Origin of the sequence: Lysobacter sp. ISL-50 (assembly GCF_018612875.1) — a bacterium.
In the GTDB taxonomy this organism is placed as follows: domain Bacteria; phylum Pseudomonadota; class Gammaproteobacteria; order Xanthomonadales; family Xanthomonadaceae; genus Lysobacter.
In genome coordinates this window covers 56108-113778 of the sequence record NZ_JAGGRI010000001.1, presented here as the reverse complement: position 1 = coordinate 113778, position 57671 = coordinate 56108, and the positions used below count along the sequence as shown (strand labels likewise).

General features: G+C 67.2%; 37 protein-coding genes (2 of these 37 running past the window's edge). 28 read left to right on the top strand and 9 right to left on the bottom strand.

The genetic code is table 11. From position 1 onward, the window contains the following. Together J7J50_RS00440 and J7J50_RS00435 are read right to left on the bottom strand one after the other, a co-directional pair. A protein-coding gene (locus tag J7J50_RS00440; RefSeq protein WP_215058820.1) for a nuclear transport factor 2 family protein crosses the window boundary here: on the bottom strand, positions 1-20 show its 5' portion. 421 nt of this gene lie to the left of the window's left edge; only the first 20 of its 441 coding nucleotides appear in the window; it begins with the start codon at positions 18-20; its stop codon lies off the left edge, out of view. Next, positions 17-889 (bottom strand): nuclear transport factor 2 family protein, encoded by an 873-nt coding sequence (locus tag J7J50_RS00435; RefSeq protein WP_215058822.1) that lies wholly within the window; start codon positions 887-889, stop codon positions 17-19. The genes J7J50_RS00440 and J7J50_RS00435 overlap by 4 nt, the downstream gene beginning before the upstream one ends. A 159-nt stretch (positions 890-1048) precedes the next feature. Between J7J50_RS00435 and J7J50_RS00430 the strand changes: the two genes are divergently transcribed. Continuing rightward, complete coding sequence (locus J7J50_RS00430) at positions 1049-2005, top strand: LysR substrate-binding domain-containing protein (RefSeq protein ID WP_215058824.1); 957 nt, start codon at positions 1049-1051, stop codon at positions 2003-2005. A 110-nt stretch (positions 2006-2115) separates the two neighbouring features. Here the strand turns inward: J7J50_RS00430 and J7J50_RS00425 are convergent, their stop codons facing one another. Next, positions 2116-2685: a Dps family protein gene (locus J7J50_RS00425; RefSeq protein WP_215058826.1), complete on the bottom strand. Its 570-nt coding sequence runs from the start codon at positions 2683-2685 to the stop codon at positions 2116-2118. Between the two features lie 158 nt (positions 2686-2843). Between J7J50_RS00425 and hrpA the strand changes: the two genes are divergently transcribed. Continuing rightward, positions 2844-7073, top strand: a complete 4230-nt coding sequence (hrpA, locus tag J7J50_RS00420) for an ATP-dependent RNA helicase HrpA (RefSeq protein WP_215058828.1) — start codon at positions 2844-2846, stop codon at positions 7071-7073. 197 nt (positions 7074-7270) lie between these two features. On the opposite strand, the gene J7J50_RS00415 is transcribed toward hrpA, so the two are convergent. Together J7J50_RS00415 and J7J50_RS00410 are read right to left on the bottom strand one after the other, a co-directional pair. Next, the gene (locus J7J50_RS00415) at positions 7271-7750 is read right to left on the bottom strand and encodes a hypothetical protein (protein ID WP_215058831.1); all 480 of its coding nucleotides are present in this window, start codon (positions 7748-7750) and stop codon (positions 7271-7273) included. A gap of 72 nt (positions 7751-7822) precedes the next feature. Beyond that, positions 7823-8347: a hypothetical protein gene (locus J7J50_RS00410; protein WP_057944015.1), complete on the bottom strand. Its 525-nt coding sequence runs from the start codon at positions 8345-8347 to the stop codon at positions 7823-7825. Positions 8348-8550: 203 nt separating this feature from the next. Here J7J50_RS00410 and J7J50_RS00405 point away from each other — a divergent pair, with 203 nt between their 5' ends. The 14 genes from J7J50_RS00405 (at position 8551) to J7J50_RS00340 (ending at position 34715) form a co-directional block, all read left to right on the top strand. Beyond that, a complete protein-coding gene (locus J7J50_RS00405) occupies positions 8551-10737 on the top strand; it encodes a bifunctional (p)ppGpp synthetase/guanosine-3',5'-bis(diphosphate) 3'-pyrophosphohydrolase (protein ID WP_343222406.1) in 2187 nt (728 codons plus the stop codon). A 235-nt stretch (positions 10738-10972) separates the two neighbouring features. Next, complete coding sequence (locus J7J50_RS00400; RefSeq protein ID WP_215058833.1) at positions 10973-12580, top strand: hypothetical protein; 1608 nt, start codon at positions 10973-10975, stop codon at positions 12578-12580. Between the two features lie 237 nt (positions 12581-12817). Next, positions 12818-13753 carry a glycosyltransferase family 2 protein gene (locus tag J7J50_RS00395; RefSeq protein ID WP_215058835.1) on the top strand — a complete coding sequence of 312 codons (936 nt, stop codon included), beginning with the start codon at positions 12818-12820 and terminating at the stop codon, positions 13751-13753. A 350-nt stretch (positions 13754-14103) separates the two neighbouring features. Then, the gene (gene mrcB / locus J7J50_RS00390; protein ID WP_343222410.1) at positions 14104-16509 is read left to right on the top strand and encodes a penicillin-binding protein 1B; all 2406 of its coding nucleotides are present in this window, start codon (positions 14104-14106) and stop codon (positions 16507-16509) included. Between the two features lie 3 nt (positions 16510-16512). After that, entirely contained in the window at positions 16513-17130 is a 618-nt protein-coding gene (locus J7J50_RS00385; RefSeq protein ID WP_215058839.1) for a hypothetical protein, read from the top strand. Between the two features lie 7 nt (positions 17131-17137). Further along, complete coding sequence (locus tag J7J50_RS00380; RefSeq protein ID WP_215058841.1) at positions 17138-19258, top strand: ATP-dependent DNA helicase; 2121 nt, start codon at positions 17138-17140, stop codon at positions 19256-19258. Between the two features lie 17 nt (positions 19259-19275). Continuing rightward, positions 19276-19710, top strand: a complete 435-nt coding sequence (locus J7J50_RS00375) for a VOC family protein (RefSeq protein WP_215058843.1) — start codon at positions 19276-19278, stop codon at positions 19708-19710. A 295-nt stretch (positions 19711-20005) separates the two neighbouring features. Then, entirely contained in the window at positions 20006-20740 is a 735-nt protein-coding gene (gene tsaB / locus J7J50_RS00370) for a tRNA (adenosine(37)-N6)-threonylcarbamoyltransferase complex dimerization subunit type 1 TsaB (protein ID WP_215058844.1), read from the top strand. Between the two features lie 31 nt (positions 20741-20771). Continuing rightward, positions 20772-20921 carry a hypothetical protein gene (locus J7J50_RS00365; RefSeq protein WP_215058847.1) on the top strand — a complete coding sequence of 50 codons (150 nt, stop codon included), beginning with the start codon at positions 20772-20774 and terminating at the stop codon, positions 20919-20921. 49 nt (positions 20922-20970) lie between these two features. Next, positions 20971-21201, top strand: coding sequence for a hypothetical protein (locus tag J7J50_RS00360; protein WP_215058849.1), 231 nt, complete (start codon positions 20971-20973; stop codon positions 21199-21201). A gap of 704 nt (positions 21202-21905) precedes the next feature. After that, on the top strand, positions 21906-22415 hold the full coding sequence (locus J7J50_RS00355; RefSeq protein WP_215058851.1) for a hypothetical protein: 510 nt from the start codon (positions 21906-21908) through the stop codon (positions 22413-22415). A gap of 126 nt (positions 22416-22541) precedes the next feature. Further along, positions 22542-28796, top strand: a complete 6255-nt coding sequence (locus J7J50_RS00350) for an IPT/TIG domain-containing protein (protein ID WP_215058853.1) — start codon at positions 22542-22544, stop codon at positions 28794-28796. Positions 28797-28851: 55 nt separating this feature from the next. Then, positions 28852-34311, top strand: a complete 5460-nt coding sequence (locus J7J50_RS00345; RefSeq protein WP_215058855.1) for an RHS repeat-associated core domain-containing protein — start codon at positions 28852-28854, stop codon at positions 34309-34311. Beyond that, the gene (locus J7J50_RS00340) at positions 34308-34715 is read left to right on the top strand and encodes a hypothetical protein (RefSeq protein ID WP_215058857.1); all 408 of its coding nucleotides are present in this window, start codon (positions 34308-34310) and stop codon (positions 34713-34715) included. The genes J7J50_RS00345 and J7J50_RS00340 overlap by 4 nt, the downstream gene beginning before the upstream one ends. 86 nt (positions 34716-34801) lie before the next feature. On the opposite strand, the gene J7J50_RS00335 is transcribed toward J7J50_RS00340, so the two are convergent. From J7J50_RS00335 to gshB, 4 genes are all read right to left on the bottom strand, one after another. Then, complete coding sequence (locus J7J50_RS00335) at positions 34802-35194, bottom strand: hypothetical protein (protein WP_215058859.1); 393 nt, start codon at positions 35192-35194, stop codon at positions 34802-34804. Between the two features lie 248 nt (positions 35195-35442). Beyond that, positions 35443-36459: a cytochrome c peroxidase gene (locus J7J50_RS00330; protein ID WP_215058861.1), complete on the bottom strand. Its 1017-nt coding sequence runs from the start codon at positions 36457-36459 to the stop codon at positions 35443-35445. Between the two features lie 77 nt (positions 36460-36536). Beyond that, complete coding sequence (locus J7J50_RS00325; RefSeq protein WP_215058863.1) at positions 36537-37418, bottom strand: energy transducer TonB; 882 nt, start codon at positions 37416-37418, stop codon at positions 36537-36539. Next, entirely contained in the window at positions 37415-38377 is a 963-nt protein-coding gene (gene gshB / locus J7J50_RS00320) for a glutathione synthase (RefSeq protein ID WP_215058865.1), read from the bottom strand. The genes J7J50_RS00325 and gshB overlap by 4 nt, the downstream gene beginning before the upstream one ends. A 331-nt stretch (positions 38378-38708) precedes the next feature. Here gshB and pilG point away from each other — a divergent pair, with 331 nt between their 5' ends. The 12 genes from pilG to J7J50_RS00260 form a co-directional block, all read left to right on the top strand. After that, a complete protein-coding gene (gene pilG, locus J7J50_RS00315) occupies positions 38709-39107 on the top strand; it encodes a twitching motility response regulator PilG (RefSeq protein WP_031372856.1) in 399 nt (132 codons plus the stop codon). A gap of 19 nt (positions 39108-39126) precedes the next feature. Then, positions 39127-39492, top strand: a complete 366-nt coding sequence (locus tag J7J50_RS00310; RefSeq protein WP_057943999.1) for a response regulator — start codon at positions 39127-39129, stop codon at positions 39490-39492. Positions 39493-39502: 10 nt separating this feature from the next. After that, positions 39503-40048, top strand: a complete 546-nt coding sequence (locus J7J50_RS00305) for a chemotaxis protein CheW (protein ID WP_215058867.1) — start codon at positions 39503-39505, stop codon at positions 40046-40048. A gap of 55 nt (positions 40049-40103) precedes the next feature. Next, entirely contained in the window at positions 40104-42122 is a 2019-nt protein-coding gene (locus J7J50_RS00300; RefSeq protein ID WP_215058869.1) for a methyl-accepting chemotaxis protein, read from the top strand. 167 nt (positions 42123-42289) lie between these two features. Then, positions 42290-49138 (top strand): Hpt domain-containing protein, encoded by a 6849-nt coding sequence (locus tag J7J50_RS00295; RefSeq protein WP_215062867.1) that lies wholly within the window; start codon positions 42290-42292, stop codon positions 49136-49138. Further along, positions 49131-51149, top strand: a complete 2019-nt coding sequence (locus tag J7J50_RS00290; RefSeq protein WP_215058873.1) for a chemotaxis protein CheB — start codon at positions 49131-49133, stop codon at positions 51147-51149. Before J7J50_RS00295 ends, J7J50_RS00290 begins: the two co-directional genes overlap by 8 nt. Positions 51150-51285: 136 nt before the next feature. Then, positions 51286-51801 carry a chemotaxis protein CheW gene (locus J7J50_RS00285; protein WP_215058875.1) on the top strand — a complete coding sequence of 172 codons (516 nt, stop codon included), beginning with the start codon at positions 51286-51288 and terminating at the stop codon, positions 51799-51801. A 35-nt stretch (positions 51802-51836) separates the two neighbouring features. Next, entirely contained in the window at positions 51837-52919 is a 1083-nt protein-coding gene (locus J7J50_RS00280) for a heparan-alpha-glucosaminide N-acetyltransferase domain-containing protein (protein ID WP_343222409.1), read from the top strand. A gap of 839 nt (positions 52920-53758) precedes the next feature. Then, positions 53759-54922, top strand: a complete 1164-nt coding sequence (locus J7J50_RS00275; RefSeq protein WP_215058878.1) for a porin — start codon at positions 53759-53761, stop codon at positions 54920-54922. 76 nt (positions 54923-54998) lie between these two features. After that, positions 54999-57164 (top strand): ATP-binding protein, encoded by a 2166-nt coding sequence (locus J7J50_RS00270; RefSeq protein WP_215058880.1) that lies wholly within the window; start codon positions 54999-55001, stop codon positions 57162-57164. Between the two features lie 12 nt (positions 57165-57176). After that, a complete protein-coding gene (locus J7J50_RS00265; protein ID WP_215058882.1) occupies positions 57177-57548 on the top strand; it encodes a response regulator in 372 nt (123 codons plus the stop codon). Next, positions 57545-57671: the beginning of a chemotaxis protein CheX gene (locus tag J7J50_RS00260; protein ID WP_215058884.1), read on the top strand. 335 nt of this gene lie beyond the right edge of the window; 127 of the gene's 462 nt are visible here — the first part of the coding sequence; its start codon is at positions 57545-57547; its stop codon lies beyond the right edge, outside the window. The genes J7J50_RS00265 and J7J50_RS00260 overlap by 4 nt, the downstream gene beginning before the upstream one ends.

The window sequence follows — 57671 nt, the reverse complement described above, 5'->3', positions numbered from 1 at the left end:
CACCCGCGCCAGTGTTTCATCGCCCGGTCCCGGCGACGGCGGCCCCGCTCATCACTCGCTGCAGCGGCCACAGATCGCGCACCAGGCCGTCGCGCACGCGCAGGATCGACACCAGTTCCTTCACTTCGCCGGGCTTGGCGGTGTCGGTGATCCGCTCGTGCATGGCGACCAGATCGCCCACCGCGAACGCGGACAAGGTCTGCACCTGCAGGCCGTCGCCCTTGGCGTACAGCGCGCGGTAGACGCGATCGCGGCTGGCGGCATCGACGATGTTCTTCGATTGTTCCTCGGCCAGTCGATCGGGATCGTCCGACATGCGGTTATGCCGCGAATCGGCGGCGAACAGGGCCAGGAAGCCGTCGGCGTCGGCGCGATTGCTGGTCTCAACCAGCGCGTGCATGGTCGCCAGCGCGGCGGCGGCGTGGCCGCGGTTGTCGTCGCTTTCGCGGACCACGTGCCACAGGTCCTGGATCAGGCCGTCGCGCACGCGGTAGACCACCATCATCACGGTCGGCTCGCTCTGGCCCGGCACGTCGATGCGCACCTTCCCGACCAGCAGTTCGCCCAGCGCGATCGATTCGGTCTGCTGGATCTTCGGCGTGGCCGGTTCGGCCATCGCCTTGGCGAACGAGGCGCGCAGCTTGTCGGCGCCGTACATCTGCTCCAGGCGCGGGCCGGCCAGCCGGCGCGGGTCCTTGGGCAGGCCGAAGATCTGCGCCTGCGGCGCGTACAGGGCGAGGAAGGCTTCCAGATCGTTGTCGTTGAGGGCGCGCAGGTCGGCCTGCACCACCGCCGCGGGCGTGGCCGCGGTGGCGGCGAGGGCCGGGGTGGGGCAGGACAGCAGCGACAGCGCCGCGAGGGCGAGCGTCAGCAGGGTTTGGCGCGACATGGGGGACTCCGGGATCGGGATGACCTAGGCAAGCTTTGGTCTGGGGCGGATTCGCGCCGTTTCGGTCGGTGCGGGCTATGCTTTGCTTCCAGCGAATCCTAGGAATCCGGGGAGGCGCCGGACAAGCCGAAAATCGCCGCCAATGCATAAGCTGAATTTATGACTGGATCGACCCTGCCCCCGCTCAGCGCGATCCGCGCCTTCGAAGCCGCCGCGCGCCTGGGCAGCTTTACCCGCGCCGCGCACGAACTGGACATGACCCAGGCCGCGGTCAGCTACCAGATCAAGCGCCTGGAGCAGCGCCTGGGCCTGGTGCTGTTCCAGCGGCTGGCGCGCAAGGTCGTGCTGACCCGCGACGGCGAGCGTCTGGCGCCGGCCGTGCTCGATGCTTTCCAGGGCCTGCGCGGCGCGTTCGCGCAAAGCCGCGAGCGTTCGCAGAGCGAGCTGGCGATCACCGCGCTGCCGACCCTCGGCGCGAACTGGCTGGTGCCGCGCCTGGGCGGCTTTCAGTTGGCGCAGCCGCGCTTGGCGGTGCGCCTGGACACCAGCGTGCCCTTGATCGATCTGGCCCAGGGCGAGTTCGACCTGAGCCTGCGCAACGGCGGCGGCCAATGGCCGGGCATGAGCGCGCACTTCCTGCTGCCGGGCTTGTTCACGCCGCTGTGCAGTCCGGCGCTGATCGCCAGCGGCGCCTTGCGCACGCCGGCGGATCTGCTCGGGCTGGCGCGGATCGGCCGCGAACGCTGGTGGCGGCAATGGCTGCACGCGGCCGGCGTGGCCGCGGGCGAGGCGCCGCTGGTCTCGGCGATCGATCTGGGCGTGGAGCAGTACGAGGTCACCGCCGCGCTGGCCGGGCAGGGCGTGGCGATCACCTCGCCGCTGTTCTTCCGCGCCGAACTGGCGTCGGGGCGGCTGGTGCAGCCGTTCGAACTGATCGTGCGCGACAGCCGCGACTACTGGCTGGCCTATCCGGAGGTGCGGCGCGGCAGCGCCAAGATCTGCGCGTTCCGCGATTGGGTCCTGGCGCAGGCGCGGCAGGACCTGGAGGTATGGCGCGCCGAATGCGAGCGCGCCGGTGCGCCGTTGCCGTCGCTGGCCGAAGCCGCGATAGCCTGAGCGCGGCGGCGCGGAGCTACGAAAAACCCCTCCGCCGTCGCCGGCGAAGGGGTCGGATCGAACCGGCCGGCGTCGCGCTCAGCGCATCGCCGGCTGAACTGCGCGGGCGATCACTGCAGCAGCGAACGCAGCATCCACGCATACTTCTCGTGGGTCTGCAGACGCTGGGTCAGCAGGTCTTCGGTCGGCGCGTCATCGACGTCGTCGGCCTGGTCGAGTACCTTGCGCGCGGTGCGGCACACCGCTTCGTTGCCCACCACCAGCTGGCGAACCATTTCGTGCCAGTCGGCGGCGTCGGTCAGGCCCGGCTCTTCCGGAATCGAGCTCAGGCGCACGAACTCGGCATAGGAACCCGGCGCGTTGAAGCCCAGCGCGCGGATGCGCTCGGCGATCTCGTCCAGCGCGGTCCACTGCTCGGTGTACTGGGTCTCGAACATGACGTGCAGGCTGTTGAACATTGGCCCGGTCACGTTCCAATGGAAGTTGTGGGTCTTCAGGTACAGGGTGTAGCTGTCGGCCAGGAAGCGCGACAGACCTTCGGCGATCTTCTTGCGGTCGGCGGTCGAGATCCCGATATCGATCGAGGGCGCGCCGTCGCCGGCGGCCGGTGACGCCGCCGGAGTGACCGGCGCCTTGGACTTGCCGGGTTTGGTCTTGACGGGCTTGGTGGACTTGGCCATGTGCGACTCCTTCTCCATTGCGGGGGTTCTGTGGATTTGAAGCTGGAATTTTGAGCTTGTGCCGGAACAGTTTTTCCGGAACTTGCGGCGACAATAGGCGCTGTCGCCGCCGATGTGAAATGGTTTGTTCCTAGCGCTGCGATGCAAACGATCTATCGATGAATACCAGCCATACCCAACAGTCTGATCACGCCGAGGCAAGCGCCGCGTTACGGCAGGCGCGGCGCGCCATCGATGGTGCGCTTAGCCGCGACCGCGGCCGTCTGCACGGCCTGTGGTCGCGCTGGAGCGGCAAGCCCGGCGACGACAAGGCGCAGGCCGCGTTCGCGCAGGCATTGGCCGCCTCCGTCGCGCAGCGCGAAGCGCGCGCGAAGTCGCTGCCGCGCGCGCCGGTGGACCCGGCTTTGCCGATCGCGGCCGAAGGCGATCGCATCGTCGAATTGATCCGCAAGCATCCGGTGGTGGTGATCGCGGGCGAAACCGGTTCGGGCAAGACCACCCAGTTGCCGAAGCTGTGCCTGGCCGCCGGCCGCGGCGCCGCCGGCATGATCGGCTGCACCCAGCCGCGCCGCATCGCCGCGCGCGCGGTGGCGCGGCGCGTGGCGGAGGAACTCAACACCCAGATCGGCGAAACCGTCGGCTACCAGGTGCGTTTCAACGACAACGTCGGCGAGCGCACCGCGGTGAAGTTCATGACCGACGGCATCCTGCTGGCGGAAATCCAGTCCGACCGCTGGCTGTCGGCCTACGACACCATCCTGATCGACGAAGCGCACGAGCGCAGCCTCAACATCGACTTCCTGCTCGGCTATCTGAAGCAGTTGCTGAAGAAGCGGCCCGACCTGAAGGTCATCGTGACCTCGGCGACCATCGACACCGATCGCTTCGCCGCGCATTTCGACGATGCGCCGGTGGTCAACGTGGAAGGGCGCGGGTATCCGGTGTCGGTGCGGTATCGTCCGTTGGACGAGGCTGCGGGACTCGGGACTCGGGACTCGGGACTCGTGGAAAGCGGTCGTGGCTCTTCGAGTCCCGAGTCCCGCGTCCCGAGTCCCGCGCGCAGCGTTAACGACGGCATCGTCGCGGCCTGCGACGAAATCACCCGCGAGGTCGATTCCACTGGAATCGGGCGCGGCGACGTGCTGATCTTCCTGTCCGGCGAGCGCGAGATCCGCGACGCGCACCAGGCGCTGGAACGGCGCAAATACCGCGAGACCGAAGTGCTGCCGCTGTACGCGCGGCTGTCGGTGCGCGATCAGGACCGGGTATTCAATCCCGGCCCCAAGCGCCGCATCGTGCTGGCCACCAACGTCGCCGAAACCTCGCTGACGGTGCCGCGCATCCGCTACGTGGTCGATCCGGGCCTGGCGCGGGTCAAGCGCTACAGCCCGCGCGGCAAGCTCGACCGCCTGCACATCGAACCGATCAGCCAGGCCAGCGCCGACCAGCGCAAGGGCCGCTGCGGCCGCATCAGCGAAGGCACCTGCTATCGCTTGTACAGCGAGGCGGATTTCGAATCGCGCGCGCGCTACACCGACCCGGAAATCCGCCGCGCCGCGCTGGCCGGGGTGATCCTGCGCATGCTCTCGCTGGGCCTGGGCCATATCGAGGACTTCCCGTTCCTGGAGCCGCCCGACAGCCGCGCCGTCGCCGACGGCTGGCAGCAGTTGGCCGAACTGGGCGCGGTGGACGAAGGCAAGAAACTCACCGCGATCGGCCGGACCATGGCGCGCCTGCCGGTGGACGTGAAGCTCGCGCGCATGCTGGTCGCGGCCAACGACCACGGCTGCCTGCGCGAGATGATCGCCATCGCCGCCTTCCTGGGCATCCAGGACCCGCGCGAGCGTCCGGCCGACCAGCGCGGCGCGGCCGACGCCGCGCATGCGTTGTTCGCCGATCCGCGTTCGGAATTCGTCGGCATCCTCAATCTGTGGGACGGCTACCAGAACGCGCACGAGGAACTCACCCAGTCCAAGCTGCGCGCCTGGTGCGAGAAACACTTCCTCGGCTTCCTGCGCATGCGCGAGTGGCGCGAGCTGCATCGGCAGTTGAAGTTGCTGTGCGAGGAGTTGGGGTTTGGGGTGGCGGGACTGGCGACGGCGGGAATCGGGAATCGGGAATCGGGAATCGCAAGAGCGGGCTCGGGACGATCCGCGATCCGCGATCCCGGCAACGCTCGCTCATCGGCTTCCGCGAGTCCCGAGTCCCGAGTCCCAAGTCCCGACAACTACGTCGCCCTGCACCGCGCCCTGATCGCCGGCCTGCCGACCCAGATCGGTTTTCGCGCCGACAAGGGCTTCTACGACGGCCCGCGCGGACGCAAGTTCCAACTGTTCCCGGGGTCGCCGCTGGCCAAGAAGCCACCGCCGTGGGTGCTGTCGGCGACCCTGCTCGACACCGAGCGGGTGTGGTCGATGACCAATGCCAGCATCGAGCCGGACTGGGCGATCCAGGAACTGCCGCATCTGCTGGCGCGGCGTCACCACGATCCGCGCTGGGCGCGTTCGCAGGGGCGCGTGGTCGGCAGCGAGCAGATCAGCCTGTTCGGGCTGGTGCTGGCGCCGAAGCGGCCGATCCATTACGGCGCGCTGTACCCGGAAGAAAGCCGCGTCATCTTCGTCCGCGACGCGCTGGTGACCGGCGAGATCAACACCCGCGCCGCGTTCTTGCCGCGCAATCTCGCCACCCTGGCCAAGGCGCACGAAGAAGAAGCCAAGCAGCGCCGCGCCGGGCTGGTGGTGGATGAGGAATGGATGGCGCAGTGGTACCTGGACCGCTTGCCGGCGCAGGCGCACAACGTGCAGGCGCTGGACGCTTGGTACAACAAATTGCCGGCCGATGAGAAGGCGAAGCTGGAATGGTCCGGCGACGATCTGATGATCGGCGGCGAAAGCGAGGCCGCGCGCTTCCCGCCGTATCTGCAATTGGGCAACGCGCGGCTGGCGGTGAGTTATCGCTTCGAACCGGGCGCGCCGGACGACGGCATGACCCTGGCGGTGCCGCTGCATCTGCTCAACGCGCTCGATCCGGCCCGGCTGTCGTGGCTGGCGCCGGGCTTCGTCGCCGACAAGGCCGCGGCCTTGATCAAGTCGCTGCCGAAAACGCTGCGGCGCAACTTCGTGCCGGCGCCGGATTTCGCCAAGGCCTTCTTCGAGGCCTATCCAAGTTCCGAAGGCGACGATCTGGTCGGCACGCTGGCGCGCTTCCTGCGCAAGCTCGGCGGCACCGAGGTCGCGCCGACGGATTTCGACGCGGCGTCGATCGAGCCGCATCTGCGCATGAATCTGCGATTGCTCGATGCGCCGCAAGGCAAGGGCAAGCAGGGCGAGGCGGCGGTGCTGGCCGAATCGCGCGACCTGGACGAACTGCGCGCGCGGTTCGGCGAACGCGCCGCGCGCGCCTTCGCCGCGCAGGCCGCCGACGGCCTGGGCCAGCGCGGCCTGACCGCGTTCCCGGAGCAGCCGATCCCGATGTCGGTGCCCGGCGCGGCCGGCGTGCCGGCGTTCCCGGCCTTGCACGACGACGGCGAGACCGTGTCGCTGCGCGTGCATGCCGAGCGCGAGGCCGCGTTGCGCGCGCATCCGCGCGGCGTGCGTAGGCTGCTGACGATCGCGATGGCGGAGAAGCTCAAGCAATCGCGCAAGCAGTTGCCGATCCAGGCCAAGACCGGGCTGCTGTACGCGGCGATCGAGTCGGCCGCGCCGCGCAAGGAGCGCTTGTCGCCGACCCGCGCGGCGCAGATCGCCGCCTTGCAGACCGGTGCGGGGAAGACCGCCGCCGCGCACGACCGTCCGCGCGACAGCGACCGCCTGCGCGAGGATCTGGTCGATGGCGCCCTGCAATCGCTGCTGGGCGACGACGCCGAACTGGTCGCGGTGCGCGATCCGACCGCGTTCGAACTGCGCCGCGACACCGTCGCGCGCAAGCTGTTTCCCGAAGCGATGGAGCGCCTGCGCCAGGCCGAGGCGATCCTGAGCGCGGTCGCCGAAGTGCGCGCGCGCCTGGAATCGCCGCTGATGGGCTGGGCCAGCGGCAATCTCGACGACATGCGCGCGCAACTGGCGCGGCTGACGCCGCCGGGGTTCCTGCGCGATGTCGCCACCGTCGCGCTGGCCGAGTACCCGCGCTATCTCAAGGCCTTGTCGGTGCGCAGCGAGCGCGCGCTGCGCGATCCGGTGCGCGATCAGGCGCGGATGCTGGAGATCAAGCCCTTCGTCGATGCGCTGGACGCGGCCAACGCGGCCGGCGAGGACGACAGCGAAGGCTGGCAGGCCTTGCGCTGGGACATCGAGGAACTGCGGGTGTCGTTGTTCGCGCAGGAGCTGGGCGTGCGCGGCGGCGTCTCGCCGAAGAAGCTGGCGCAGCGCTTGGCGGGCTTGCGTGGTTGAGGCCGGCGCCGGCGGCGGGCGCCACGAGGGGTTTTTGTGGGAGGGGCTTCAGCCCCGATGCTTTCCGATCCGCGGCGATGAAGCTTGTTTGCTCATGGTTCTGCAGCGATCTGAGCCGAGAGCATCGGGGCTGAAGCCCCTCCTACAAAAACAACGAAGGCGGCCAAGGCCGCCTTCGTTCCATCCGATCGCAGGTCTCAATCCAGCCGCTTGACCTTCGCCTTCGGCGTCTGCCCTTCGGCTTCCAGGTACCAGCCGCCCATCAGGCCGGGACGGATGGTGATCTTCGGCGCCGGCACCGACTTGCCGAGGAACAGCGAGCCTTCCACCACGCGCCAGCGCTGGCCGTTTTCCAAGGTCAGCACGGTGCCGCTGGACCAGCCGCGGAATTCGCCCTTCAAAGTACTGGTCACCGGTTCCACGTCGCCGCGATCGAGCAGGCCCTTGCGCTCGGTGCGCACCTGCTTGACCGCTTCGGTGACCGCGACGCTCTGGTCTTGCGACAACAACTCGTTCAAGGCCTGCAACTGCTGCGCCGACAGCGTGTCCAGGCCGGTGGCCTTGAGCTGTTCGGCGGTGAAGCGTTGTTCGACCGGCACGTAGGGACGCTCGGCGCCGAAGGCGGCGGGGGCGATCGCGAACAACAAGGCCACGGTCAACGAAGACAGCACACGCATGACGAACTCCGAAGCGGGATGTGCAAGCGGTTGGGGCCCGCGCGCGAGGCCGCGCGCGGGAGCAGGGACGGTTTACTTGACGCGGCTGACCTTGGCGCGGGTGTTGTAGCCCTGCACCGACAGGTACCAGGCGTTGCCGATGATGCTCGGGGTGATGCGCACCTGCGGCGATTCCAGCGTGCGCACGCCCGGCAGGTCGGCGTTGTCTTCCTGGCGCCATTCCTGGCCGTTGTCGAGCACGTAAGTCTGGCCGCGGTTGAAACCGGTGAAGCTGCCGTTGAGGCGCGCGACGACCGGCTCCTTGGACGCGCCGACCGACAGGAAGCCGGTGCGCTCGTGCTTGGACTCTTCCTTGGCCTTGACCGCGGCCTTGCTGGTCTCGGCATCGACGGTATGGTTGAGCCAGGCGTTCAGGTTGCTCAGCTCGGTGTCGCTGAGCTTGGTCAGGCCGGCGTTCTTGAACTGCTCGGCGCTCATTTGCTGTTCGATCTTCTGCTGCGCCATCGCGGCCGGCGCGGCCAGGGCGGCGGCGAGGCAGGCGGCCAGCGCGAAGGCGGTGGGCAGGCGGCGCAACGCGGTAGGGGGAATCGCGGACATTCGTGCTGTTCCTCGGGGCGGTTGCTCGCTAGTGTAGACGTTAGCCGCGCCCGCTTGGATGTATCGCGCGCGCCGCGCAGCCGCGGTGCGGCTGCCGTCGCGGCCGCCCGCATCCATGGGCGCCGCGTTGCCCATTCACCGCCGCCGTTCCGCCCGTTCCCCGACTCACAGGCTCCGCACGCACACCGACCCGACCCATCGCAGTGAACGCTTCCCCCGCACAGTCCCATTCGCCCCTGTCCGACGTGCTGGCGCTGCCCGCGGCGGCGGCCCTGTCCGCACCCTTGCGCAAGGCGCTGACGGCGGCCGCGCTGAAGCCCGAGGCCGGCGCCGGCGCGCTGGATTCGCCGGCGGTGGTCGCCGCGACCCTGGACGCGCTGGCTTTGCTCGACGCCGACAGCGACACCGTCGCCGCGGCGATCGTGCATGTCTATCCGGGCTGGGCCGCGGCCCTGGGCCCGGGCCTGGAGCGCGAACATCCGGTGGTCGCGGCCTTGCTCGACGGCCAGCGCGCCGCCGGCCAGGTCTGGGCGCTGCATGCCGAACAAAGCCGGCGCTCGGGCACCGAGGGCCTGCGCCGGCTGCTGCTGGCGATCGTGCGCGACCTGCGCGTGGTGCCGATCCTGCTGGCGCGCCAGCTCGCGCGCATGCGCCACGCCGACGCCCTGGCGCCGGAGACGCGGCGCGAGCTGGCGGCGTTGACCCGCGACATCCACGCGCCGCTGGCCAACCGCCTGGGCATCTGGCAGCTCAAGTGGGAACTCGAAGACCTGGCGTTCCGTTATCTGGAACCGCAGACCTATCAGAAGATCGCCCGCCTGCTCGACGAAAAACGCGGCGATCGCGAGCGCTACATCGAGCAGGTCAAGCGCACCCTGCGCGAAGCCATGGCCGCGCAGGGCGTCAAGGCCGAAGTGGCGGGCCGGCCCAAGCACATCTACAGCATCTGGAAGAAGATGCAGCGCAAGGACGCGCCGATCAGCGAGCTGTACGACCTGCGCGCGGTGCGGGTGATGGTGGACGACGTGGGCGCGTGCTACGCAGCGCTCGGCGTGGTCCACGCCACCTGGACGCCGATCCCGAGCGAGTTCGACGACTACATCGCCCGGCCCAAGCGCAACGACTACCGCTCGCTGCACACCGCCGTGGTCGGGCCGGAAGGCAAGACCCTGGAAGTGCAGATCCGCACCCACGAGATGCATCGCCAGGCCGAGCTCGGCGTGGCCGCGCACTGGAAATACAAGGAAGCCGGCAGCCACAGCGCCGATGCCGCGTTCGACCGCAAGATCGCCTGGATGCGGCGCCTGCTCGACGCCAAGAGCGAAGGCGGGCAGGGCGGCGACGAGGCGCTGGCCAGCGAGCTGGACACCGAACTGGTCGAAGACCGGGTCTACGTGCTCACGCCCAAGGGCGAGGTGATCGATCTGCCGGCCGGCGCCACGCCGCTGGATTTCGCCTATCACGTGCATACCGAAGTCGGTCATCGCTGCCGCGGCGCCAAGATCGACGGCCGCATCGTGCCGCTGGATCACAAGCTGCGCACCGGCGACCGGGTGGAAATCCTGACCGCCAAGACCGGCGAGCCGCGCCGCGACTGGCTGGTGGCGTCGAACGGTTTCCTGGCCAGCAACCGCTCGCGCGAGAAGGTGCGCAACTGGTTCCACAAGCTCGACCGCTCGCGCAACGAAACCGCCGGGCGCGAGTTGCTGGACAAGGAACTGCGCCGGCTCGGCGTGCTGGGCGCCGATCTGGCGCCGGCGCGCGAACGCTTCAATCTGGCCGGCGACGGCGATCTGTACGTGCAGGTCGCGCTCGGCGACATCGGCCCGCACCAGATCGGCCGGGTCCTGCTGGAGCACGAACGGGCGATGTCGGCGCCGCCGCCGGCGCCCGCTTCGGGCTCGACCACCACCATCGCGCCGGCGCCGCGCAAAGTGCCGGGCAAGTCCACCGATTTCACCGTCGAGGGCGTGGGCAACCTGCTGGTGCAACTGGCGCGCTGCTGCCAGCCGCTGCCGGGCGAGCCGATCGTCGGTTACCTCACCCGCGGCCGCGGCGTCAGCGTGCATCGCCCCGGCTGCGGCGCGTTCGAGCGACTCGCCGCCGCCCAGCCGCAGCGGGTGCTGCCGGTGGAGTGGGGGCGCAAGGGCTCGGGCTATGAGGTCGACATTGAAGTCCTGGCCCTGGACCGCAAGTGGCTGCTCAAGGAGGTCACCAACGTGATCGCCCAGGGCAACGCGCACGTGATCAGCATCCGCAGCGATGTCGAACGCAACGGCGCGCAGGTGCGGCTGCGGCTGCGCTTGCGGGTGGGCGATTACGGGCAGTTGTCGAGCCTGCTCGGCAAGCTGTCGTCGCTGCCGGGGGTGGAGTACGCGCAGCGCAGTTGAGGTGGGGTGTGGCGCGGTGGCGGGGCGAAAAGCGTCGGGGCTGAAGGCCCCTCCTACAAAAGACTTCTCGGCTTTCGCAATCTCTTGTGGGAGGGGCCTTCAGCCCCGATGCCTTTCGCTCAGCCCACCCGGCACCCCACACCGGCATTCATCGCGCTACGCCTTCGCACTGCGCTCGCACGCCATGGCGAAAATAACAGCACGACCGTCATCCTCGTAGCGCTATCCTGTCGCCGTGAAATCCCGCCCGCCGTCCTCGCCCGAAGGTTCCGCCACGCACGCCGCCGGCGCCGCGCGGATCGAACCCCTCGCCGGCGATTGGAGCGCGCTGCATTTCGACGACGAGCCGCGCCGCGATCCCGCCACCGACCGTGCCCGGCGCCAGCGCTGGACCCGCATCGCCCTGGCGGTCGCCGCGCTCGCGGTGCTGTCGGCGTTGATCGTCTGGCGGCAACCGCTGTCGGAATGGCTGTGGCCCGACACCCGCCTGCAGAGCCTGCGCGAGCAAGCCGCGCAAGCGCTGGCCGAAGGCCGCCTGACCTCGCCCGACGGCCGCGGCGCGCGCGAGTTGTACGAAGCCGCGCTGGCGCTCGATCCCGACCGCAGCGATGCCCGCACCGGCCTGACCCGCACCGGCGAGGCCGCGTTGCAACAGGCGCGCCAGGCCATCGACGGCGGCCATTTCGAATTCGCCCGCGGCCGCCTGGACTTGGCCCGCGATCTGGCCACCCCGCGCGACCGGGTCGAAACCCTGGCGCAGCGCCTGCGCGAACGCGAAGCCACCCACGCCGGCCTGGACCGGATGGTCGCCGCCGCGGCGAGCGCGCGCGAGCAAGGCCGCCTCGACGGCGCGGCGGACACCGCCCTGCCGCTGTACCAGCGCGTGCTGGAACTGCAGCCGCAGCGCAACGACGCCCTGGAAGGCCGCGACGACACCCTGGCCGAACTGCTGCAACAGGCGCGCCAGGCCCTGGAAAACGGCGAACTGGTGCGCGGCGCGCAGGGCATCCAGCGCGCCCAGGAGGCCGATCCGGGCCATGCCGACCTGCCCGACAGCCTCACCGTGCTGGAGCGCCATCTCGAACGCCGCCGCCGCGACGCCGATCAGGCCCTGCGCCGGCAGCGCCTGGACGTCGCCCTGGCCGCTTATCGCGACCTGCTCGCGGTGCGCGCCGACGACGGCGCCGCGCGCAACGGCCTGGTCGCGATCGCCGACGCCCACGCCGCGCGCGCCGAGCGATCGGCGGCCGATTTCGACTTCGTCCAGGCTGAGGCCGAGCTGGCGCAGGCGCGCGAGATCGCGGTGAACGCACCCTCGATCGCGCTGGCGCGCCAGCATCTGGATCGCGCGCGCGAATCGCACAAACGCTTCGACCAGGAGGCGCCGGGCAAGCAGCGCCAGTCCTTGCAGCGCCTGTTGGCGCAGGCCGCGGCCGCCGAACAGCGCGGCGACCTGCTGACGCCGCCCGGCGACAGCGCCTACGACAAACTACGCGCGGCGCAGGCCATCGCGCCGCAGAATCCGGCCGTGCGCGCCGCCGTGGCGCGTCTGCTGCCGACCGCCAAGCGCTGCTTCGAACGCGAACTCAGCGGCAACCGCCTGGGTCGCGCCGGCGAATGCCTGGACGCGCGCCGCACCCTGGAAGGCGGCAGCGCGCCGCTGCGCGAAGCCGCTTCGCGTCTGGCCCTGCGCTGGATCGCGGTCGGCGACGAGCGCCTGGGCGCGGGCGAGGTGCAGGCCGCGCGCGCCGCGCTGCAGGCCGCGCGTTCGCTCGATGCGTCCGCGCCGGGTCTGCACGAGTTGTCGGAGCGAGTGAAGACGGCGCGGGCCGCCGGCGACTGAGGCGCGGTTTCGCATCCGACGGAGTGCGCTGCCCGCAGCCGCTTTCGTCTCATCAGCGAATCCTTGTCCTTGCGCGGCTTCGCAGATGAGGCAACCCTCTGCGCCCCCGCCCCGCACCCTCGGCGCGGCGATGGGCGATAATGCCGGCATGCCCTTTCTCTGCAGCCTTCCGTCGCCGCGCGCGCCTTACCTGCCGGTGCGCGGACGCGCCCGGCCGCATTCGGGAACCGGCCCGGCATGAGCGCTTCCGCACGATCCGGCGCGTCCGGGGTTTGCGCCGCCATAGTCACCTACCACCCGCAGATCGAATTGCTGGAGCAGGTGATCGCCGCGGTGTTGCCGCAGGTCGGGCGGGTCATGATCTTCGACAATGCCAGCACCGGCGCGGCCCTGGAGGCCTATTTCGACGAACTGCGCGGACGCGGCGTCGAGGTGCTGCGTTCGCCGCGCAACGTCGGCCTGGGCAGCGCCATCAACCAGGCCGCGCGCGCCGCGCGCGAGGCCGGTTTCGCCCAGATCCTGCTGATGGACCAGGACAGCATCGTCGATGCCGGCATGGTCGCGACCTTGCACGATCAGCTGCGCCAGTTGCGGGCGCACGGCCCGGTCGCCGCGGTCGGGCCGCAGTTCCGCGATCAGCGCACCGGCGAAGTCGCGCCGTTCGTGCGCATCGCCTTTCCGATGAACCGCAAGTTGTTCGGCGGGCCCGGGCAGGTGATCGACTGCGATTTCCTCATCACCTCGGGCACCTTGCTGCCGCTGGACGTGCTCGATGTCGTCGGCGGCATGGACGAGGGATTGTTCATCGACAATGTCGATATCGAATGGAGCTCGCGCGCGCGCCATCGCGGCTACAAGCTGTTCGGCGTGTGCGATGCGCGCATGCAGCACCGCATCGGCGATCTGGTGCGGGTGTCGAGCCTGTTGCCGTACCGCACCGTCGTCCACAGCCCGACCCGGCTGTACTACATGATGCGCAACCGCGTGCTGCTGTACCGTCGCGCCGAGGTGCCCGGGCGCTGGGCGGCGCAGGATCTGCCGCGGCTGGTGTTGAAGTTCGTCGGCACCGCCTTGTTCCTCAAGCCGCGTCTGGCGTATCTGGGCGCGATGCTGCGCGGTCTGCGCGATGGCGTGCGCGGCCGGCAGGGGCCGATGCCAACCGAAGTGGACTAGAACAGGCCTTCTTTTGTGTGGGAGGGGCTGTTTTGTGGGAGGGGCTTCAGCCCCGACGCTTTTCGCTCCGCCGCTGGAATTTTCAGCGAGCCGGTGGGTTTCGGTGATCTGAGACAAAAGCATCGGGGCTGAAGCCCCTCCCACAAAAGATGCCCCTCCCAAAAAACAGCTTCTCCCACAAAACAGCCCGTCCCCATAGAAGACACGCCGCGAACGCCCCATCTGCCTGAACCATCGCTTATTCACAGGGTCTGAATGCGCAAAGCCCCTGCCGTCCGGCCCGAGCACGGCCCCGGGACGCCTGCGCTAGACTTCCCTGCGACCCCCTGTACGGCACCCCTGTGGCCCGAATCGATTACGACGAAGACGAGCACCACGACGACAGCGACGAGAACGGCAGCGCGCCGAGCTGGCGCCGCCGTCTAGTGACCTGGGCCCTGGCCGCCGTCGGCCTGGGGCTCGGCTTCCTGATTCCGTACACGCTCTACCTCAATCACGAGGTCGGTCAGCGCTTCGGCCAGTTGCAATGGCAGATCCCCACGCGGGTCTATGCGCGGCCGCTGGAACTCGCGCCGGGCCTGGCGCTGGACCCGGCCACGCTGAAGACCGAACTCGACGCGGCCTCCTATCGCGAGGACGGCGGCGAGCGCCCGGGCACCTACGCCCGCGAAGGCGGCAAGTTCACCATCGCCAGCCGCGGTTTCAACGACGTCGACGGCGTGGTGCAGCCGCGCCGGATCGAAGTGATCGTCTCCGGCGGCCGCGTCGCCGGCGTGCGCGACCTGACCACGCGCAAGGCGATCCGGGTCGCGCGCCTGGACCCGGCGCGCATCGCCACGCTGTACGGGCAGAAGCAGGAAGAGCGGCGACTGGTGCGCATCGAGGAGGTGCCCGAGCTGTTGGTCACCGGCCTGCAGGCGGTCGAGGACCGCGACTTCAACCACCACATCGGCATCGACATCAGCGGCATGATCCGCGCCGCGTTCAAGAACGTCGCCGCCGGCCGCGCCAAGCAGGGCGCCAGCACCCTGACCCAGCAGCTCGCGCGCAGCGGCCTGCTCGGCATCGGCCAGGAACAGACCCTGACCCGCAAGGGCAAGGAAATCATCTACGCCCTGCTGATCGAGGCGCGCTACGACAAGCGCACCATCCTCGAGGCCTACTTCAATCAGGTGTATCTGGGCCAGCGCGGTTCGCAGGCCATCCACGGCGTCGCCGCCGCGTCGGAGTTCTGGTTCGGCCGCGATCTGCGCGACCTCAACACTGAACAAGTCGCGCTGCTGATCGGCATCGTGCGCGGCCCGTCCTACTACGACCCGCGTCGCAATCCCGAGCGCGCGTTGCAGCGGCGCAATTTCGTCCTGGGCGAAATGCTCGAAACGCAACTGATCAAGCAGGAAGAATACGATCGCGCGATCAAGGCGCCGCTGGAAATCACCCAGAACCCGGGCAACATCGCCGCCAACCGTTTCCCGGCCTATGTCGATCTGGTCCGCCGCCAACTGGCGCGCGACTATCCGGCCGACGCGCTGGCCGGCGCCGGCCTGAGCGTGATGAGCGGCATGTCGCCGTCGGCGCAGGCGCAGGCCGAAGGCGCGGTCGCGCGCACGCTCAAGAGCCTGGACAACAAGCGCCGCCCGCCGCTGCAAAGCGGCCTGGTGGTCACCGACGTGCACAACGGCGAAGTGGTGGCGGTGGTCGGCAGCCGCGAGTTCACCCAGCCCGGCTTCAATCGCGCGGTGGAAGCGCAGCGGCCGGTGGGTTCGCTGCTCAAGCCGTTCGTGTATCTGCTGGCGCTGGCGCGTCCAAGCGAATTCAACCTCGCCAGCTGGATCGACGATTCGCCGGTCACGGTCAAGCTCGGTCGCGGCCGCAACTGGAATCCGGGCAACTCCGACGGCCGCAGCCACGGCCTGGTGCGCATGGTCGATGCGCTGGCCATGTCCTACAACCAGGCCACGGTGCGCATCGGCATGCAGGTCTCGCCGGAGAGCATCGGCGAACTGGTGCAGAAGCTCGCCGGCATCCAGGCGCCGAACAATCCTTCGCTGATTCTCGGCGCGGTCGATCAAAGCCCGTACGCGATGGCGCAGCTGTACCAGTTCCTCGCCTCCGGCGGCGAAGTGCAGCCGCTGCACGCGGTGCGCGGCGTGCTCGGCGCCGACGGCAAGGCGGTCAAGCGCTACGACAAGGAACCCGCGCCGGCGCAGGAAGGCGACGCGATCGCCGCGCGCCTGATCACCATCGCCCTGCAGCAGGCGGTCACCAACGGCACCGGCCGGCAACTGGTCGGCGACGGCCTGGGCCGCCTGTCGCCGGCCGGCAAGACCGGCACCAGCAACGACGGCCGCGACAGCTGGTTCGCCGGCTGGACCGGCGACCATCTGGCGGTGATCTGGGTCGGCAACGATCAGAACCAGACCACCGGCCTGTATGGCGCCACCGGCGCGATGCGGGTGTGGTCGGCGATCTTCTCGCGCCTGCCCACCGCGCCGCTGAAAGTCACCGACAAGGGCCTGGACTGGCAGTCGGTGATCGGCACCAGCACCACCGACGCCGCCTGCGTGGGCGCGCGCCGCTTCCCGTTCGTCGCCGGTTTCGCGCCGCAGTACGCACCGTGCCCCGAGCCGCAGCCCGAGGCCGGCGCGGAGGAATCCGGCGGCGGCTGGCGCTCGTGGTTCGGTATCGGCAAGGACAAGGACGAGCCCGCGCGCGAACCGGCGCCGTCGAACAATCCCCCGCCCCCGGAGCAGTAAGCAATGAAGCGCAGTTCCCTAGCCGGCGCCGTCCCCCGCGGCGCCGCACTCGCGGTCCTGACCGCACTGGCCGCGGCCTGCACGGTCGCGCCGCCGCAACCTTCGGCGCTGGCCGAAGCCAATTTCAACGGCGAGGCCGCGGTCGCCGCGGTGCGCGCCGCCGGCGGCGCCGACGCGCGCGAGCTCGACGTGCAGCCGATCCGCGACACCCAGGTCGAGGATCTGCGCCAGCGCGCCGACGCCCTGGAAAAAACCCGCAAATACCCCGAAGCCGCGGCCGCGCTGGATCAGGCGCTGCAGATCAACGGCAACGATCCGGCGCTGCTGCAGGAACGCGCCGAAGCCGCGCTGTATCTGCACCGCCTCGACGATGCCGAACGCTACGCGCAGCAGGCCTACAACGGCGGCTCGCGGGTCGGGCCGCTGTGCCGCCGGCATTGGGCGACCATCGCCCAGGCCAAGCAAGGCCAGCTCGACGGCGTCAACGCGGCGATGAAACTGGCCCAGCGCCAGGATCATTACGACGCGCTGGTGCCGCAGCGCACCGCGCTGACCGAGGCGCGCAAGCAAGCGCAGGCCAAGATCGGCGTGTGCACCGTCGCCGCCCAACCGCGCTACTGAGCCGTACATGGAACCCAGCCGCCTTGGCGTCGCCAGTCGTGCCGCGCTGAGCGAAGGCGGCGACCTCGCGCGCAACATCGCCGCGTTCGCGCCGCGATCGGCGCAGCAGGATTTGTCCGTGGCGATCGCGGACGCATTCGAGTCGCGCTCGACCCTGCTGGCCGAGGCCGGCACCGGCACCGGCAAGACCTTCGCCTACCTGGTGCCGGCGTTGTTGTCGGGGCTGAAGACCATCGTCTCCACCGGCACCCGCGCGCTGCAGGATCAGCTCTATCACCGCGACCTGCCGCGCGTGCGCGACGCCCTCGGCATCGGCTTGAAGACGGCCTTGCTGAAAGGCCGCGCCAACTATCTGTGCAAGTACCGCACCGAGCAGGCCAAGGGCGAACCGCGCTTCACCAGCCGCGAATACGCTGCCCAGTTCCAGCGCATCGTCAGCTGGGCCGGGCGCACTCGCGCCGGCGATCTGGCCGAACTCGACGCATTGCCGGAAGACTCGCCCCTGCTGCCGATGGTGACCTCCACGGCGGAAAACTGCTTGGGCAGCGAGTGTCCGATGTACGCCGACTGCTTCGTCGTGCAGGCGCGCCAGCGCGCGCAGGCGGCGGATCTGGTCGTGGTCAATCACCATCTGCTGCTCGCCGATCTGGCGCTCAAGCAGGAAGGTTTCGGCGAAATCCTGCCGGGCGCGCAGGCCTTCGTGGTCGATGAGGCGCATCAGCTGCCGGAACTGGCCTCGCAATTCTTCGGCGAAGCGATCAGCGCGCGTCCGCTGGTGGAACTGGCGCGCGACGCGCTGGCCGAGTGCAAGACGGTGACCGGCGCGCTGGCCACGGTGCAGGTGCCGGCGCGCGATCTGGAACAAGCCGTGCGCGGCCTGCGCGCGGCGATGGACGATCTGCCGGTGCGCGCGACCCGCCGCCGCGCCGCCGAATTGCCGGCGGTGGAAGCGGCGTTCGACGAATTGGAGCAAGCGCTGCGGGCGATGCAAAACGCGCTGGATTCCCTGCGCGCCGCGGCGCCGGGGTTCGACAGCTGCCACGCGCGGGCGAAGGATTTCGAAACCAAACTCAAGCGCTGGCGCGGCGCGCCGGTGCCGCGGCCGCGGCCGGTGCAGGAAGACGCCGAGTACGACGACTTCTCGCCGCCGCCGCGCGAACCGGTGATCAGCGCCGAGGCGAACGAAACCGCCGACGCCGATCAGGACGCCGAAACGCCGGCGCCGGCCGCGCCCGATACCAGCGTGCTGTGGTACGAACTCACCGCGCGCGGTTTCCGTCTGGCGCGCACGCCGCTGGATGTCGCCGGGCCTTTGGCCGAGCATCGCGAACGTTCGCGCGCCGCCTGGGTGTTCACCTCGGCCACGCTCGCGGTCGGCGGGCATTTCCAGCACTACGCGCAAAAGCTCGGCCTGGCCGAGCCGACGACTCTGCTCGCGCCGAGTCCGTTCGACTGGGCGCAACAGGCGCTGCTGTATCTGCCGCCGGGACTGCCCGATCCGGCGGTGCGGCATTACAACGAAAGCCTGGTCGATAAGCTGCGGCCGATCCTGGAAGCCTCCGGCGGCCGCGCCTTCGTGTTGTTCGCCTCGCATCGCGCTCTGCGCGAAACCGCCGAGCTGCTGCGCGGCGGCCCGTGGCCGTTGTTCGTGCAGGGCGAAGCGCCGCGGCACGTGCTGCTGGAACGCTTCCGCGCTTCCGGCAACGGCGTGCTGCTGGGCGCGGCGAGTTTCCGCGAAGGCGTGGACGTGGCCGGCGAGGCGCTGAGCGTGGTGGTGATCGACAAGCTGCCCTTCGCCGCGCCCGACGATCCGGTGTTCGAAGCGCGCCTGGACGCGATCCGTCGCGGCGGCGGCAATCCGTTCCGCGACGAGCAGCTGCCGCAGGCGGTGATCGCGTTGAAGCAGGGCGCCGGGCGCCTGATCCGCAGTGAAACCGATCGCGGCGTGCTGGTGCTGTGCGACCCGCGCCTGCTGTCCAAGAGCTACGGCAAGACCTTCCTGGACTCGCTGCCGCCGTTGCCGCGCACGCGCCGGATCGAGGACGTGGCCGATTTCTTCTCCGGCCGCCCGGTGGTACTAGAATCGGCTTCGGCCTCGTCGTCGGACGACGACGATTACTACCGCTGAGCTGGGAGGGTACGAGCATGAGCGAAGACAATCGGACCGCGCCGGCGCGCAAGCCGCGCGTGCACGGGCTGGGCGGCGTGTTCTTCAAGGCGCGCGATCCGTCCGCCTTGTCGGCCTGGTACGAGCGCCATCTCGACATCGGCGGGCAGGGCTGGGGCGGCGCGATGTTCTCGTGGCAGCGCGAGGAGACCGGCGAGACCGGTTACACCATCTGGTCGCCGTTCGCGGAGACCACCGAGTACTTCAAGCCCAGCGACAAGCCCTACATGCTGAACTTCCGCGTCGACGATCTGACGGCCACGCTGCACGCGCTGCGCGAGGAAGGCTGTCAGGTGCTCGATCGTTATGAGGAAAGCGAGCAGGGCAAGTTCGGTTATGTGGTGGACCCGGAAGGCGGCTTGATCGAACTGTGGCAGCCGAATCCGAATGATCCGGCGGTGGTGGCGGAGTGAGGCGCGTAGGTGAGGCGGTGCGTTGCGGGTGATGATCGGACGGCGAGCTTCGGCTTATGCGATCGCAGCGAATCTTCGCTTCGTCCTATCCAATAGCGGCGACTCCCTCACTCCGTCATTCCCGCGAACGCGGGAATCCAGTGCCTTTCGCGCGAGAACGTTTGAAGTCGCTGAATGTTCGGCTCCGCCGAAGTAAAGCAGAACCCGCGTCCGCGGAAATGACGAGCAAAAGCGAACGCAAGCCCCCACCGCACCAGCGACCGCGCAACAACCAAAGCAACAACCACGAGCAACAATGAACCTCTTAGCCTTCGAAACCTCCACTGAAGCCTGCTCCGTCGCCCTGTGGCTGGACGGCGAAGTGCGCGAACGCTACGAACTCGCGCCGCGCCGTCACGCCGAACTCTCGCTGCCGTGGGCCGAGCAGTTGCTGGACGAAGCCGGCCTCAAGCGCAGCCAGCTCGACGCCATCGCGATCGGCCGCGGGCCTGGCGCGTTCACCGGCGTGCGCCTGGCCATCTCCCTGGCTCAAGGCGTGGCCCTCGCGCTGGATGTGCCGGTGATCCCGATCTCCACCCTGGCCGTGCTGGCCCTACGCGCGCAGCCGCTGATCACCGGCACCGGCCCGCGACGCGTGCTCAGCGCGATCGACGCGCGCATGGGTGAGATATATACCGCCGCTTACGAACTGCGCGATGGCGAACCATTCGCGCTCGACCGCGAAGCCGTACTCGCTCCCGACGCCGCAGCGCTGCCCGACCTCGGCGACAACGCAGCCGACAACGCCTGGCTCGGCGTCGGCACCGGCTTCGCCGCCGCCGACGGTGCCCTGCGTCAGCGCCTGAGCGCGCGTTTCGCCGCGATCGACCCCGACGCGCTGCCGCACGCCGCCGACCTCGCCCGCCTCGCCGCAGCCGCCTACGCACGCGGCGAGAGCGTCGCACCCGAGCGCATCGAACCGGCGTACCTGCGTAACAACGTCGCTTTGACCATTGCCGAACAAGTCGCGCTGAGGGCGAAGTCGCGCTGAGCGCGTTGATATCCTCATGGCACCGGCTGGAATGGGTATCGGGCTTGTGTTGACCGACGCGAATCGCGCCAATGAACTGCTGGGGCCGTTCAAGACGATTATTGTTGCAATACGCGAGCAATGGTCGAATCTGGGCCGCCACGGTGTGAGCACCAATGTAGCGGGCGCGCTGGCCGGATAGGGTTGCCGCTGCTTCACGACGTGCTGGTCGAGGGGGGCGACTTCGGTTCGTGTTGTTTCTATGGGTGATCCTTGCAAAGGTGAGGAGCCGCGACATCGAGCGGGTCGATGAGATCGGCGTGGTTTCGATCGGTTCGCTCTCCGCATTCAATTTCAAGAATCGTTTCATGAGCAGAGCGTTCATGATTAAGTTCAAACACGGATGGTTTGCCCGGCAGGTGCTGATTACGCCTGAAGATGCAGAGCAATGGGCTGGCTGCGAGAGCACGGCATCTCGATAACAGTGGACGGATAACCTGGGGCTTGTTCGGGGAACAGTGCAAGTTGCTGAAGGCGCATGTGCGCCAGCTGTAGCTGTTAGCGATTGCGCGGTCGCGGCCGTGGGGGCGATCGGCCCGGCGCTGCAGGCCGGATCCATGAAAGATGTCCGCTTCGAGTCGCAAGCTCTGCAACTCCATGGCCGTAGTGTGGCGGCTGTTACGGTTGGTCGCTTATCTAGGACAGCCCCTAATAGATTGTCCGTGTTAGACCCATTCGATGGGGTTTGGATTGCTGAGTGCACACTTATTACGCCCCTGCAGCGTAGCGCCGGATAAGTTCAGTGAAAGCGATCACATAGATAGTCTTTTTTACTATTTGTGAACGGCATTGCCTGCTATTAGAGTCCGACATGACGCAGCACCCATCGGCCGGATGGGCAGGGACAGGCAGTTCGCCCCAGTAAACAGTTCGGGGCGCGACTCAAGGATGGAGCGATGTATGCCGTAGGTAGAATTTCAGTCTAGGGGACAAGCCAAATCAAGAACGTTGCCACCAAGAGCGGCTGCGCGTAAGCCTGCGCGCGAGTCGCGGTGGCGGACGGCCCGTTGGGTGTGCCCGATCGGGTACATGTTTGTTGAGGGCGTGGGCGATGAGCCGTATCGGCCCGCGATAACGAATACAAGGATGGCGAAGTTGGCCATCGCCGACAGCTAGGTTGAAGGTCATGAAGAAAATCGAGTTTCTTGTTCCAGTGGTCTTGATTTACGCGGCTTTGGCCACCGGTTGTGGGCAGAAGGCCGGAGAAGCGACACCTGACGCCGCGGCGCCGGCAGTTTCCGCGCCGGCCAAAGCCTCGGAACTGAATCTGTTCGCCCTGGACGTGGGCACCAGCGAAAATCCCGACGGCACCGTCATGCCGCTGACCCAGTTCCTGCCTACCGAAAAGATCGTCGCGTCGCTGCGCACCCGCGGCGCGGCCAATGCCGTTCCGGTAACAGCGAAGCTGATCGCGATGAGCAACGGCGAAGTCGTCGGTGAACTGAAGAAGGACCTGACCCTGACGGGCGCGGCTACGACCAATCTCGGGTTCGTCAGGCAAGGCGCCGGCAATTGGGCGTTGGGCCGATACGTAGTCGAGGTGACGATCGATGGAAAGCCAGCAGGGCGCCAAGAAATCGAAGTGACACAGACTCTGCCGGAAGGCGCGAGGCCGAGGGCCGGCGCCAAGGCTTGATCCGATCGGATCAACCTGGCGCGACGTCGTAGACCCGCCGGCGGAATGCCGGAAGCACAGGATTCACCACTTTAGGAAGCCCGGACAGACCGGGCTGCTCTTGGAGAGAGCATCATGGAACAGCGCGTGGATCTCGCCCCTCAGGCCCAGGACGACCGACCGGCCGTAGACGGTACGTGGCTGTCCAGGGCGAGCGTGCGTGCTCGAGCCGGCATCGCGCCGCAGTGGTGGATACTGCTGATCGGCCTGGCCATGTTGGTCAGCGGTTCTCTGGCGCTGGCCGCCAAGTATGTCTATGACGATAACGGCCGCTTGATCGTGATGGTCGATGAGCAGTCCGGCGAGAGCGCGCGCTACGTTTACGACAAGGTCGGTAATCTGCTGCGAATCGAGCGCCTCGCGGCGGGCCAGATCGCGGTGTTCTCCTTCGTGCCCGCGCGCGGCGCCACCGGCGTGGCGGTCAGGATCGAAGGCAAGGGTTTCAGCGCGGTCGCGCCTGACAATGCCGTGCGTTTCAACGGCGTCGCGGCGACAGTAACGGCAGCGACGCCGACCGAACTCGACGTGTTGGTGCCAGCCGGTGCGGCCACCGGTCCGCTGACCGTCACGGTGGGTGCCCAGACGGTCGCCGGCCCGGCCGATTTCGTCGTCGACGAAAACGCGCAGCCGCCGGTCATCGCGGGCGTGACCCCGATGGTGGGGGCCGCCGGGACCATGGTCACCGTGACCGGCCAGAGGTTTTATCCGGCGCCCGACATGACCCGGGTGCTGCTCGGCGACCGGATCGCGGTGCCCACCAGCATTAACGACACTCAGTTGGTGTTTGCGGTTCCCGTGCGCGCCGGTACCGGCAAGATCACCGTCAGCACGCCGTACGGCAGCGCGCAAAGCGCGGACGAATTCGTGGTCGCGCCAGTTGGCGTCAATCCGGCCGACCTGATCAGCGGTGGTCGCTTGCTGCTGGATTCGGCCCCGCGCGCGTTGGAGACCACCACGACGAACCAGCAGGTCGCGCTGCTGCTGGACTCGCCGAATCGCGATCTCACCAGCCTGCAGTTCAGCGGCGTCGCCGCCGGCAGCGTCGCCTATACCTTGTACGGCCCGGATAATCGCCAGTTGTGGGGCGGTAGCGCCAGCGCCACCTTGCCCACGGTGCATTTGCCGCGCCTCGGCGCCGGCCTGCATCTGCTCCTTCTCAAGCCGAGCGTACCGATGGCGTGGTCGCTCAACTGGGAAAAGAACGCCGCGCTCAGCACGTCGGCCGTGCCGTTGGCGGTGAGTAGCGCCAGCGCTTATCAGAGCAAGCGTTTCGTGTTCGATGCCGTTACCGGCGACAGTCTGGGCATCGGTCTGAGCGATCTGGTGACGGCCGGTTCGACCAGCCATGTACTGGCAACGATTTATCGCCCCGATGGTAGTCAACTGGCGTACGAGTATTGCTACGCCCAGTATGGCGGTTGCGATCTCAATCTGACGCGCCTCAGCGGCCCCGGCACCTATACTCTGGTCCTGACCCCCACCTCCGACGGTCAGCGGCTGCTGTCGCTCAAGGCCACGCTCAGCGAGGACCGTGTCTTGCCGCTGAGCGCAGATGCTCTGGCTTCGCTGGCACTGGAGCGCCGCGGCCAGAACGGTCGTTTGAACTTCGCTGCCGAGGCCGGCCAGACCTACGCGTTCAACGTCGCCGCGCAGGCCACCGTGCCGGCCAACCGCGAGGTCTACTACACCGTGTACAAGCCCGACGGCAGCGTGCTGCAGCAGGGCAATACCAAGATCGGGCTGACCTTGAACCTGCCGCGCTTGCCGGTCGCGGGAAATTACTGGATTTATGTCGATCCCTACTACGGCGAAACGACTAGTGCCCAGGTGACCCTGGTATCGGGCCAGTCCGGCGAAGTGGTCCCTGGAGAAGAGACGAACGAATTCGCCACCCAGACCGCGGGCCAGAATGTCTATTTCAGCTTCGTCGCTCAACAGGGCGCGAACCTGGGGCTAGGGATCAGCGAACTGAAGACTCCCGGCAGCGCCGGCGCGGTATACCTCTACGTCTACCGCCCCGACGGCAGCCAGTTGTCTTATGAGTATTGTTATGCGCAATACGACGGCTGCGATCTGAATCTGGGTAATCTGCCTGCGGGTACTTATACCGCGACGGTCGTGCCGACTTCGGACGGCGCGCGCACCCTGAGCTTCAAGACCACATTGAGCCCGGACATGGTGGTTCCGCTGACGGTGGATGTTTCCGCGCCGCTCGCGCTGGAACGTCGCGGTCAAAACGCGCGGCTGACCTTCTCGGCCGAGGCCGGGCAGACGCGGGCGTTCAATGTATCTGCGCAATCGACCTTGCCGGCGAACCGCGACGTCTACTACACCGTCTACAAACCCGATGGCACAGTGCTGCAACAAAGCAATACGCGTGCTGATCTGACCTTGAATCTGCCGAACCTTCCGCAGACCGGCGGCTACCAGGTGTTCGTCGATCCGGGTCAAGGCGAAACCGCCGCAGCGCAAACCAGGCTGGTATCCGGCCAGGTGGGCGGGCCGGATCCGGGCGGCTCGCTTGGAAGCTTCGAAACGCAAACGCCAGGGCAGAACGTCTACTTCAGCTTCCCGGCCCAAGCCGGCGACAGGTTGGGCTTGGGGATCAGCGATCTGCTCACGCCGGGAACCACCGGTGCGGCGACTGTGTATGTGTATCGCCCGAACGGAACGCAGCTGACATACGAATACTGCTATGCGCAATACAACGGTTGCGATCTGAATCTGTTCATCGCCGACGCCGGCACCTACAACGTCACCGTGGTACCGCCCGGCGCCGGGGAGAGAACGATGGCGTTCAAGGCCATCTTGAGTCCCGACCAGTCGATCGTACTGGCGGTGAATGCGCCCAACACCGTCGATCTAACCCGGCGGGGCGAGAACGCGCGCCTCAAATTCTCCGCCCAGGTCGGCCAGACCTTTGCCTTCAACGTGTCGCAGCAGTCGACCTTGCCTGCCAATCGCAATGTCTACTACACGGTGTACAAGCCCGACGGCACCAGCTTGCAGCAGGGCTACACCAAAACCGGATTGACCCAGAACCTGCGCAATCTGCCGGCTGACGGCGAATACACCATTTTCATGGACCCCGAGTACGGCGAAACCGCCAAGGCCACCGCGGTGCTGTTGCCCGGCGAGGCGGGGCGTACCGATCCGGGTGCCGAGCCGCGCAGTTTCTCCACTCAGGTCCCGGGCCAGAACGTGTATTTCGCGTTCACCGCGGAGCAGGGCGCCAATCTCGGCCTCGGTATCGCGGACCTGCTTACCCCAGGGTCGACTGGCGCGGCGACCGTCTACATCTATCGGCCGAATGGTAGCCAGTTGACCTATGAGTACTGCTACTCGCAGTACAACGGCTGCGATCTGAATCTGGCGAATCTGCCGGCCGGCGAATATACGGCGATGTTGGTTCCGCCCAGCGACGCCGCCACGGTCAGTTTCCAGGCGATCGTCAGCACCGATCTTGTGGCTACTGCTTCGATCGATACTTCGTTGAGCCTGGTCCTTGATCGCCGCGGCCGCAACGGCCGGATCAAGTTCTCCGGCGAGCTGGGGCAGACATTCGCCTTCAATGTAGCCGGGCAAAGCACCGCCCCGGCCAACCGCGACGTCTACTACACGATCTACAAGCCCGACGGCACGTTGTTGCAGCAGAGCTATACCAAGACAAACTTGACGATGAATCTGTGGAATCTGCCGGTCAGCGGCGAATATACGGTCTTCGTCGATCCCAATTACGGCGAGAACGCAACGGCGCAGCTGACTCTGGTTTCGGGGCAGACTCAGACCGTGTCTCCCGACGGCGATCCGGGCAGCTTCCTGACCCAGACGCCGGGCCAGAACGCCTACTTCACCTTCAGCGCGGCGCAAGGGGCGAATCTGGGCCTGGGCATCACCGATCTGGCGACGCCGGGTACGACGGGTGCGGCAACCGTGTATGTGTATCGCCCCAACGGCAGCCAGCTGACTTATCAGTACTGCTATGCGCAGTACGGCGGTTGCGACCTGGATCTGCCGAATCTGCAGGAAGGTACCTACAGCGTGATGGTGACTCCGCCCGGCAGCGGTAGCGCTACGATGAGTTTCAATAGCATTCTGAGCGCAGATGCGACGGGAGTCTTGTCGCCGAACGTGCCAATGGACTTGTCCTTGAGCCGTCGCGGCCAGGACGGTCGCCTCAGTTTTACCGGCACCGCCGGCCAGACGATGGCGGTGAACGCATCGAACATCGTGGCGTCGCCGACGGCACGCAATGTGTACTACACGGTGTACAAGCCCGATGGCAGCACACTGGTATCAAGCAATTCGGCCAGCGGTTTGAGCCTGAACCTCACTAACCTGCCGGTGAGCGGTCAGTACGTGCTGTTCGTCGATGCGGACTTCGGCATGACGTCCAATTCGCGGATCGAGTTGGACACGGGCGATGGTCTGACATCGGACGGTGATCCGGCGGATTACACGAGCTCGGCTCCGTGGGAGCGTGCGTACTTCACCTTCACCGCGGCGCAGGGCGTGAATTTGGGACTGGCGTTAACCGATCTGGTGACGCCAGGTACGACGTACCCCGTTGCTGTCTATGTATATCGTCCCAATGGCAGCCAGTTGTCTTATGAGTACTGCTATGCGCAGTACAACGGTTGCGATCTGGATCTGTCGAACTTGCCCGCCGGTACCTACAGCGTGATCGTGGTGCCGCCGAGTGGAACCAATGGGACGATGAGCTTCAAGACGATGCTGACGGCAGATGCGACGGGGGTCCTGTCGCCGAACGTTCCGATGGACTTGTCCTTGAGTCGCCGCGGTCAGAACGGCCGTCTGAGCTTCACCGCGACGGCGGGCCAGACGCTGGCGGTGAACGCTTCGAACATCGTGGTGTCGCCGACGGTGCGCAACGTGTACTACACGGTGTACAAGCCCGACGGCAGCAACTTGGTGTCGTCGTACTCGACCACCGGTCTGAGCCTGAATCTGGCGAATCTGCCGGTGAGCGGCCAGTACACCTTGTTCGTCGATGCCGATTACGGCATGACGTCGACTTCGCGGATCGAGCTCGACACGGGCGATGGTCTGGCCGTCGACGGGGCGCCGGCGGACTACGCTAGCGCGGCTGCGTGGGAGCGCGGGTACTTCACCTTCACTGCGGCGCAAGGCGCCAATCTGGGGTTGGCATTGGCTGACCTGGTGACGCCGGGGACGACCAACTCGGTGACCATGTATGTGTACCGCCCCAACGGCACCCAGCTCACCTACGAGAATTGCTACGCTCAGTACGGCGGCTGCGATCTGGATCTGCCGAATCTGCCAGCCGGTACCTACAGCGTGATCATGGTGCCCCCGAGCGGGGGCAGCGGGACGATGAACTTCAAGACGGTGCTGACGCCGGACGCGACCGTGACTTTGTCGCCGAACACGCCGATGAATCTGACGTTGAGCCGCCGCGGTCAGAACGGCCGCCTGAGCTTCACCGCAACGGCGGGCCAGACGCTGGCGGTGAACGCTTCGAACATCGTGGTGTCACCGACGGTGCGCAACGTGTACTACACGGTGTACAAGCCCGACGGCAGCAACTTGGTGTCGTCGTACTCGACCACCGGTCTGAGCCTGAATCTGGCGAATCTGCCGGTGAGCGGCCAGTACACCTTGTTCGTCGATGCCGACTACGGCATGACGTCGACTTCGCGGCTTGAGCTCGACACGGGCGATGGTCTGGCCGTCGACGGCGCGCCGGCGGACTACGCTAGCGCGGCTTCGTGGGAACGTGCTTACTACACGGTTGCCGTGGCGCAGGGCGCGAACCTGGGAATGGGCTTGAGCGACTTCGTCACTCCGGGTTCGACCAGCAACGCCAGCATGTACGTCTATCGCCCCAACGGCACCCAGCTCACCTACGAGAACTGCTACGCGCAGTACGGCGGCTGCGATCTGGATCTTCCGAACCTACCGGCCGGGACCTACAGCGTGATCGTGGTACCGCCGACCGGCGGCAACGGCACGATGAACTTCAAGCTCACTCTCAGCAATGACGCGGCAGGAGTGTTGCCGTTGAACACCTCGTTCCCGTTGGCCCTGAATCGCAACGGCCAGAACGCAGCACTGAACTTTGCCGCGACCGCCGGTCAATCGCTGTCGCTGGTGATTTCCACGCAGACCACCGACCCGGCCGCGCGTGACGTCTACTACACGGTGTTCAAGCCCAGTGGAGGTTCGTTCAAGCAGACCTCGACCCGGACGGGTACCACCATGACACTGCCGAACCTGCCCGAAAGCGGGAATTATCTTGTCCAGGTGGACGTGAACTACGGCGCCAAGGTCGGCGCGCAACTGTCGGTGACTTCGCCCTGATCGACGCAGCGCACGCTGCTTTGGCAATGGCGGAACATGGATAAGGAAACGAACGATGAACCGTATCGAGCAAGGAAAGCGTAAGGGCTGGCGAGTCGGCGCGATGGCGCTCGCACTGGGCCTGTCGATGGGCGCGGTCGGTGCGGCGCTGGAGCCGCTACCGCTGTCGCTGTCGCAACAACTGGCGCTGCAGTCGCGCGAGGTGCGCGCGCAGTTGCCGGATGGTCGCTGGTTGATGCTGGCGCGCGACGGCCGCTCGTTGTCATTGCGAACGGATGCGACACCGGCACGAGAAGTGCGTCATTGGCCCCTGGGCTCGGCGCGGCGCTTGGCGAGCGTAAGCGTATTGGCCGACGGTAGGGTATTGGTATGGGGCGGCGTGGATGAAGGCGGCCGGGCGCAGCCGGAAGGTCTTTGGTTCGACTCGTCGACGCAGACCTTGACGCCCGCCCGGGTACCCGGGCTGGCGCCGCGCGCGGGCCATGCGGCGACCTTGCTGAGCGACGGTCGTTTGTTGCTCAGCGGCGGTTGGACGCCGGGCGTGGCCGGCGTAGCCAAATCGGAGGTGTGGGATGAGCGCGACGGCTCGGTGCAGATCGTGCCCGGCGCATGGAACCCACCGCGCCTGGGGCACTCGAGCGTATTGGAGGCGGACGGTCGGGTGCGGCTGTCGGGTGGCGTGGACGCGCAAGGCCGGACGCTAAAGCAGGACGATCGCTTCGATCCACAGCGGCAGGCGTTCGCGCCTGCGCCCAGGTTCACAGCGATTAAGGAACGGATCACGGCGCCGGTGCTGTCGGCTTCGTGGCCGTCGGCGAAGGCGATGGATGTGTCGCCGGACGCGCGGCTGTCGCTGCGTTTCAGCGAGCCCTTGCAGGCCGCGGAACTGAACACGAGCAGTGTGGTGTTGTTCGGCCCGGGCGGTCGTGCCTCGGTCCGGGTGGTGCCGGCGGAAGCCGGGCGCTTGTTGTTCGTGACGCCGCTGCAGGCACTGTTCCCCGATTCGGCTTACACCTTGTTGATCGACGGCGTGCGTGGCCGCAACGGACAATCGCTGGCGACGACGGCAATCGACTTTAAGACCGCCGCGCTCAACGCGGCCGAGGCGCCGGTCAGCACATCCAGTGAAGTACAAGTGACCGGCGAAGGCTCAACGCGCGCGTGCGTGCAGAAGAACGCCTGGTACACACCGTGCCGCGCGCGTTCGGAATTGAAGGATGGTGTGTGGTATCCGGGCGCCGATAACACCGATAGCCGTTGGCGCATCTACACTCCCGATCAAGCGCCGACGCCGAACCCGTCGATGGCCAAGACAGCGGCGCTGTACGGCGTGACGGTGATGCGCGGCCGGGTGGTGCGGGTCGACGAACAGCCGGTGGCGAATGTGGAAGTCAGCATCGGCGCGAACAAGGCGCGGACCGATGCGGACGGCTGGTTCACCTTGCTGGACGCGGCGCCGGGCTGGCAGGAACTGTACGTGGACGGCAGCACCGCCAACAGCGCGCAGGCCGAATACGGCCAGTTCGTGGTCGGGGTGCGCGTCGCCACGGGCAAGCTGACCGAACTGAATTATCTCCTGCACCTGCCGCGCATCACCGCGCGCGACAAGATCCAGATCGCCTCGCCGCTGAAGCAGGAGATGCGCATCGGCCATCCGGACATGCCGGGCCTAGAGTTGCGGATACCGGCGGGCGCAGTGATCCGCGATCGCAAGGGCCAGTTGGTGACCGAACTGGCGATCGTGCCGACGCCGGTGAACCGCGCGCCGTTCCCGGTGAAAGAGAACCACCCGATGGCGTTCACCTTGGAGCCCGGTGGTGCGCAGGTGCAAGGCCTGACGCCGACCGCGTCGGGTGGTATCCGGGTGTATTACCCGAACTACGACCGCAAGCCGGCGGGCACCTCGGCGGACTTCTGGATCTACGACCCGCGCGAAGGCTGGCGGGTATACGGCCAGGGTACGGTATCGGCCGACGGCCGCCAGTTCGAGCCTGAGCGCGGGGTGGCGCTGCACCAGACGATGGGCGGCATGTACAGCGTGCCGAACAACGATCCGCCGCCGAAGGATGGGATGCCACCGGATCAGGACGGTAAATGCCCCGATCCGAACTGCGCCGACCAGAGCGCGAAGGGCGGCGGGGCCGGCACCGAAGGTGATCCGGTCGACCTGCACACCGGCGACTTCATCTACGCCGATACCGACGTGACGATCAACGACGTGGTGCCGCTGACGATCGAGCGGCATTACCGTCCGCGCGATATGGGCAAGCGCGAGTTCGGCCTGGGCATGTCGCTGGGGTTCGGCCACTACCTACAGCGGACCTCCGACGACTATGCGGGGATCCGGATCGTGCTGCCGAACGGCTCGGCGGTGCTATTCGATCGCCTGTCCGGCACCGGCGCCCAGGGCGAATGGCGCCAGCACGGATCGCGCACCGCTTATGCGGGCGCGGTGATGCGTTCGATCTTCGATTCCGATCCGGAGCAGCCTTACGGCCGTGCGTATCGAGTGACTTTGCGCGATGGCTCGCAGATGCAGTTCGGCAGCTACAACAACACCCGGTTGCAGTGGGTGCAGGATCGGTTCGGTAACCAGACCCGGCTGGTCTACAACGCTGGCTTGCTGACGCAGTTAGTGTCGCCGAACGGACGGATCGTGACGTTTACGTACGATTCGCAGAACCGGATCAAGACGGCGAAGGACCACACCGGCCGGACCTGGACGTACGACTACAACGACAAGGGCCTGCTGTCGACGGTGACGTACCCGGACCAAACCACCAAGCGCTACACCTATCTGGTGAGTACGTTTGCCGATGACTTCGACGTATGCCCGTCGGGGATCAACGTCGATCCGCGTTATTGCCTGTATGCGAAGGACCACAAGAAGTTCGGCACGTACCTGCAGCAGCATGTGATGGAGTCGGTGACGGACCGTCGTGGGAATCGCGTGGTCTATAACGAATATCCGAAGTATGGTAGTTGGATCGGCCGTATCAGCAAGCAGACGCTGGCGGATAACAGCGTGTACACGTTCAATTACAGCAACACGCCGGACGGCCATCTAGCGGTGCTGGTGACGCGTCCGGACGGAGTGAAGCGGCGGGTGTTGTTCGATGAGAACGCGACGCTGTATCCGATCAGTGATACCTACGGTTATGGCACCAGCGAGGAGCAGACCTACCTGTACGATCGCCACGCGTCGGGCCAAGTCCGGCTGCGCACCGATCCGTTGGGGCGCAAAATCGAGTACCAATACGACTCGGTCGGCCAAACTACCATGGTGACGCTGCTGCATGGAACGCAGAAGGCGCAGACGACCCGGATGTCGTACTACGGCAACGGCCAATTGCGCAGCGTAACCGATGCGTTGGACCGGATCACCACCTTGGAGTACACGGATGGTTGTCTGAGCAAGATCGTAGATCCGCTGGACCGAGCCACGCACATCCAATGCAATGCAGTCGGTCAGCCGATCGCGGTAACCGATGCCAAGGGTTATACCTCCATCTATCGCTACGAGGGAGGCGAGCTCACGGCGACGGTCGATCAAGTGGGGCGCGCGACGGGTTTCGCATACGACACATTGGGGCGTCTGGTAGTAGTGCGCGACGCCGACGGGCGCATCTCCCGGCGCAGTTACGACAACAATGATCGCGTGCGCAAACTCGTCGATCCGTCGCAGCAGGAAACGCAGCTGACCTACGACAACAATGGCAATGTCGAGGCGGTGTTGTTGCCTCACGGCAACGGCGTCACCTATGTCTACGACGCGCGCGATCGATTAGCAGAGAGGCGCGATAGTCTGGATCAAGCCGAGGTTTGGACCTATTTCCCGGGCGACAGACTCAAGTCGTACAAGAACCGCCGCAATCAGACCTCGAGCGTGGCCTACGATGCGCTCGGACGGCCAGAAGTTCTGACCTTGGCCGACGGTAGTACGCAGTCCATCGTATACGATGCGGGCGACCGGCGTCGTCAGCTGGTGGACTCGATGACTGGGGTTCTGACCTGGGAGTACGACGAGTTCGATCGCTTGCGTCGCGAAAGTGGCGATGCGGGCGTGGTCACATACGACTACGACGCGATGGGGCGCCGGATCGGGATGACTGCGGGTAGCCAAGCCAAGGTCGAGTACCGCTACGACGCCGCCGACCAGCTGCGCCGGATACTGCAGGGCGCCGAAGAAGTCGCGTTCGAATACGACGAGATCGGCCGCCGCAAGACCATGACGCTGCCTAACGCCGTCGTGGCAGCCTATGGCTTCAACGAGGCCAGTGACCTGATCGGACTGGCTTATGCGAAAGGCGACGGCAGCGTGCTCGGCAGCATGGGCTATGGCTATGATCGCAGCGGCCAGCGCACGGTACAGACCGGCTCCTGGGCGAACACCCTGCTGCCGGCGGCAGCTTCAGGCAACGTCTTCGACGACAACCATCGACAGACTGCGTACCTCGGCCAGCCACTGACCTACGACGCCAACGGCAATTTGACCAGCGACGGGACGCGCACTTATGTGTGGAATGGCCGAGATCAGCTCGTAGCTATCCAGCAGGACGGCCAGACTGTCGCGAGTTTTGAATACGATCCGCTCGGGCGCCGTATCCGCAAGACTGAAAACGAACAGTCGGTGCAATACTTGTACGACGGTCTCGATACGGTCCAGGAAACCCGCGGAACCCAGGTCGGCGGTGTGCTAACCGGATTGGGAGTCGACGAGCGGTTCGCACGCACTGATGTATCCGGCCGGACCTATTTCCTGACCGATGGGCTTGGCAGTACCAAAGCCTTGACCAACGCTAGTGGCGCGGTGGTCCAGCAATACGACTACACGCCCTACGGCCAGAGTCAGGCCATGCAAAGTGGCTTCACCAATCCCTACCAATACACAGGCCGTGAGCTGGACGAGAACGGGCTGTACTACTACCGCGCGCGTTACTACCACCCGGGCATGGCCCGGTTCATCAGCGAAGATCCGGTCGGGCTGTTCGGCGGAATTAACACGTACGCCTATGTTCAGGGCTCACCTGTCTCGATGGTTGATCCCACCGGGCTTTTCGGAGTTCCCGGGGCTATCGCCGGCGGATTGATTGGTGCGGCAGGGGGCGCGTTTGGAGCCTGGATTCAGGGAGGGGATACGGGAGCGATCGTGCGTGCCGCGCTGCTCGGCGCCACTACGGGCGCGATCATCGGAGGAACCGGCGCCTATCTGTTCCAAGCAGGCGGCGTCCTAGCACACATGGGGGCCAGAGCGCTGGCGAGCGGGGCAAGCAATGCGTTGGGCCAATGGATGACTAATAGAAATAAACCATGCCCGAAGTTCAACTGGGGGGCCCTGGCTGGCTCTACCCTTGGGGCCGGTCTCAGCGGCTTCCTGGCACCCGCTGCTTGGGGGACTTCGTTCACTGGAACGGTTGCTTCCCAGGTGGCGCAGCGGAGTATCGCTGGCCTCCCTGGGGCCGCCGTTTCTACCACCGGTAGCATCACCGGCGGTCAGATCGGTAAGGGCAGATGAATAGGAATTTTCGTCAAGCGCTTTGGTATGCCGCATTGGGCGGAGGCGGCGTGATGCTTACCGGATACACGGCAAGCATCCCGTTTGAGCCGGAAGGCAGGGGGCTGACCACCGCCGTGCGTGTTTTGTTCGCTGGCGTGAGCACAGTGTTAGCACTTGCGACTCTGGCTCATGGAGTGCTCGCTTTAGCTCTATTTACAGGATGGGTGGACTCGGTAGAGCATTCCGGCGTAAGGGCAGTGCTTAAGAAAAACGGCAAGCTGGTCGCGCAAGGCAAGGTCAGGATGGTCGTGAAACTCGCTGAAGGTGTAGGCGGCGATCAGCCTGACAGTGCTTGCGTACTATTTTTTTGCGGATGGCGGCCGTACTTGTGTTATGCACAAAGCTTAGTCCGCGAACCTTGATCGACCGGGTCGATTGCATCTGTGGTCGTGGCGCGGCGATTGGCGAGGCAAAGGTCGAGGCGGCACTATGGGCGATCTAGGTGTTTTCACGTCGAATCGGCCGCCGTTGAGTACGCATACAGGGGCAGATAATCTGCCGGACCCGCGTAATAGCGGTGGAGGCGGTGGCTGCGGATGCAAATAAATTGGTTGCCCTGGTTGCCCTGGTTGCCCTGGTTGGCGATGGCGTATGTGTTCGCATTCAGCTTGGCGACTCCATATGTGATGGAGTTTCCGACCCGGTTGGTCGTGGGCCGGGTGAACCAGAGGGGCATCGCCGGTCGGCGAGTCACTCTCAGCATGGGCTTGGCGCTAGTTTTTGTGCTGCAGGCGCTTGGATTCGCGTGTTGGTTAGTGTTGTGCCTAGTGCCGATCAAGTTCTCGAAAGACATGAATACGCTGTATCCCCTGGCCTTGTGGTTCGGGGTGCCGTTCTTCATCGGTGTGGGAATCGCGCTCCTGTCCGGCGGGGCACGAAGCGGCGGCGATAATGACGCCGCAGTCGCACGAGGCCGCGCAGACGCCGGTCTCGCGAGCCACGGGTGTATACGGATGGCGGATGCACGGCGTGCGTGTGTGAGTCCGTCGACGATGACGGGGTCCGGCCGCGTTCGTTTCAGAGTATGACGGGTCTGCTACGTTCGCGTAGACGCGTTTGGCGCTGGGTCGTGCCGGTCCGGCCCGTCTCTTACTGCGTGGCCGACAACGCCCGCAAAAACGCCAACAACTGCCGCCGCTCCTCCACCGTCATCGACAGCGGCCGCCCCTTGTTGATGCCTCGGTAATAGACCTCCTGGTCCACCGCTTCCTCCAGCGTCGCCACCGAGCCGTCGTGCATGTAAGGGGCGGTCAGGGCGACGTTGCGCAGCGAGGGTGTACGGAACGCGGCGAGGTCGGCTGGTTTGCGGCTGGCAACGAAATGGCCCAGGCCGGCGATATCGGCTTCGGTCAGCACGAGGTGGCCGAGATTGCGTTTACTGTCCAGGCGTGGAATCAGCGTTGCCACTTTGCCGGCAATGGCGTTGTCAGTAACGCCAAGGTGATGAAAGCGGTCGTCGGTAAAGCGCGGGCGCGGTTCTTGCAGCGCATGGCACTCGCTGCAGGCGGCCTTGCCGGTGAACAGGGCCAGGCCGGCTTGCTCGTCGGGACCGAGCGCGTCGCGGTTGCCGGAACGGTAGCGGTCGTAAGCGCTGTCGCCGCTGCGCAGTGTGCGCAGATGCGCGGCCAGGGCCGTGGCCACTGCGTCGGCGGATACGCCGCCCAGGTCGGCAAACGCAGCGGCGTACTTCGGATCGGCGCGCAGGCGCCTTAGCAAATCGTCGATCGAGCCCAGCCCCATCTCGACCGGGTTGGTCAGCGGTTGCAGTACGACGTGTTCGAGCCGGGTTTCGCGCCCATCCCAGAACAGATGCGGCAGCTCGCCGACATCGAGCAAGGTCGGTGCGTTGCGGGTGCCGGTTTGGCCGCGCACGCCCAGCGAGAGCGGGCGCCCGTCGGAGAACGCGTGCTGCGGTTGGTGGCAGGTGACGCAGCCGGTGCGACCGTCGGCGCCGAGTCGGGTATCGGCGAACAGGCGGCCGCCGAGAGCCGCCCAACGGGCGTCAATCGCCGACGGCGCGGGCGCCTGGCCGCATCCGGCCGCGAGCGCGACCAGTGTGATCGCCAGAAACGACAGCCATCGACGGGGCTTGAGGGAAGTGCGCATTGCATTCAGTCCATTGAAGCGAAAAGGCCACTGTCTGGTGCCGTGTCTTCTCACGATAACGCGGCTTGGGCTCGTCGTTATTCGTCCACCAACGACCCACCCGGCAGGAAATTCCACGTCCGCGTGACATGCAGAATGTCCGGGTTTTCTTCGGTCTTAGGCAACGGCGGATACGGTTCCGCCAGCCGGGCGATACGCAAGGCCGAGGCGTCCAGCAAAGCGATGCCGCTGCTGCGCACGATGTCCGCGCGCTCGACACTGCCGTTGCGCCGCACCGCCACGCTGATCACGACTTGCCCGGCCAAGTGGCGGCGGCGGGCTTCGTCGGGGTAGTTGAGGTTGCCCACGCGCTCGACCCGGTCCACCCACGAACGCAGGTAGCCGGCCCAGGCGTATTCGGTGGTGCTGGCGGAGACGAACTTGCGGGTCGGGCGCTTGGCGTAGCGCTCCGAGCGCATGTGGATCTCGGCGGCCAGGCGCGCCATCTCGACGTCGTGTTCGATCTTGCGCTCGCCGGGCGGCAGCGGCCGCTCGGTCGGGGTCTGGGTAGCGCGGTCGCGGGCGACCACGGTCTCGCCGCGGGTGCTGCTGACCACGCGCGCGACCGGCTCGGGCTGCGCGGTCGGCGACTGCGCGCGCAGCGCCATCTGCGCCACGCCGGCCTCGGCCTGCGGCGCCGGACCGGACTGGTTGTCGCGCGGGCGGGTGCTCTTGTCGTGCTCGCCGCCGCCCTGGTTGTTGGCCTGGGCGAGGAAATCCGCCTGCTTGGGCGTCAGCGCGGTCTGGGTCTGGGTCAGGATCACGTCCAGCGTCGGCACCACCGGCGCGGCTTTCTCCAGGGTATAGCCGACGCCGAGCAGAAGAATGCCGTGGACGATGACCGACAGCACCATGGTGGCGCTGAAACGCTGCGGCTCGGCCAGGCCGCCGCCGGGCAGGGGTGGCGCGATCGAACTCATGCGGCGCGGGCGGCTTGCAGGCGGGCCTCGATGGCGTCGAACAGCAGCCCGGCGATGTTGAGGCCGAATTGTTCGTCGAGTTCGCGGATGCAGGTCGGGCTGGTGACGTTGAGCTCGGTCATGTAGTCGCCGATCACGTCCAGGCCCACGAACAGCATGCCGCGGCGTTTCATCTCCGGGCCGACCTCGTGGGCGATCCAGCGATCGCGCTCGCTCAGCGGACGGCCCTCGCCGCGGCCGCCGGCGGCGAGGTTGCCGCGGAACTCGTCGCCCTGCGGGATGCGGGCCAGGGCGTAGTCCACCGGCACGCCATCGACCAGCAGGATGCGTTTGTCGCCGGCGCTGATCTCGGGCAGGAATTTCTGCGCCATGACCAAATGCCGGCCGCCATCCCCAAGGGTTTCGAGAATGACGTTGAGATTGGCCTCGCCCGCGGCGGCGCGGAAGATCGAGCGCCCGCCCATGCCGTCCAGCGGCTTGAGCACGGCCTGGCCGTGCTGCTGGACGAAGGCCTTGAGCTGGGCCGCGTCGCGGCTGACCAGGGTGTCGATGCAGCACTGCGGAAACAGCAGGGCGGCCAGTTTCTCGTTGTAGTCGCGCAGCCCCTGCGGGTCGTTGACCACGAACGCGCCGGCGCGCTGGGCGACGGACAGGATCTGGGTGTCGTGCAGGTACTCGGCATCGACCGGCGGGTCCTTGCGCATCAGGATCACGTGCGCGGCGCCGAGCTCGATTTGTGACCAATCGCTCAGTTCGTGCCAGCCGGCCTTGTCGTCGCGCACCGTCAAAGCAGCGACTTTCGCCACGGCTTTACCGCCCACCAGGCTCAAACCGCCCGGTTCTATGTACCAGAGCCGATGTCCGCGCCGCTGGGCTTCCAGTAGCATGGCGAAAGTCGAGTCCTTGGCGATCTTGATCGACCCGATGGGGTCCATCACGACGACGATGTCCAACGGCATGGGAACGGAATCCTGAAAGATTGACGTGATGGTAGCAGGCGGGTCACCGGTATCTGTCATGATGTCGGGGTCTCAAACGGCCGCCCTGCGTCCATTTGCGACACGCAACGATCAGGTCATCGCACGATGCCAGGGGCGACGATACGCAGGTCGATGGAGGGGTTCTGCCGCATCGTGTGATGCGCGACAGATGCCCTTCGTGACGCCGGTGCGTTGCGTATTCAGTTTCCAAGCACGGAATGCGCGCTTGACAGCCTGCGTGCGGCTTGGAATAAAGACGGCTTCGCAACGCCCGGGGATTTCACGGCGTTTGCAATGGGGGATACAAAGAATGCTCGACGAGGTTCGTAGCGGCAGCCTCGATGGTCTCAGGGTCATGGTGATCGACGATTCCAAGACCATCCGTCGAACCGCCGAGACGCTGTTGAAACGCGAAGGATGCGAGGTGGTCACGGCCATCGACGGGTTCGAAGCGTTGGCGAAGATCGCCGACCAGCAGCCACAGATCATTTTCGTGGATATCATGATGCCGCGTCTGGACGGCTATCAGACCTGTGCGCTCATCAAGAACAATCAATTGTTCAAGGGCACGCCGGTCATCATGTTGTCGTCCAAGGACGGTCTGTTCGACAAGGCGAGGGGTCGCATCGTCGGCTCCGAGCAATATCTGACGAAGCCTTTCACGCGCGAGGAACTCCTCGACGCGATCCGCAAGCACGTACACGCCTGACCGGGGGGTAGGGCACACCATGGCACGCATCCTGCTTATCGAGGACTCGCCGACGGACACCGCGGTCCTGACTCAGTTGCTGCAGCGCAACGGGCACGAAGTCTTCGCCGCGGGCAGTGCCGAGGACGGTATCGAGACCGCCAAGCGGGAACGGCCGGACCTGGTGATGATGGACGTGGTGTTGCCGGGCATGAACGGGTTCCAGGCCACGCGCGCGCTCAGCCGCGACGCGCAGACCAAGGAAATCCCGGTCCTGATCGTCAGCACCAAGGGCATGGAAACCGACCGCGCCTGGGGCATGCGCCAGGGCGCGCGCGACTACATCGTCAAACCGCCGCGCGAGGAAGACCTGATCGCGCGGATCAAAGAATTGCTGGGTAACTGACACGATGATCTTGAAGCCGCCGTTCGATGTGCTGAGCGATTACGAGCGCCGCTCCCTGGCGCACGTACCCGGTCTGCCCGAACAGCTCGATGCGCCCGGCCTGTGGCGCGGCGTCGGCTACCGCATCGGCGGGCGCCGGCTGGCCTCGACCTTCACCGAGGTGGTGGAAATCCTCTCGCTGCCGCAGGTCACCCAGGTTCCCGGCGCGCAGCCGTGGATGCTCGGGCTGGCCAACGTGCGCGGCAGCCTGCTGCCGATCGTCGATCTCAAGCAGTTCCTGGAAGGCGAGCGCACCGTGCTGCACGAAGGCCAGCGCATCTTGCTGGTGCGCCAGCCCGGCGGCGACGTGGCGGTGCTGATCGACGAGCTCTACGGCCAGCGCAGCTTCCACGACCAGCAGCAGGTCAGCCTCGAAGAAGCGGCCGGCGACGGCCTCATCGAGGGGCGTTACACCCATTTCATCGATCGCGCCTACCGCATCGATGGCCAGCCCTGGGGCATCTTCAGCCTCGACCGGCTGGCGCGCACTCCCGAATTCCGACAAGCAGCGGCCTGAAGCCGCTCCCTTCAATCCAGCACGCAAACGCACGTACACCTGAGGTTTCCGAACCATGAGCACTGTGATGGACAACGCCGGCAAGAGCCGCCTACTGGGCGCCAATACCTGGCTGATCGTGCTGGGCCTATCGGTGTTGGTGTTCGGCCTCAATACAGGCTACGCGACCTGGAAGGCGGCCCGTTTGGGCGGCGCCAGCTCGGCGGCCTCGCGCCTGCAGGTCAACTCGCAGAAGCTCGCGGTGCAGGGGCGTGAAGCGGTCGGCGGCAACAAGGACACCTTCGCCGAGTTCAAGAAGACCAAGGCGGCGATCGACGGCGACATCCAGCGCCTCAACGACAACTACGGCAACACCGCCGGCGTGTCGGGCCCGATCGGCGTGGTCAGCAAGAGCTGGGAGCCGATGGGCAAGAGCGCCGATCAGGTGATCGCCTCCGAGCAAGCGGTGCTGGCCCTGGCCAAGAACGCCGACAGCTTCTCCGGCCGCGTGCCGCAGTTGCAGGCGCGCCTGGACGAGCTGGTCCGCGCGATGTCGGCGTCGGGTTCGCCGTCCTCGCAGGTCTACATCGCCCTGCGCCAGGTGGTGCTGTCGGCGACCATGGCCCGCCGCATCACCGAAATCCGCGCCGGCGGCAGCGGCGCCGGCATGGCCGGCGAAGCGCTCGGCCGCGACGCGATCGTGTTCGGCAACATCCTTACCGGCCTGCGCAAGGGCGACGCCTCCTTCGGCGTCAACGCGCTGTCCAACGGCGGCGCGCTGGCCGCGCTGGGTCAGGCCGAGGCGCTGTGGCTGGAAATGAAGAAGGATCTGGACGCCATCTCCGGCAGCTCCAAGAACCTGTTCCAGGCGCAGGCGGCGGCCGAATCGATCACCGGCGGCTCGGACAAGATGCTGGCCGAGAGCGAATCGCTGTTCAGCGCCTTCACCTCGTTCGGCTCGGTGCGCGACACCAGCGTGTTCGGCAACATCTGGGTATCGATCATCTCCGGCCTGGTCGCGCTGATCGCCATCGGCGGCTTGCTGTTCTCGCTGAACTACGCCCAGCAGCGCCGCTACCAGACCACGAAGGAACTCAACGACCGTAACCAGGAAGCGATCATGCGCTTGCTGGACGAAATGGGTTCGCTCGCCGAAGGCGACCTGACGGTGAAGGCCACCGTCACCGAGGACATGACCGGCGCGATCGCCGACTCGATCAACTTCGCCGTCGAACAGCTGCGCAGCCTGGTGCAGACCATTACCGACACCTCGGTGCAGGTCGCGTCCAGCGCGCAGGAAACCCAGGCCACCGCCATGCATCTGGCCGAGGCCGCCGAACACCAGGCGCAGGAAATCAACTCCGCCTCCGACCGCATCAGCGAAATCGCGGCCTCGATCGATCAGGTCTCGAAGAACTCCGCCGAGTCGGCCGACGTGGCGCAGCGCTCGGTGCAGATCGCGACCAAGGGCGCGGGCGTGGTGCGGCAGACGATTCAAGGCATGGACTCGATCCGCGACCAGATCCAGGAGACCTCCAAGCGCATCAAGCGACTGGGCGAAAGCTCGCAGGAAATCGGCTCGATCGTCGAACTGATCAACGACATTTCCGAACAGACCAACATCCTCGCGCTCAACGCGGCCATCCAGGCGGCCTCGGCCGGCGAAGCGGGCCGCGGGTTCGCGGTGGTGGCCGACGAAGTGCAGCGACTCGCCGAACGCGCGTCCAACGCGACGAAGCGAATCGAGACATTGGTCCAGACAATTCAGTCCGACACCAACGAAGCTGTGAGCTCGATGGAACAGACGACGTCGGAAGTGGTCGCCGGTGCGCGATTGGCGGAAGACGCCGGTACCGCACTGGGCGAGATCGAAAAGGTGTCGTCGGATTTGTCCAACCTGATTCAAGGCATTTCCAGCGCGGCCCAGCAGCAGTCCAGCGCGGCCTCGAACATCACCCAGACGATGAACACGATTCAGCAGATCACCTCGCAGACTTCGCAAGGCGCCAATCAGACCGCGGCATCGATTGGAAACCTCGCGCAGTTGGCCGCCGACCTGCGCCGTTCGGTCGCCGACTTCAAGCTGCCGGCCTGAGGGCGGGCAGCGGAGCCGTTTGAGCGAGGTGCGGTGATGGACCGGCAGTTGCAGCAGGCGGCACAGACATACGAAAGGGTTGTACCGAGGATGAAGCGTCCGACACATCGCTGGCTGAGCCATGGACCGCGTCTGCGATGCGGCCGCGTAGAAGGGCGGATCACGTCATGACCGCGCTGCGCGAAGCCATCGACACCACCACGCTGGGCTGGATCAAGCCCGAGCTGGACGAAACCCTGCGTCAGGCGCGGCAGGAGATCGAGGCGTTCGCCGAAGATCCCGCCGACACCTCGCGCATGCGCGTGTGCGCCAACCATCTGCACCAGGTGCACGGCACCCTGCGCATGGTCGAGCTGTACGCCCCGGCGATGGTCGCCGAGGAAATGGAGCGCCTGGCCGTGGCGCTGCAGCAAGGCGCGGTCCACGACCGCGACGAAGCCTGCGCGGCGCTGATGCGCGGCGTGGTGCTGCTGCCCGATTACCTGGAACGCCTGCAGGGCGGCCATCGCGATATTCCGATCGTGCTGCTGCCCTTACTCAACGAGCTGCGCGCCACGCGCGGCGAGTCGGGCCTCAACGAAAGCGTGCTGTTCGCGCCGAACCTCGACCGTCCGCTGCCGGCGCACCTGCCGCCGCCGCTGCCGGTCGGCGCCGCCGGCGGCCGCAACACCAGCGCTCCGCATCTGGCCTCGCTGCGCGACGCTCTGGCCGCATGGCCGGAAGACGGCGCGCCGGGCAACGCTTCGCAACTGGCCTCGGCCATCGACGGCCTGCTGGCCGACGTGGTGCTGGAACCGGTGCGGCGCATGCTGTGGGTCGCATCCTCCGTGGCCCACGCGCTGCGCGACGGCGCTCTGCCGCCGACCCGCGCGCTGCGCCAGGCCTTCGGCGGCGTCGAGCGCGAAGCGCGGCAGATGCTGGCCGACGACGGCTTCAGCGCGCCGCGCGGCGAGCCCGCCGCCGAGCCGACCCGCCAACTGCTGTATCACGTCGCCCACAGCGACGGCCGCCATCCGGCGCTGGACGACCTGCGCCAGACCTTCGAACTCGCCGCGCACCTGCCCAGCGAATCGGAACTCGAACACGCCCGCGGCAGCCTCAGCGGCCGCAATCGCGCCCTGCTCGACACCGTCGCGGCGGCGATCAAGGAAGACCTGCTGCGGGTCAAGGACGCGCTCGACCTGCACCTGCGCACCAACCAGACCGACCCGGGCGAACTGCGCCCGCAGGTCGAAGCCCTGGCCCGGGTCAGCGACACGCTCGGCATGATGGGGCTGGGCATGGCCCGCACCGTGGTGCTGCAGCAGCGCGAGGCCATGAGCGAAATCGCCGACGGCCGCCGCGCCGCCGACGAAGGCACCTTGCTGGATGTCGCCGGCGCCCTGTTGTACGTGGACGCCTCGCTCGACGACCAGGTCTCGCGCCTGGGCCTGCCCGACGACAAGGCCGAGGAAGACCTGCTCGCCGGCGAAGCGCGCAAGGTGCTCGACGTGGTCGCGCGCGAAGCCATCGCCAACTTCGGCGACGCGCGCCAGTCCTTCGTCGCCTTCGTCGAGACCAAGTGGGATCACGAAGAACTCATCGAAGTGCCGCGCGTGCTGGACGAAGTCGCCGGCGCCCTGCGCATGATCGAGCTGCCGCTGGCCGCCGATTACCTGACCGGCGTCAAGCGCTACACCGAAGTCGAACTGATCGGCCGCCGCCGCGTGCCCAGCGGCCAGCAGCTCGACACCCTGGCCGATGCCCTGGCCAGCCTGGAGTACTACCTCGAAGCGCTGCGCGAGCAACGCCCGAACCGCGACGACATCCTCGACATCGCCCGCCAGAGCCTGGAAGCGCTGCGCTACTGGCCGCTGCCGGACGTGGTCCGGGCCGAGCCGCAGGCCGAGCAAGCCGCGGTCTCCGCGACCGCCGAAGCCGCGCAGAAGCCGGCCGCCGCGCCGACGCCGCCCGCGCAGAACCAGATCCCCGCCGCCGCCGAATGGACCTTGTCCGACGTGCAGGCGCGCGAGCTGTCCACCTCGTCGGAACCGGTCGATGCCGAACACGGCGCCGCCCAGTACGCCTCGGCCTTCGACGCCGAGCCGAACCCGGCGCAGCCGCCGGCGCAAGCGGCCGACATCACCGAACGTGTCTCCGGCGGGCTGGTCAACAGCGCGCTGATGGAAGCGGTGCCGTCCTCGCCGCCGTCCTTCCTCGGCCAGTCGCAGCCCGCCCACGGCGGCTTCGAGACCGTGGACGACATCGACGACGAAGTGCGGGAAATCTTCCTCGAGGAATTCGAAGAAGAAATCGCCAACCTCGATCACCTGCTGCCGGCCTGGCGCGAAGCGCCGGAAGACTTGGCGCGCGTGCAGCCGGTGCGGCGCGTGTTCCACACCCTCAAGGGCAGCGGCCGCCTGGTCGGCGCGCGCACCCTGGGCGAATTCAGCTGGAAGATCGAAAACCTGCTCAACCGGGTGCGCGAACACGGCCGTCCGGCCAGCCCGCAGGTCATCGATCTGATCGAGAACGCGCATCGCGCACTGCCGGGCTTCTATGCCGCGCTGCGCAACGAAGCGCCGCTGAGCGTGGATGTGGCCGGCATCGAAGCGCATGCCGACCTGCTCGCCAGCGGCGAAGAAGCGTTCTACCAGGCGCCCGCGCCGGTGTCCGCCGAGCAGCCGGCCGAAGCCGCCGCGGCGCCGGCGATCGTCACCGAAGGCCCGTACGTGCCGGCCTCGGTCGATCCGGTGCTGCTGGAAATCCTCGACGGCGAAGTCGCCGGCCACCTCGTCACCATCGAGGCCTGGCTCGCCAGCGCGCAGGCCAAGCCGCAACTGGCCAGCGATCAACTGCAGCGTTCGATCCACACCTTGAACGGCGCCTTCGCGATGACCGAAGTGCCGGTCATCACCGACGTCACCGCGCCGACCGAAGCCTACGTCAAGCGCCTGCTCGCCAGCGGCGCGCCGGCCAGCAGCGAAGGCATCTCCGCGCTGGGCGCGGTCGCCGACGCGATCCGCCGCACGGTCGAGGCTCTGAAGTCGCCGACTCCGCACGTGCCGATGTTCCTCGGCCTGCCCGAACGCATCGCCGCGCTGCGCGACAGCCTGCCCGACGCGCGCTCGCCAATGATCGTGGAAGAGTTCGAAATCGAACTCGACGAATTGCCCGATGGCCAGGAGTTGTCCGAACTCACCGCCACCGATCTGAGCGCTTTCGAAGGCTACGATCTGCAGCGCGAGAGCGAAGACGGCCCGGCGCCGGCCCAGACCGCCACGCCCGCGTCCAACGAAGAAGCCTTCGAGATCAATCTCGACGAGCTGCCGGGCGAGCTCGACGCGCGCACCCTGGGTGCGTTGGGCCTGGGCTATCACAGCATCGAAAAAGCCCGCGTCGACGCCGAGCGCGCCGTCGCCGAACAGGCCGCGGCCGAACGCATCGCCGCCGAACAGGCGCAAGCCGCGCGTGCCCAGGCCGAACGCGCCGAAGCCGAGCGCGTCGCCGCGGAACAAGCGCAAGCCGCGCGTATCGCCGCCGAACAAGCCGCCGCCGCGCGCGCTGAAGCCGAGCGCGCCGAAGCCGCGCGCCTGGAAGCCGAACGCCTCGCCGCGGAGCAAGCGCAAGCCGCACGCCTGGAAGCCGAGCGTCTGGCCGCGGAACAGGCCGAAGTCGCACGCCTAGAAGCCGAGCGTCTGGCCGCGGAACAAGCCGAAGCCGCACGCCTGGAAGCCGAACGTCTGGCCGCGGAACAAGCCGAAGCCGCACGCCTGGAAGCCGAACGTCTGGCCGCGGAGCAAGCTGAAGCCGCGCGTCTGGAAGCCGAGCGTCTGGCCGCGGAGCAAGCCGAAGCCGCGCGTCTGGAAGCCGAACGCCTCGCTGCGGAACAGGCCGAAGCCGCGCGTCAGGAAGCCGAACGCCTCGCCGCCGAACAAGCCGAAGCCGCGCGCGTGGAAGCCGAGCGTCGCGAAGCCGAACGCCTGGCCGCCGAAGCGCAGGCCGCGGCCGAACGCCTCACCGCGGAGCAGGCCGAAGCCGCGCGCTTGCAGGCCGAGCGCCTGGAAGCCGAGCGCATCGCGGAAGAAGAGCGCCTGGAATACGAACGCCTGGAAGCCGAGTACGCGGCCGAAGCGCAACGCGTCGAAGTCGAGCGTCTGGCCGCCGAGCAGGCCGAAGCCGCGCGTCTGGAGGCCGAGCGTCTCGCTGCCGAGCAGGCTGAAGCCGAACGCTTGGAAGCCGAGCGCCTCGCCGCCGAACAGGCCGAAGCCGAGCGCATGGAAGCCGAACGCCTCGCTGCGGAACAGGCCGAAGCCGAACGTCTGGAAGCCGAACGCTTCGCTACGGAACAAGCCGAAGCCGAACGCCTGGAAGCCGAACGCCTCGCCGCGGAACAGGCCGAAGCACAACGCCTGGAAGCCGAGCGCATCGCCGCGGCCCAACGCGACGAAGCCGACCGTCTGCAGGCCGAATATCTGGAAGCGGCCAACAGCGAGCCGGACGAACTCGTCCAGGCCCATCTGCAAGACCTGGCCCGCGAAGCCGAAGCGGCCGCCGCCGCCGAAGCCGCGCAGGCCGCGCGCCGTGCGGCCGCGCCGAGCAGCGCCGTGGCCGGCATCTCCGCCGCGCTCGCGGCCGCGTTCGCGCAGGCCTCCAGCGCCGATCCGGACCCGGAAGCCTCGCTCGACCTGAGCGAGCTCGATCCGGAACTGGTCGATATCTTCGTGGAAGAGGGTGGCGACCTGCTCGACCACTCCGACGGCCTGCTCGCGCAACTGCGCGAAGCGCCGAACGAGCGCGAGCCGCTGGTCGGCCTGCAGCGCGATCTGCACACGCTCAAGGGCGGCGCGCGCATGGCCGGCATCATGGCCGTGGGCGAACTCGGCCACGTCATGGAATCGCTGCTGGAATCGGTGGTCGATAACCGCGTCGAACTCGGCCGCGACGGCATCGTCCTGCTCGAGCGCGGTTTCGACCGACTCCACGCGATGGTCACCCGGGTCGGCGGGCGCAAGGCGATCGCCATGCCCAACGCGCTGATCTCGGTGTTCGAAGCGCGCTCGCGCGGCGAAGCGCTGCCGGGCATGGCCGAAGGCTACGAAGGCGAGGGCGCGGCGCAGGCCGCGGCCGCCGATACCGGCGCGCTCAAGCCGCTGTCGGCGCCGATCGTGGACGCGCCGTTCGCGGACGAAGACGACATCGGCGTGCGCGCTCCGCAGGAACAGGTGCGCATCCGCGCCGACCTGCTCGACCGCCTCGTCAACTACGCCGGCGAAGTCGCGATCTACCGCGCCCGCCTGGAACAGCAGCTCGGCGCGTTCCGCGGCGCGATCGCGGAAATGGCCGCGACCAACCTGCGCATGCGCGATCAGCTGCGCCGCCTGGAAATCGAAACCGAAGCGCAGATCATCGCGCGCTACCAGCGCGAGGGCGAATCGGGCGACCAGTCCTTCGATCCGCTGGAACTCGACCGTTTCTCGACCCTGCAGCAGCTCTCGCGCGCGCTGGGCGAATCGGCGGCCGACCAGAACAGCCTGCAGATCACCCTCGACGATCTGACCCGCCAGTACGAAACCCTGCTGCTGCAACAGTCGCGCGTGAGCTCGGAGCTGCAGGAAGGCCTCATGCGCACGCGCATGGTGCCGTTCGATACGCTGCTGCCGCGTCTGCGCCGCGTGGTGCGTCAGGCTTCGACCGAACTGGGCAAGCAGGTCGCGCTGAAGCTGGAAGGCACCCAGGGCGAACTCGACCGCAACGTGCTCGAACGCATGACCGCGCCGCTGGAGCACATGCTCCGCAACGCGGTCGCGCACGGCCTGGAAAAACCCGAACAGCGCCGCGCCGCCGGCAAGCCGGAAGAAGGCACGGTGCGCATCGCGGTACGCCGTGAAGGTTCGGAAGTCGTGCTGGAAGTGGCCGACGACGGCGCCGGTCTCGACCGCGCCGCGATCCGCCGCCGCGGCGAAGAACGCGGTCTGGTCCGCACCGACGCGGTGCTGTCGGAAGCCGATCTCGACACGCTGATCCTGGAACCGGGCTTCTCCACCGCCGACGAAGTCAGCCGCCTCGCCGGCCGCGGCGTCGGCATGGACGTGGTGGCCAGCGAAGTGCGCCAGCTCGGCGGCACGCTCGACATCCATTCCAACCCGGGCAAGGGCGTTCACTTCACCCTGCGCCTGCCGCAGACGCTCGCGGTCACCCAGGCGGTGTTCGTGCGCATCGGCGACATCACCTTCGCCGTGCCGATCGCCTCGGTGCGCGGCGTCGGCCGCCTGTCGCGCGAACTGCTCGACGCGGGCGATGTGGCCTACCGCTACGGCGGCGAGGACTATCACGTCCACGATCTGGGCGTCCTGGTCGGCCATGCGCCGGCCAAGGCCGAAGGCCAGTTGCAGATGCCGCTGCTGCTGATCCGCTCCGGCGATCTGCGCGCCGCGGTCACCATCGACCAGGTCATCGGCAACCGCGAAATCGTGGTCAAGCCGGTCGGCCCGCAGGTCGCTTCGGTGCCGGGCATTTTCGGCGCGACGATCATGGGCGACGGCCGCGTGGTGGTGATTCTCGACGTCGCGCCGCTGGTGCGCCGCCGCGCCGCGCTGCTGCAGGACTTCGCCCTGAACGCGCCGCCGCCGCCGGTTCCGGCCGAAACCCGCCGCGTGCCGCTGGTGATGGTGGTCGACGACTCGGTGACCATGCGCAAGGTCACCGGCCGCGTGCTGGAGCGCCACAACTTCGAAGTGGTCACGGCGAAGGACGGCATCGACGCGCTTGAGCGTCTGGCCGAACGCGTGCCCGACCTCATGCTGCTGGACATCGAAATGCCGCGCATGGACGGCTACGAGCTGGCCACGCAAATGAAGGCCGACCCGCATCTGCGCGACGTGCCGATCGTGATGATCACCTCGCGTACCGGCGAAAAACACCGCCAGCGCGCGTTCGAGATCGGCGTCGAGCGCTATCTCGGCAAGCCTTATCAGGAGCCCGAATTGATCCGCAACGTGTTCGAACTGCTTGGAATTTCGCGTAGTCATGGCTGAAGCAGAACGTCGCGTAGTGTTGTTGGCGCGAGCCGGCGTCGCCTGCGAGCGCCTGCGCGGCGCGCTGGTGGAAGCCGGCGCGAACCTGGTGCTGGAAGGCGATCCGACCGTGCTCGATCCGGCCGCGCTGGATTCGGCCGATCCGGACGTGGTCGTGGTCGTGCTCGATCCGGCCGCCGAAGACGCGCTGGACCGGTTCGAGAACGTGCTGATCGATCCTTCGATCGAAGTGATCTTCGAGGAGGCCGAACTGGCCGCCTCGCGCGAAGGCTGGGACGCGGCGCGCTGGGCGCGCCACCTCAGCGCCAAGCTCAATCGTCACGACGACGTGCTGCCGCCGGGCCGCGAGCCGGAGCCGGAAGCGGCGCCCGTGCTGGTCGCGGACGGGTTCCAGCGCCCGCAATCCGATACCTCGCCGCTGGCGCAGGAACCGGTGGCGGCCGATGTCGGCCTGGTGCCGTTGCAGCAGGTCGAAGCGGCGGACGCATCGGCGTTCGGCGAGATCGAGGAAATCGAAGCGGTCGAGGCCTTCGAAGCGGAAAGCTTCGACGCGGCCGATGCCGGAGCGGACGATCTGCGTTCCAGTCCGGCGGCGACTTCCGCGCCGGTGTTCGATGCCGTTTCGGTCGAACCCGCGTCCGATCCTTCCTCGTTCGCCGCCGCCGAACAACTCGGCGAGCTGGCGCGCGTCGCGCCGACCGGCTCGGCCGGCGACCGCATCCTGTCCGAACCGCCGCCGTTGCCCGACGAAGCGCGCGAGTTCTTCGCCCGTCAGGCGCTCGGCACCGCCGCGCCGGGCGGCGACGCCGATTTCATCGAAATCGACGCCTATCCGGCCGACGGTGCGGTCGAAGAACTGACCGCGCAGCCGGTGGCGTTCGACGACAAGCGCGATGCGGATTTCGATTTCGAAGGCCTCACCCTGGAAGCGGCCGACAAGCAGTCGGCGGTGCCGGGCGAAGCGCAGCCGTATTCGCCGGCGGTCGATCAATGGGTTCAAGCCGACAGCGTCGACACCGGTCTGCCCGCGCTCGACGAAGCCGGCCTGGGCGACCTGGAAGTGTGGCGCGCGCCGGCGCCGAATCAGGTGCAGGAACTGGTCGATCTGGATGCCTCGTTCGCCGCCGAAGGCGCGCGCATCGATTTCGACGCGACCCATCGCGATTCCACGCCGATCGCGCCGATCGATTTCGACGACGGCCGCGGCGAGCGCCGCGACGGCGACGCGGAAAACTTCACCTTCGAGTCCGGCCTGGATTTCGACCTGAGCACCGAAGCCGCGCCGCTGGTCGATCGCATTCCGGCCGCGGCGGCGCCGCCGGTGCCGGACTGGTCCTTCAGCGACGAGGCCAGTCTGGTCAGCGCCGCCACCGGCCAGAGCGGCGCGCATGGCGCGGCCTCGGTGGGCAAGCACGATCTGGACGAACTAGAGCGCCGCATCTCCGGCCTGGAACTGGTCGATGACCGCTTGCCGGCCTCGACCCGCAGCGGCGCGGTGCTGGTGCTCGCCGGCATCGGCGGCCCGGATGCGGTGCGCCAGTTGCTCGGCGCGCTGCCGGAAAATTTCGATCGTCCGGTGCTGGTGCAACAGCGCCTGGACGGCGGCCGTTACGACAAGCTGGTCGCGCAGATGCAGCGCGCGACCTCGGTGCTGGTCAAGCTCGCCGAACCGGGCTCGCGCACCATCGACGGGGTGATCTACATCCTGCCGGCGGGCGTGGGCATCGAAGCGGGCGACAGCGGCATCCAGTTCGTCGAAGGCGGCGACGTGCTCGAGGCGCTGCCCGCGTCCGACAGCGCGGTGCTGTTGTTCAGCGGCGCCGATCCGGGCCAGGTCGATGCGGCGATGAAGCTGTCCGCGCACGGTGCGCTGATCGCCGGCCAGGCGCCCGACGGCTGCTACGACGCGGCCGCCGCCAGCGCGGCGATCGCGCGCGGCGCCGGTCACGGCCAGCCGGCCGATCTGGCGGCCAAGCTGGCGGCGCGCTGGTCCAGGCAAAGCCCGATCTGATCGCGCCGCGCGGCGACGCGCAGCGCGGCGTTGTTCCAAAGCGGTCGCCCGATGGCGGCCGCGACGCGTCAACCACCGGCTTCGTCCGTCGAAGCCTTCGCAACAAGCCGCGGCCGCCGCGGCGAGGATTCGCGCGATGTCGAACGAAAACCAAAACAGCGACTCCGCCGGCGACGCATCGGCGTCGGTCCAGACCGACATCCGCGGCGTGTTGATCCAGGTCGGCGGCGCCCGTCTGCTGCTGCCCAACGCGACCATCGCCGAGGTGCTGTCGTACGCGCCGCCCGCGCCGATCACCGGCGCGCCGCGCTGGCTGCTCGGCCAGACCCGCTGGCGCGGTTGGACCTTGCCGCTGATCGCGTTCGGCGAACTGTCCGGACTGGCGCGCGAACCCGGCGGCCTGGGCAGCAAGGTGGTCGTGCTCAAGGCGCTCAGCGCCGCCTCGCGCCTGCCGTATTTCGCCCTGCTGACCCAGGGCTTCCCACGCCTGGTCACGGTGGCCGCCGACAGCCTCACCCTGGAAGGCCGCGAAGGCGATGTCCTGCCGCACGGCGTGCAGGCGCGCGTGCGCCTCAACGACGATGCCGCGCTGCTGCCCGACCTGGAAGCGGTTGAGGCGATGATCGGCGAAGCGCTCGCGCAAGCGGCGTGAGTCCGGCGCCGCAGCACGGCGGCGCCACGTCGTCCGTGGCCGCGCCGGCCGCGTCCGTCAAACGCTATGCCTCGGTCGATGCGCTGCGCGGATTGACCGTCGCGGCGATGCTGCTGGTCAACGATCCGGGCGACTGGGACCACGTCTACGCGCCGTTGCTGCACTCGGCCTGGAACGGATTCACCCCGACCGATCTGGTCTTTCCGATGTTCTTGTTCATCGTCGGCGTGTCGATCGCGCTGGCGATGATGCCGCGCCGCGAAAACGGCGTGGCCGCCGCCGAGCTGCTGCGCCCGGCGCTGTGGCGCGCGCTGCGCATCGTTGGCCTGGGCCTGCTGCTGCACACGATCGCGATGTGGGTCACCGGCCACGAACACCTGCGCCTGCCCGGCGTGCTGCAACGCATCGGCCTGTGCTTCGCCGCCGCGGCGGTGCTGGCGCTGTACGTGCCGGCGCGCGCGCAGTGGATCGCCTTGTTCGCGTTACTGGCCGGCTACGCCGCGCTGCTCGCCGCCGGCGGCAGTTACGAACCGTTCGTCAACATCGCCAGTCGGTTCGACAGCGCGCTGTTCGGCGTGCACGTCTATCAGATCGATCCGGCGAGCGGCCGCGGCCACGATCCGGAAGGGCTGGTCTCCGCGCTCGGCGCCCTGGCCACGACCTTGCTCGGCCTGCGCGCCGGCGATTGGCTGCGTCGCGGCCAGTGGCCCGCGCTGTTGCTGGGCGGCGGCGTGTGCCTCGCCGCGGGCTGGGCGCTGTCGCACGCGCAGCCGATCAACAAGAACCTGTGGACGCCGGCCTACGTGCTGTGGGCGGGCGGCTCGTCGTGCTGGATTCTCGCGCTGTTCCATCGCCTGATCGACCGTGGCGGTTGGCCGCCGATCGGGCGCGCCTTCGGTGTCAACGCGATCGCCGCGTACGGCGGTTCGGCACTGATGTTGTATGCGCTGATCGGACTGGGCTGGCTGGAACCGGTCTATCGCCGCGGCTTCGCCGACTGGATGACGCCGCGCTTCGGTCCCTACCTGCCGTCGCTGGCGTTCGCGCTGGCCTTCGTCGCGTTGTGGTGGGCGGTGGTCAAGCTGCTCGATGCGCGGCGCATTTACTTCAAGATTTAGTCCGCGATCGCCGCGATCGCGTCGAACCGCGCCGCGTCTTCGCTAAGTTGTGCCGACGCTTGTTACTCAGCGTGCCGATCAACATGCAGCTCCCGCGCTCAAGATAAACATCATGTGATGTGCGTCACGTTTATCTGATCGATTCCGGCAAGTTTTTCGCTCTTTTTTCGTCATCCCGGCGGTCGGGCGCCGCGCCTCACCCGATTGGCGCACATCGCATGCCTCTCGATCGCTTCCGCCGTGCGCACGAACGTCGAGGAATGCAGCGCGCCCTCGGCGACGATCCGCTATCGCATTGAAGCGGCGATGTTCGCCGCGCGATCGCAGCCGACGCGGCCCCGCGCGCGGCGACCCATCATTACGATCCGGCAATGCATGCGCGATGTGCATGCGATGCACGCGATAGCCGTTTTACCTGCACATGCGATGTGGGTATCCGCCGCACTCCGGTTTTTTCCCGCTGGACAAGCTTCATTCGTCTCGCTATCGAAGACATGAAATCCGCGATGTGATGAGCAACACGCAAGTTGTTTCGCGGACCGATGAAAGGGGTTGGGGAAAGCAGGTAGGCAAGGCGCGGCGCGCCGCATCGATCACGACGGGCGGATCATCGACCCGCAGGGGTTTTCGCGATGCGAGCGCGCCGCGGGAAGCGACGATGGCATCGGCGCCGCGTTCGCGAACGACACGAACCGCGGGGTCGAGGCGAGCGGACAGCGCGCCGAGGCATGCGGCGATGCAGACAAGACATGACGTCGGCCCGGCCGCGGCGGTTAGTCGCGCCTTGCCGATACGCAAACGAGGGGCCGGCACGGCCGGAAAACACAGGGGAAGCAATTATGCGGATCAACACTGCGCTCGCCGGCGCGATGTCCTTGGCGTTCGCCACGACGGCTTATGCGGAAGCTCCGCAGTACAGCCTGCTGGGCGATTGGCCGGTCAAGCTGACCACCGATTCCGGAGTGGAGTTCGGGCTCAAGGGCAATGTGAATTACGACTACAACGAATTCGGCGACGACCGCCTGCCGTCCGGGGCCGGTCGCTTCGTCGATGACGATGCCTGGCGCCGGCAGGAACTCAACGCCTTCGCGCGCAAGCCGGGCGTATTCGAAATCGCGGTCGGTTACGACTTCAAGAGCAAGCTGTGGCTCGACAGCTTCCTGCGCCTGTCGAGCAAGGTCGGCGGCGATCTGCGCATCGGCCAGTTCAAGACGCCGGTCGGCTACGAGGAAAGCGCGGTCGGCTCCAACGCCGCCACCTTCATGGAGCGCGCGCTGCCGGTCGGCCTGATCTACCAAGGCCGCCGGCTCGGCGCGGACTGGACTTACGACAAACTCCCGGGCTGGTACTTCAACGCCGCGCTGATGAGCGGCGGCGACCTGCAGGGCGACAACGACGGCCGCACGCTCGGCGCGCGCGTGGTGTTCAATCCGCTCAAGAGCGACGCCGACGTGATCCATCTGGGCCTGTCGGCTTCCAACGAAAAGCGCGACGACGATCAGGCGCGCGCGCGGGTGCGGCCGGAGGCCAATCTGACCGATGTGCGCCTGGTCGATTCGGGCGCGCTCGGCCAGGTCGAGGCGATCAATCGCCAGGGCCTGGAAGCGATCTGGCGCCACGGCCCCTTGCTGGTGCAGAGCGAATACCTGCGCATGGGCGTGGATCGTTACGGCCGGCCCGACTACAGCACCGACGGCTATTACCTCGCCGGCTCGTGGGTGTTGACCGGCGAAGCGCGCCCGTACAAGAACTCGGGCTTCGGCAACCTCAAGCCCAGCCGCGCGTTCGGCGCGGTGGAAGTGGCCGTGCGTTATTCGCAGGTCGATCTCGACGATCGCGGCGTCTCGCTCGGCGGACGCCAGCGCGATTGGACGCTCGGCGTGAACTGGTACATCGGCCAGCACTTCAAGCTGCAGGCGAACTATGTCTGGGCCGACAGCAAGCGCCGCGGTCTGCAACTGGACCCGGACATCGCGCAACTGCGCATGCAGATCTATTTCTAGGCCTGATCGCGCGAGCACGGCCGGTCGGGTCCGACCGGCCGGCGCGTTCCAGCCAAGTCCACAGGGGGAAGCCACCATGCAACAGGCCAAGAGCAGCAGCTTCTGGAAGCGCTATTACATTCTGATCGTGGCGGTGAGCCTGTTCCTGCTCATCTCCGGCGCGTTGATCGCCGCCAGCCTGCTGCTGTCCGGACAGATCGCCCAGGGCACCCAGGCCCGCGACTTGAGCGGCGCGATGCGAAGCGCTTCGCAGATCGTGTTGCGTTCGATGCTGGAAATGGATCAGGACACCAAGAACGGCCAGCCGGTTTCGGCCGATCTGCGCGAAGCGCTGCGCAAGCGTTCGGAGCTGATCGACAACACGCTCAAACTGTTCCGCAACGGCGGCCGATTGCCGGGCGACAACAGCGGCGTGGCGTTCGACCTCGCCCTGGCCACGCCGGAGATGATCCAGACCGACGCCCAGCTCACCAAGGTGTGGGACCCGTACGAAACGCGGATCAAGGCGGTGTTGGCCGGGCCGAGCGTGGACCCGGCCCAACTGGCCTCGGCGATCCAGTACGGCCGCGCCAACAACACCGAGTTGTTCGACCTGATCAACAAGCTGGTCGCCGGTTCCCAGGGGATCATCGAACGAGCCAACACCCGCCTGACCCACGCGCAGAGCATCGGCGCGGGCCTGATTATGTTGAACTTCCTGTTCACCGCGCTGGTCGCGTTTCGCCGCCTGCTGGCCGGCGACCGCGCCGTCACCCAATCGCGCAAGCAGAACGACGACATCCTGGCGACGGTGAAGGAAGGCCTGTTCCTGGTGACCGGCGACTTCACCGTCGGCGAGCAGATGTCCCACTCGCTGCCGCAGATCATGCAGCGCAAGGTCGAGCCGGGCATGAACCTGATCGAAGTGCTGCGGCCGATGGTCGCGGCGCAGACGCTCGAAGCCACGCGCGACTACCTGGGACTGCTGTTCGGCAAGCGGGTGAAGGAAAACCTGGTCGCCAGCCTCAACCCGCTGTCGGAAGTGCCGGTGGCCGGCGGCAGCGACGGCCGCGGCCAGCCGCAGTCGCGCTACCTCAACTTCCAGTTCAACCGCGTGCAGGAAAGCGAGGACACGGTCTATCTGCTGGTGACGGTGTCGGACGCGACCGAACGCGTGCGCCTGACGCAGGAAATCACCGCCGCCAAGACCCGCACCCGCGAGGAAATGGAAGCGTTGCTGCGCGTGCTGAGCCGCGAGTCGAGCGAGGTGCGCCTGTTCCTGCATCGCATCGGCGTGGTGCTCGAACGCGTCAACGACGACCTGCGCCAGGCCGCCGCGCGCCGCACCGGCACCGATTACGGCGAACTGGTCAACGCGATCTTCCGCGACGTGCATTCGCTCAAGAGCGAGGCGGCGGCGCTGGGCCTGGAGATGATCGAGGCGCTGGCGCATACCTTCGAAGCCGATCTGATCGGGCTGCGCGATCGCGGCAGCATCGAGGGCGCCGACATGGTCAAGATGACCGTGCATCTGGACGACATGTTCGAATGCGTCGCCACCATCCGCGATTTCCTCGACCGCATCGGCGGCGGCCGCGACGCGGGCGCGGCCAAGAGCGCGGCCTCGCCGTCGCAGCGCGCCGTCGAGGGCTGGAACACCCTGGCCGAACGCATCGCCCGCGAGCAGGGCAAGCAGGTTCAGCTGGACATGCAGTTGCAGGCTTTCGACCGGGTGCCGGGCGAAGCCTTGAACGCCTTGCGCACGATCGGCCTGCAATTGCTGCGCAACGCCGTGGTGCACGGCATCGAGACCATGGACGAGCGCCGCGCGGCGTCGAAATCGCCGGTAGGCACGGTCAGCTTCCGCAGCGAAGACCTCGGTACGCGCCAGATCGAACTGGTGGTGCGCGACGACGGCCGCGGCATCGACGCCCGGCGCGTGCGCGAGGCGCTGGCCGCGACCGGCCAGTATTCGGCCGAGCGGCTGTCCTCGCTGAGCGACCGCGAGGTGATCATGAAAATCTTCGAGCCGGGCGTGTCCACCTCCAGCCAGAACAGCGACCGCGACGCCGGCCACGGCGTCGGCATGGATCTGGTGATGAAGCAGGTGCGGGCGATGTCGGGAACGATCTCGATGGCGACCAAGGTCGGCGCCTACACCGAGTTCCGCATCCGCCTGCCGGTGGCCGAGATCAAGCCGGCGCCCGAGGCGGCCGCGGCCGCCGCGCCGGCCGATCCGGGCGAGTTCCAACTCACCTTCTGACGAGTCCAGATCATGATGAAGCTTTTGATCGTCGACGATTCCAACGTGATCCGGCAGCGCATCGCGCGCCTGGCCGGCGACACCCGCTTGCCCGGATTGGAAATCGTCGCCCAGGCCCACAACGGCGCCGAGGCCTTGAACATGTTCGTGCGCTATCGACCCGACGTGGTGACGATGGACCTGACCATGCCGGAAATCGGCGGCGTGGAATGCACCGAGCAGATGGTCGCCATCGACGACAACGTGAACATCCTGGTGGTGTCGGCGCTGAGCGACAAGACCACCGCGATCAGCGCGCTGAAGAAGGGCGCGCGCGGATTTCTCTACAAACCGTTCACCGACGACCAACTGGTCGAAGCCTTACTGGAGATGCTGCCGCAATGAGCGACCTCAACGAAACCGAAATCAAGGTCTTCATCGACGCGGTGACGAACTATTTCAACCAGCTCACGCAGGAGGCCGCGGTGGTGCGCGGCGCGTTCCTCGACGACAACAGCGGCACCGTGC

Excerpts from the sequence above, each read along its gene's own strand:
- J7J50_RS00435 (WP_215058822.1), bottom strand. The coding sequence starts at position 889 with ATGTCGCGCCAAACCCTGCTGACGCTCGCCCTCGCGGCGCTGTCGCTG.
- J7J50_RS00430 (WP_215058824.1), top strand. The coding sequence starts at position 1,049 with ATGACTGGATCGACCCTGCCCCCGCTCAGCGCGATCCGCGCCTTCGAA.
- J7J50_RS00425 (WP_215058826.1), bottom strand. The coding sequence starts at position 2,685 with ATGGCCAAGTCCACCAAGCCCGTCAAGACCAAACCCGGCAAGTCCAAG.
- hrpA (WP_215058828.1), top strand. The coding sequence starts at position 2,844 with ATGAATACCAGCCATACCCAACAGTCTGATCACGCCGAGGCAAGCGCC.
- J7J50_RS00415 (WP_215058831.1), bottom strand. The coding sequence starts at position 7,750 with ATGCGTGTGCTGTCTTCGTTGACCGTGGCCTTGTTGTTCGCGATCGCC.
- J7J50_RS00410 (WP_057944015.1), bottom strand. The coding sequence starts at position 8,347 with ATGTCCGCGATTCCCCCTACCGCGTTGCGCCGCCTGCCCACCGCCTTC.
- J7J50_RS00395 (WP_215058835.1), top strand. The coding sequence starts at position 12,818 with ATGAGCGCTTCCGCACGATCCGGCGCGTCCGGGGTTTGCGCCGCCATA.
- J7J50_RS00385 (WP_215058839.1), top strand. The coding sequence starts at position 16,513 with ATGAAGCGCAGTTCCCTAGCCGGCGCCGTCCCCCGCGGCGCCGCACTC.
- J7J50_RS00380 (WP_215058841.1), top strand. The coding sequence starts at position 17,138 with ATGGAACCCAGCCGCCTTGGCGTCGCCAGTCGTGCCGCGCTGAGCGAA.
- J7J50_RS00375 (WP_215058843.1), top strand. The coding sequence starts at position 19,276 with ATGAGCGAAGACAATCGGACCGCGCCGGCGCGCAAGCCGCGCGTGCAC.
- tsaB (WP_215058844.1), top strand. The coding sequence starts at position 20,006 with ATGAACCTCTTAGCCTTCGAAACCTCCACTGAAGCCTGCTCCGTCGCC.
- J7J50_RS00365 (WP_215058847.1), top strand. The coding sequence starts at position 20,772 with ATGGGTATCGGGCTTGTGTTGACCGACGCGAATCGCGCCAATGAACTG.
- J7J50_RS00355 (WP_215058851.1), top strand. The coding sequence starts at position 21,906 with ATGAAGAAAATCGAGTTTCTTGTTCCAGTGGTCTTGATTTACGCGGCT.
- J7J50_RS00345 (WP_215058855.1), top strand. The coding sequence starts at position 28,852 with ATGAACCGTATCGAGCAAGGAAAGCGTAAGGGCTGGCGAGTCGGCGCG.
- J7J50_RS00340 (WP_215058857.1), top strand. The coding sequence starts at position 34,308 with ATGAATAGGAATTTTCGTCAAGCGCTTTGGTATGCCGCATTGGGCGGA.
- J7J50_RS00335 (WP_215058859.1), bottom strand. The coding sequence starts at position 35,194 with ATGAAGAACGGCACCCCGAACCACAAGGCCAGGGGATACAGCGTATTC.
- J7J50_RS00330 (WP_215058861.1), bottom strand. The coding sequence starts at position 36,459 with ATGCGCACTTCCCTCAAGCCCCGTCGATGGCTGTCGTTTCTGGCGATC.
- J7J50_RS00325 (WP_215058863.1), bottom strand. The coding sequence starts at position 37,418 with ATGAGTTCGATCGCGCCACCCCTGCCCGGCGGCGGCCTGGCCGAGCCG.
- gshB (WP_215058865.1), bottom strand. The coding sequence starts at position 38,377 with ATGCCGTTGGACATCGTCGTCGTGATGGACCCCATCGGGTCGATCAAG.
- pilG (WP_031372856.1), top strand. The coding sequence starts at position 38,709 with ATGCTCGACGAGGTTCGTAGCGGCAGCCTCGATGGTCTCAGGGTCATG.
- J7J50_RS00310 (WP_057943999.1), top strand. The coding sequence starts at position 39,127 with ATGGCACGCATCCTGCTTATCGAGGACTCGCCGACGGACACCGCGGTC.
- J7J50_RS00300 (WP_215058869.1), top strand. The coding sequence starts at position 40,104 with ATGAGCACTGTGATGGACAACGCCGGCAAGAGCCGCCTACTGGGCGCC.
- J7J50_RS00295 (WP_215062867.1), top strand. The coding sequence starts at position 42,290 with ATGACCGCGCTGCGCGAAGCCATCGACACCACCACGCTGGGCTGGATC.
- J7J50_RS00290 (WP_215058873.1), top strand. The coding sequence starts at position 49,131 with ATGGCTGAAGCAGAACGTCGCGTAGTGTTGTTGGCGCGAGCCGGCGTC.
- J7J50_RS00285 (WP_215058875.1), top strand. The coding sequence starts at position 51,286 with ATGTCGAACGAAAACCAAAACAGCGACTCCGCCGGCGACGCATCGGCG.
- J7J50_RS00275 (WP_215058878.1), top strand. The coding sequence starts at position 53,759 with ATGCGGATCAACACTGCGCTCGCCGGCGCGATGTCCTTGGCGTTCGCC.
- J7J50_RS00270 (WP_215058880.1), top strand. The coding sequence starts at position 54,999 with ATGCAACAGGCCAAGAGCAGCAGCTTCTGGAAGCGCTATTACATTCTG.
- J7J50_RS00265 (WP_215058882.1), top strand. The coding sequence starts at position 57,177 with ATGATGAAGCTTTTGATCGTCGACGATTCCAACGTGATCCGGCAGCGC.